The sequence below is a fragment of the Pseudoalteromonas sp. C8 genome, assembly GCF_011378685.1.
In the GTDB taxonomy this organism is placed as follows: Bacteria; Pseudomonadota; Gammaproteobacteria; order Enterobacterales; family Alteromonadaceae; genus Pseudoalteromonas; species Pseudoalteromonas arctica.
Window position 1 is genome coordinate 1 of the sequence record NZ_WTKT01000021.1, and the last position, 57671, is coordinate 57671.

Annotated in this window: 52 protein-coding genes (1 of these 52 running past the window's edge); 46 read left to right on the top strand and 6 right to left on the bottom strand. The window is 40.6% G+C overall.

From position 1 onward, the window contains the following. Window positions 1-6535, top strand: a 6535-nt coding sequence (locus tag GQR39_RS17095; protein WP_206007888.1) for an Ig-like domain-containing protein, incomplete at its 5' end; no start/stop codon positions are given. A 147-nt stretch (window positions 6536-6682) separates the two neighbouring features. On the opposite strand, the gene GQR39_RS17100 is transcribed toward GQR39_RS17095, so the two are convergent. The 3 genes from GQR39_RS17100 to flgA all read right to left on the bottom strand — a co-directional run bounded on the left by GQR39_RS17100 (window position 6683) and on the right by flgA (window position 8211). After that, window positions 6683-7114, bottom strand: coding sequence for a flagellar protein FlgN (locus GQR39_RS17100; protein ID WP_165726470.1), 432 nt, complete (start codon window positions 7112-7114; stop codon window positions 6683-6685). After that, a complete protein-coding gene (gene flgM / locus GQR39_RS17105) occupies window positions 7107-7427 on the bottom strand; it encodes a flagellar biosynthesis anti-sigma factor FlgM (RefSeq protein WP_007581856.1) in 321 nt (106 codons plus the stop codon). Before flgM ends, GQR39_RS17100 begins: the two co-directional genes overlap by 8 nt. Before the next feature lie 76 nt (window positions 7428-7503). Then, window positions 7504-8211 carry a flagellar basal body P-ring formation chaperone FlgA gene (flgA, locus tag GQR39_RS17110; protein ID WP_007581857.1) on the bottom strand — a complete coding sequence of 236 codons (708 nt, stop codon included), beginning with the start codon at window positions 8209-8211 and terminating at the stop codon, window positions 7504-7506. A gap of 140 nt (window positions 8212-8351) precedes the next feature. Here flgA and GQR39_RS17115 point away from each other — a divergent pair, with 140 nt between their 5' ends. The 17 genes from GQR39_RS17115 to fliD all read left to right on the top strand — a co-directional run bounded on the left by GQR39_RS17115 (window position 8352) and on the right by fliD (window position 26769). Next, window positions 8352-9284: a chemotaxis protein CheV gene (locus GQR39_RS17115; RefSeq protein WP_007581858.1), complete on the top strand. Its 933-nt coding sequence runs from the start codon at window positions 8352-8354 to the stop codon at window positions 9282-9284. A gap of 20 nt (window positions 9285-9304) precedes the next feature. After that, window positions 9305-10135, top strand: coding sequence for a protein-glutamate O-methyltransferase CheR (locus GQR39_RS17120; RefSeq protein ID WP_007581859.1), 831 nt, complete (start codon window positions 9305-9307; stop codon window positions 10133-10135). Between the two features lie 145 nt (window positions 10136-10280). After that, on the top strand, window positions 10281-10688 hold the full coding sequence (gene flgB, locus GQR39_RS17125) for a flagellar basal body rod protein FlgB (RefSeq protein WP_002959431.1): 408 nt from the start codon (window positions 10281-10283) through the stop codon (window positions 10686-10688). 5 nt (window positions 10689-10693) lie between these two features. Further along, a complete protein-coding gene (gene flgC, locus GQR39_RS17130) occupies window positions 10694-11125 on the top strand; it encodes a flagellar basal body rod protein FlgC (RefSeq protein WP_007581860.1) in 432 nt (143 codons plus the stop codon). A 13-nt stretch (window positions 11126-11138) separates the two neighbouring features. After that, window positions 11139-11819: a flagellar hook assembly protein FlgD gene (locus GQR39_RS17135; protein WP_007581861.1), complete on the top strand. Its 681-nt coding sequence runs from the start codon at window positions 11139-11141 to the stop codon at window positions 11817-11819. A 59-nt stretch (window positions 11820-11878) separates the two neighbouring features. Continuing rightward, entirely contained in the window at window positions 11879-13249 is a 1371-nt protein-coding gene (gene flgE, locus GQR39_RS17140) for a flagellar hook protein FlgE (protein WP_007581862.1), read from the top strand. 157 nt (window positions 13250-13406) lie between these two features. Further along, a complete protein-coding gene (locus GQR39_RS17145) occupies window positions 13407-14150 on the top strand; it encodes a flagellar basal body rod protein FlgF (protein WP_024589964.1) in 744 nt (247 codons plus the stop codon). 21 nt (window positions 14151-14171) lie between these two features. Continuing rightward, the gene (flgG, locus tag GQR39_RS17150) at window positions 14172-14960 is read left to right on the top strand and encodes a flagellar basal-body rod protein FlgG (RefSeq protein WP_002959420.1); all 789 of its coding nucleotides are present in this window, start codon (window positions 14172-14174) and stop codon (window positions 14958-14960) included. Window positions 14961-14976: 16 nt separating this feature from the next. Next, window positions 14977-15660 (top strand): flagellar basal body L-ring protein FlgH, encoded by a 684-nt coding sequence (flgH, locus tag GQR39_RS17155; RefSeq protein WP_024599232.1) that lies wholly within the window; start codon window positions 14977-14979, stop codon window positions 15658-15660. An 11-nt stretch (window positions 15661-15671) separates the two neighbouring features. Next, window positions 15672-16766, top strand: coding sequence for a flagellar basal body P-ring protein FlgI (locus GQR39_RS17160; protein WP_165736192.1), 1095 nt, complete (start codon window positions 15672-15674; stop codon window positions 16764-16766). Window positions 16767-16932: 166 nt separating this feature from the next. After that, a complete protein-coding gene (flgJ, locus tag GQR39_RS17165; RefSeq protein WP_165736193.1) occupies window positions 16933-17949 on the top strand; it encodes a flagellar assembly peptidoglycan hydrolase FlgJ in 1017 nt (338 codons plus the stop codon). A 1-nt stretch (window position 17950) separates the two neighbouring features. After that, a complete protein-coding gene (gene flgK, locus GQR39_RS17170) occupies window positions 17951-20017 on the top strand; it encodes a flagellar hook-associated protein FlgK (protein WP_165736194.1) in 2067 nt (688 codons plus the stop codon). Between the two features lie 2 nt (window positions 20018-20019). Next, the gene (flgL, locus tag GQR39_RS17175) at window positions 20020-21273 is read left to right on the top strand and encodes a flagellar hook-associated protein FlgL (RefSeq protein WP_165736195.1); all 1254 of its coding nucleotides are present in this window, start codon (window positions 20020-20022) and stop codon (window positions 21271-21273) included. A gap of 311 nt (window positions 21274-21584) precedes the next feature. Then, window positions 21585-22997, top strand: a complete 1413-nt coding sequence (locus GQR39_RS20430; protein ID WP_165736196.1) for a flagellin — start codon at window positions 21585-21587, stop codon at window positions 22995-22997. Window positions 22998-23305: 308 nt separating this feature from the next. Then, window positions 23306-24700: a flagellin gene (locus GQR39_RS17185; RefSeq protein WP_165736214.1), complete on the top strand. Its 1395-nt coding sequence runs from the start codon at window positions 23306-23308 to the stop codon at window positions 24698-24700. 151 nt (window positions 24701-24851) lie between these two features. After that, a complete protein-coding gene (locus tag GQR39_RS17190) occupies window positions 24852-25274 on the top strand; it encodes a flagellar protein FlaG (protein ID WP_165736197.1) in 423 nt (140 codons plus the stop codon). 61 nt (window positions 25275-25335) lie between these two features. Next, window positions 25336-26769, top strand: coding sequence for a flagellar filament capping protein FliD (gene fliD, locus GQR39_RS17195; protein WP_165736198.1), 1434 nt, complete (start codon window positions 25336-25338; stop codon window positions 26767-26769). Between the two features lie 94 nt (window positions 26770-26863). On the opposite strand, the gene GQR39_RS17200 is transcribed toward fliD, so the two are convergent. Beyond that, entirely contained in the window at window positions 26864-27178 is a 315-nt protein-coding gene (locus GQR39_RS17200; RefSeq protein WP_165736199.1) for a hypothetical protein, read from the bottom strand. A gap of 8 nt (window positions 27179-27186) precedes the next feature. Beyond that, on the bottom strand, window positions 27187-27588 hold the full coding sequence (gene fliS, locus GQR39_RS17205; protein WP_165736200.1) for a flagellar export chaperone FliS: 402 nt from the start codon (window positions 27586-27588) through the stop codon (window positions 27187-27189). Window positions 27589-28031: 443 nt separating this feature from the next. On the opposite strand from fliS, the gene GQR39_RS17210 reads away from it, so the two are divergent. After that, window positions 28032-29468 carry a sigma-54-dependent Fis family transcriptional regulator gene (locus GQR39_RS17210; RefSeq protein ID WP_165736201.1) on the top strand — a complete coding sequence of 479 codons (1437 nt, stop codon included), beginning with the start codon at window positions 28032-28034 and terminating at the stop codon, window positions 29466-29468. 337 nt (window positions 29469-29805) lie between these two features. Here GQR39_RS17210 and GQR39_RS17215 read toward each other — a convergent pair whose 3' ends face one another. Continuing rightward, window positions 29806-30399, bottom strand: coding sequence for a DNA-3-methyladenine glycosylase I (locus GQR39_RS17215; protein ID WP_165736202.1), 594 nt, complete (start codon window positions 30397-30399; stop codon window positions 29806-29808). A 132-nt stretch (window positions 30400-30531) separates the two neighbouring features. On the opposite strand from GQR39_RS17215, the gene GQR39_RS17220 reads away from it, so the two are divergent. The 27 genes from GQR39_RS17220 to GQR39_RS17350 form a co-directional block, all read left to right on the top strand. After that, window positions 30532-31644 (top strand): ATP-binding protein, encoded by a 1113-nt coding sequence (locus GQR39_RS17220; protein WP_165736203.1) that lies wholly within the window; start codon window positions 30532-30534, stop codon window positions 31642-31644. Beyond that, window positions 31641-33107, top strand: coding sequence for a sigma-54 dependent transcriptional regulator (locus GQR39_RS17225; RefSeq protein ID WP_165736204.1), 1467 nt, complete (start codon window positions 31641-31643; stop codon window positions 33105-33107). The genes GQR39_RS17220 and GQR39_RS17225 overlap by 4 nt, the downstream gene beginning before the upstream one ends. A gap of 156 nt (window positions 33108-33263) precedes the next feature. Beyond that, complete coding sequence (gene fliE / locus GQR39_RS17230) at window positions 33264-33596, top strand: flagellar hook-basal body complex protein FliE (protein ID WP_008168784.1); 333 nt, start codon at window positions 33264-33266, stop codon at window positions 33594-33596. 20 nt (window positions 33597-33616) lie between these two features. Beyond that, window positions 33617-35332, top strand: coding sequence for a flagellar basal-body MS-ring/collar protein FliF (fliF, locus tag GQR39_RS17235; RefSeq protein ID WP_121953969.1), 1716 nt, complete (start codon window positions 33617-33619; stop codon window positions 35330-35332). Next, window positions 35325-36365 (top strand): flagellar motor switch protein FliG, encoded by a 1041-nt coding sequence (gene fliG / locus GQR39_RS17240; RefSeq protein ID WP_010553910.1) that lies wholly within the window; start codon window positions 35325-35327, stop codon window positions 36363-36365. Before fliF ends, fliG begins: the two co-directional genes overlap by 8 nt. A 3-nt stretch (window positions 36366-36368) precedes the next feature. Then, entirely contained in the window at window positions 36369-37175 is an 807-nt protein-coding gene (gene fliH / locus GQR39_RS17245) for a flagellar assembly protein FliH (RefSeq protein ID WP_121953967.1), read from the top strand. An 18-nt stretch (window positions 37176-37193) separates the two neighbouring features. Then, entirely contained in the window at window positions 37194-38528 is a 1335-nt protein-coding gene (gene fliI / locus GQR39_RS17250; protein WP_002959338.1) for a flagellar protein export ATPase FliI, read from the top strand. Continuing rightward, complete coding sequence (fliJ, locus tag GQR39_RS17255; RefSeq protein ID WP_024589948.1) at window positions 38528-38974, top strand: flagellar export protein FliJ; 447 nt, start codon at window positions 38528-38530, stop codon at window positions 38972-38974. Before fliI ends, fliJ begins: the two co-directional genes overlap by 1 nt. A gap of 89 nt (window positions 38975-39063) precedes the next feature. Then, complete coding sequence (locus GQR39_RS17260; RefSeq protein ID WP_165736205.1) at window positions 39064-41190, top strand: flagellar hook-length control protein FliK; 2127 nt, start codon at window positions 39064-39066, stop codon at window positions 41188-41190. Window positions 41191-41247: 57 nt separating this feature from the next. After that, complete coding sequence (fliL, locus tag GQR39_RS17265; protein WP_165736206.1) at window positions 41248-41775, top strand: flagellar basal body-associated protein FliL; 528 nt, start codon at window positions 41248-41250, stop codon at window positions 41773-41775. 9 nt (window positions 41776-41784) lie between these two features. Continuing rightward, window positions 41785-42876: a flagellar motor switch protein FliM gene (fliM, locus tag GQR39_RS17270; RefSeq protein WP_024592743.1), complete on the top strand. Its 1092-nt coding sequence runs from the start codon at window positions 41785-41787 to the stop codon at window positions 42874-42876. A gap of 20 nt (window positions 42877-42896) precedes the next feature. Further along, window positions 42897-43295, top strand: a complete 399-nt coding sequence (gene fliN / locus GQR39_RS17275) for a flagellar motor switch protein FliN (protein WP_007585803.1) — start codon at window positions 42897-42899, stop codon at window positions 43293-43295. After that, window positions 43292-43675 (top strand): flagellar biosynthetic protein FliO, encoded by a 384-nt coding sequence (fliO, locus tag GQR39_RS17280; RefSeq protein ID WP_007377952.1) that lies wholly within the window; start codon window positions 43292-43294, stop codon window positions 43673-43675. The genes fliN and fliO overlap by 4 nt, the downstream gene beginning before the upstream one ends. A gap of 4 nt (window positions 43676-43679) precedes the next feature. Beyond that, complete coding sequence (gene fliP, locus GQR39_RS17285) at window positions 43680-44420, top strand: flagellar type III secretion system pore protein FliP (RefSeq protein ID WP_165736207.1); 741 nt, start codon at window positions 43680-43682, stop codon at window positions 44418-44420. A gap of 40 nt (window positions 44421-44460) precedes the next feature. Beyond that, window positions 44461-44730: a flagellar biosynthesis protein FliQ gene (fliQ, locus tag GQR39_RS17290; RefSeq protein ID WP_002959325.1), complete on the top strand. Its 270-nt coding sequence runs from the start codon at window positions 44461-44463 to the stop codon at window positions 44728-44730. A gap of 2 nt (window positions 44731-44732) precedes the next feature. After that, a complete protein-coding gene (gene fliR / locus GQR39_RS17295; RefSeq protein ID WP_165736208.1) occupies window positions 44733-45512 on the top strand; it encodes a flagellar biosynthetic protein FliR in 780 nt (259 codons plus the stop codon). A gap of 9 nt (window positions 45513-45521) precedes the next feature. After that, window positions 45522-46652: a flagellar biosynthesis protein FlhB gene (gene flhB, locus GQR39_RS17300; RefSeq protein ID WP_165736209.1), complete on the top strand. Its 1131-nt coding sequence runs from the start codon at window positions 45522-45524 to the stop codon at window positions 46650-46652. Between the two features lie 72 nt (window positions 46653-46724). Then, on the top strand, window positions 46725-48836 hold the full coding sequence (gene flhA / locus GQR39_RS17305; RefSeq protein ID WP_165736210.1) for a flagellar biosynthesis protein FlhA: 2112 nt from the start codon (window positions 46725-46727) through the stop codon (window positions 48834-48836). 21 nt (window positions 48837-48857) lie between these two features. Beyond that, a complete protein-coding gene (gene flhF / locus GQR39_RS17310) occupies window positions 48858-50339 on the top strand; it encodes a flagellar biosynthesis protein FlhF (RefSeq protein WP_007585808.1) in 1482 nt (493 codons plus the stop codon). Next, entirely contained in the window at window positions 50332-51192 is an 861-nt protein-coding gene (locus GQR39_RS17315) for a MinD/ParA family protein (RefSeq protein ID WP_007585809.1), read from the top strand. Before flhF ends, GQR39_RS17315 begins: the two co-directional genes overlap by 8 nt. Window positions 51193-51218: 26 nt before the next feature. Continuing rightward, window positions 51219-51929, top strand: a complete 711-nt coding sequence (locus GQR39_RS17320) for an RNA polymerase sigma factor FliA (protein ID WP_007585810.1) — start codon at window positions 51219-51221, stop codon at window positions 51927-51929. A 40-nt stretch (window positions 51930-51969) separates the two neighbouring features. Continuing rightward, window positions 51970-52353 carry a chemotaxis response regulator CheY gene (gene cheY, locus GQR39_RS17325; protein WP_008132609.1) on the top strand — a complete coding sequence of 128 codons (384 nt, stop codon included), beginning with the start codon at window positions 51970-51972 and terminating at the stop codon, window positions 52351-52353. A 17-nt stretch (window positions 52354-52370) separates the two neighbouring features. Further along, a complete protein-coding gene (locus GQR39_RS17330) occupies window positions 52371-53144 on the top strand; it encodes a protein phosphatase CheZ (protein ID WP_007585814.1) in 774 nt (257 codons plus the stop codon). A 15-nt stretch (window positions 53145-53159) separates the two neighbouring features. Beyond that, complete coding sequence (locus GQR39_RS17335; RefSeq protein ID WP_165736211.1) at window positions 53160-55367, top strand: chemotaxis protein CheA; 2208 nt, start codon at window positions 53160-53162, stop codon at window positions 55365-55367. A 58-nt stretch (window positions 55368-55425) separates the two neighbouring features. Then, entirely contained in the window at window positions 55426-56592 is a 1167-nt protein-coding gene (locus tag GQR39_RS17340; protein WP_165721592.1) for a chemotaxis response regulator protein-glutamate methylesterase, read from the top strand. Further along, window positions 56585-57349 carry a flagellar motor protein gene (locus tag GQR39_RS17345; protein ID WP_007585825.1) on the top strand — a complete coding sequence of 255 codons (765 nt, stop codon included), beginning with the start codon at window positions 56585-56587 and terminating at the stop codon, window positions 57347-57349. Before GQR39_RS17340 ends, GQR39_RS17345 begins: the two co-directional genes overlap by 8 nt. Window position 57350: 1 nt before the next feature. After that, window positions 57351-57671, top strand: partial view of a flagellar motor protein MotB gene (locus GQR39_RS17350; protein WP_165736212.1) — the 5' end (the start) only. 639 nt of this gene lie beyond the right edge of the window; 321 of the gene's 960 nt are visible here — the first part of the coding sequence; it begins with the start codon at window positions 57351-57353; its stop codon lies beyond the right edge, outside the window.

Consider the following 57671-nt stretch of genomic DNA (forward strand, 5'->3'; position numbering starts at 1 on the left):
CGAGACAGGTCTGATAGACCTAACAGGTCCGAGCCTTGTTATTACCAACAACGGTGTAGGCAACGACACTACGCCAACGATTGCAGGCAGTAGTGATGCACCGCAAGGCAGTACGGTAACGGTTATAGTGACAGATAGCAGTGGCACACCACAAACAATGAGCGCCACCGTACTTGCTAATGGTACGTGGTCAATTCCTGTACCGGCAGCCATTGCAGAAGGTGGATACACCATCAGCGCAAGCGTGAGCGATGCAGCAGGCAATGACACCACCGCTACTGGCGCTGGTGAAATAGACACCACCGCACCGACATTGATCCTAACGAATCCAGGTTCAAGTAATGACATTACTCCGACACTCAGTGGCACAAGTGATGCCGTTGAAGGCACGGTTATTAACTTCACCGTAGTCGACGATCAAGGCAATACACAAACCTTTACCACCACTGTAGATGCTGATGGCAACTTCTCAGTCGAAGTGCCAACAGCACTTGCAGAAGGGCCGTACACGATCACCGCTAACATCAGCGATGTGGCAGGCAACAGCACCGATATTACAGGCAGCGGCACAATAGACATCGCTGCACCAAGTATTACCGTGGATGCGCCATTATTAACAAACGACAGCACACCGACGGTTACTGGCACCAGTGATGCGCCTAACAGCACCATCACGGTTACGTTTACCGATGCAACAAATGCTACTCAAAGCATTGATGTACAAACCGATGCCAATGGTAACTGGAGTGCGACACCAACAGGCACATTAGCTGAAGGTAATTACAGCGTCAGCGCCAGCATCACCGATGCAGCAGGCAACACAGGCACGGGTACAGACACTGGCGAAGTGGATATAACCGCTCCGGATCTTGAAATTATTCCATCGTTTTTATTAGGAAATTTGGTTTCTCTTTCGGGGGATTCTGATTTACCAGGAGGCTCTGTAATCACTATTACAGAGTACCTAGTTGGTGGGTTAGTTGGCGCAACTTATACAGCGACAACAAATCCTGATGGTACGTGGGGGCTTGCAAACATAACAGTACCTTTACTAAACCTTGCCTATGTGACTGCCAGTGCAACGGATGCCGCTGGTAATGTCAGAACAATCAATACACTTGATTTTGATAACGTAGCACCAGAATTAACCGTTAGTGTCGATGCTTTATCTAATGACAGTACGCCAGTAATTAGCGGCACCACCGATATGGGGCAAGGCACTGTAATTAATATAACCGTGACTGATAGTGAAGGAGAAAGCCAAGCGTTTACTGCGACAGTTCAAGCCGGTGGCAGTTGGTCTGCAGATGTACCAGCAGAGCTAGCGCAAGGTCAATACACTGTTGTTGCAGAGGTTAGAGACAGTGTTGGTAATTTAACAACGCAGCAGGCTCAAGGTGAAATAGATAGCGTTGCTCCTACATTAATTGTGAACGAAGTTAATGCGACAATAGATACAACCCCTACAATTTCAGGCACGAGTAATGAGATTGGTGCTGATGTAACCATACTTATCGGCGGTCAAACATTAACAGCAACAGTGGGTACTGATGGCAATTGGCAAGTAGATGTCCCCGTAGCACTTGTTGATGGTGATTATACGGCGCAAGTAAGTATTACCGATGACGCTAATAATACCAGCAGCACGACTATTGATTTAACAATTGATACCCAAGTACCTGTTATTGTACTTAATGACATAACTGTATTTAACACTGAGACACCAGTTATAAATGGCACTTCAACTGAACCACAGGATACGGTGGTCGATATAGTTATTACAGATAGCAACGGTGATATACATACTTTAACTGCAATAGTTGATGCTAGCGGCGATTGGCAAGTTACAGCGCCAAGCTTGCCAGATGGCAATTATGATGTAGAGGTAAGTATTACCGATGATGCTGGTAATACAGGCTCCGATACAGGTTCGAGTTTTGTTGATACTCAAGCACCAAGTATTACTATAAATGCATTAGGTACAATTAATAACAGCACGCCAACTATTTCAGGCACATCCAATGAACCTGAAAACACGAGTATTACAGTAACTGTGACCGATGCAGATAGTACCGAGACTTACACAACTGTTGTTGGTGCAGGAGGTGCTTGGACTGTAGATATTACAGATGTACTAACTGATGGTGAAGTTACAGTTTCTGCAAGTGTTACTGATGCCGCAGGGAATGAATCAGTTGCAAATAGTACCGCAACTTTAAATACCAATGCGCCTACAATTAATATTAATACAATTGTTGATACGAACGATCAAACACCAGCAATATCAGGCACAAGTAGTGCAATAGATAACTCGGTGATCACAGTCGTTATAACTGACGTTAATATCGTTTCACATACTGTAACTACAACTGTGGTAGGTGGGATCTGGAGTGTTGATGCGACAGATATTCTACCTGAAGGTGAATTTACTGTTTCGGCAAGTGTAACTGAAGGAGGCTTAACGAGTAATACAACAGGTAGCGGTGTTATCGATTTAACTCCACCAGCCCTTAATATTACACCGCTTACAATTTCAAATGATACAACGCCAACAATTTCAGGCACAACTACAGCTCCACAAGGCGCCATAGTCGCTATTTTAATTACAGATAGCTTAGGTGTAGAGCAAACGGTTAATGCTACTGTTGGTGCAAACGGCACATGGTCAGTCGCTGCAAGTACAGAGTTGAGCGAGGGCACTTACACGGTTTTAGCTTCAACAACAGATACTGCAGGTAATCCTGTAAACACAAGTATTACAGGGGAAGTTGATATAACAGCACCTGTTGTGACTATTAACGATATTGTTGGAAGTACAGACCTAACCCCGGGTATTTCTGGAGGTGTGACAGGTGCCAATGTGGGTGATGCTGTTGCAGTGGTATTCACTGATGCACAAGGTAATGAGCATACTGTAAATACAACAGTTCAAACGGGTGGTGTATGGTCTGTAGAGGCAACTAGCTCTCTATCACAAGGAGATTATTCAGTTGAAGTATTTGTTACTGACAGCGCGGGTAATACCGGGGACGCAACAAATACAGCAACTATTGATACAATTGCTCCCGAAATTAGTATTAATCAAAGTTCATTGGTACTGACCCAAGATAGCACACCGCTAATTACAGGCACATCTAACGAAGCAAATACAAACGTTATTGTTACGTTTACGGATTCAGCTGGAGTTTCTCATCAAATGACCGTTCAAACCGATGGCAATGGAGACTGGCAAGCCGCTGCTAATAATATTTTAGCTGACGGTGTTTACAGTGTTAGTGCAACTATTAGCGATGCTGCGGGCAATACTTCGGTCGACAATAAAACCGGCGGTGAGGTAGATACAGTTGGGCCAGAGCTAACAATTGTGCCTTCGTTCCTATTAGGTCAGTTGGTTTCTTTATCTGGCACATCTGATTTGGGCGAAGGTAAAACCGTTACGGTTACTCTAGAGCTTGCAGGTGATTTACTCGATTTAACATACGATGTAACCACAGATGCAAATGGTGATTGGGAGTTATTAGGCCTAGCGGTTAATATTATTGGTCTATCAGTTGTTGAAGCCTCTGCAACTGATGAAGCGGGTAACACCACCACTATTACGACTGCAGATGTAGATGCTTCAACGCCGTTACTTAATGCGGTGGTTGACTTTGTAACTGGCGAGGGAGATTTACCAATAATTAGCGGTACGACCGACCAAGCCCCAGGCACAGAAGTGCTAGTGAGAGTGGTAGATAGCGATAACATAGCACAAGATTTGGTTGCCATAGTGCAGGCAGATAATTCATGGGCTGTACAGGTTCCTCAATCACTTGCTGAGGGCGTGTTTACTGTAACTGTAAATGTATTAAGTGAAGTCGGAATCACAGCTACACAGCTGCTAAGCAGTGTAGTAGATACCATCTCGCCAACGCTTAATTTGCAAGTGATTGGTACAACGTCAGATTCTACTCCAATTATTCAAGGGACTAGCGATTTAATTAATGGTGTTGTTGAAATACAACTTGATGGAGGTTCAGTTTTAACCACTACGGTTAATGCAGCTGGGTTATTTTCACTCGAGGTAGATGCACTAACTGAAGGGCAGCACGTTGCTAATGTGAGTATTACAGACGAAGCAGGTAATGTAGTAACTGATACGCTTGAATTCGTCGTTGATACGCTAGTACCAGTAGTTGGAATTTTACCACTGAGCATTAGCGATACCGATTTATTAACTATTTCAGGCACATCGGAAGAGCCTGAAGGTACAAACATTGACGTAACTGTTATTGGTAGCAATGGTGATGAAACAGTATTTGATGCTGTAGTTGGTAGTAATGGTACTTGGTCTTTAGTAACCACCAGCTTATCTGATGGTGTTTATGATGTGTATGCGAGTATTACTGATGCCGCAGGTAATACTGGGCAGTCAGCCATTGAACAAGTAACTATAGACACCATTCCGCCAGCGTTAGAAATAGATGCGTTCGGAGTACTTAATACTCTAACACCAACAATTACAGGCTCTAGCGATGAGGAAGTAGGGAGTTTAATTACTGTAAATATCACTGACTCAACAGCCGCAGTACAAACAGTTACTACTACTGTTTTAGGAGATGGCACTTGGTCTGTCATTGCTTCTTTATTACCTGAAGGAGAAATTACAGTTGAGGCCATAAGTACCGATAGCGTTGGTAATACAACCACTGTAAATCAAATAGGTACTGTCAGTACAACCCTGCCAAGTTTGTTGATAAACACAATAATTGATACAAGCGATACAACGCCTACGATTACAGGTACCACGGATGTATTAGCAGGTGATGTACAGGTAGTTATTACCGATAGTAGCGGTACAGCAACGACATATAACACCACAGCCATTGCCGGTGAATGGACTCTAATACCTACAACACCATTAGCTGAAGGCGCCTTTACTGTAAGTGCTACAGTTGAAGAATTAGGGCTTTCAAGCTCTACAAGTCTTGGTGGAATAATTGATTTAACACCACCAACAGTTGAAGTTGATCAATTACCTGTAACCAATAACCCGCTACCGACTATAACAGGTATAAGTGATGCACCAGCAGGTACAAATGTGAGTGTGGTTATTACTGATGATAATAACGATTCACAAACTATTACCGCTCAAGTTGAAGGCGATGGCACATGGTCAGTCACAGCTACCACCGCACTTAGTGAAGGTAGCTTTAGTGCAACAGCATCAATAAGCGATACAGCGGGTAATTCTGCTAGCGATACTATGGTGTCAAGCACAGACTACACAGCGCCAACTGTAGTCATAGATCCAATATTGGTAGGGCAAGATACAACACCTACTGTTACGGGGTCAGTAATTGGAAGCTTTGCAGGACAAAATGTTATAGTTATGTTTACTGATTCAGCTGGTGCCACTCATAATGTTCAAACAACAGTTGGGCCTGATGGAACTTGGAGCGTGACCTCTACACAAGTACTTCCTGAGGGTAATTACAGCGTAGATGTAAGCATTGCTGATAGCGCAGGTAATACAGGTACGCAATCATCAAGTAGCGCAATTGACTCAGGTATTACAATTGACTCGGGGTTAGAGCTAACCGCAGATCAAAATCCGCTTGTTACAGGGACTGCTGGCGCAGGTGAAACTATATTAGTCACCTTTAGCGGTGCAACAGAAGTCACTAAACAGGTAACTGCTAACGCATCCGGTGAATGGAGTGCTTCACCGGATACGGAGTTAGCTGATGGGGCTTATACTGTAACAGCTGTCGCAACTGATGCATCAAGTAATACAACATCAAGCGGTAGTTTATCTGGATTGGTTATTGATACCACGCCAATAGGTTTTGAGGTTACTGATTTTAGTTCAGGAATATTAGGTATTTTACTCCCATCAGTTGAAGGGACAACAGAGCCAGATACTGAAGTATACATTATTGGCTCTTCGTTATTAGGCATTGACTTACTCGGTCTAGATTTAGATGTATTAGAACTTTCAAGCAGCTTTACTTCAGATAGCAATGGAGATTGGGGAGGGTTTTTAAACTTAGCCAACCTAAACATTGGTGGAGGGGAGCAATATTATTTTGTTACTGTTGATGAAGTCGGAAACTACTTGATTAAAAATACGGGTAACGAGGTAGAGCAGTCCGGCAATATTTACACCTCTGAATCAGGTTCAGGTGCTGGCGACATTATGCCAGCATCATTTAGCGAAGAGTCAGCATTGGGTGATACGCAAGGTGATGAAGTGTTAAACACCGAAACCATCAATTTAGCAAATGTAGGAACAATGGCAAGCACGCCAGAGCAGGTGGTAGAAGTTAGTGAAGCAGAACCACTAAGCATAAACGATGTAATAATTGACTCTGAAACAGAGCAGTTAGTTGCTTTAAATAATCTACTTGATGAAGAAGGCTCTGCAATTGCTTATACTCCAGCTCAAAGTGGGGGAAGCATTGATGCAGCAGCATCTGCGGTTGATGTACAAAATCAATCGGAAGAGATGATTAAACACTTAATTGAAAGTAGTAATAATCAAACGGATATTTAATATTAATAGAGCCCTCTTAATTATTTATTAAGGGGGCTTACATTATTAAGAAAATTGATATTATTTATAACGAAATTTAAGAATAAAGGACATTAAAAAAGCCTTATTGATAAATCAATAAGGCTTTTTTAATGTAAAATTTTGGGCTTAAGCTTTTAAATTACGAACCAGTTTACTCTCGGTATTTACAGATTTACCGGCTTGGTCGTAGGTCATTGACGTTGGTGCGCCAATTAATATCTCTTTTAATTGTTTAACACTTAGTTGCGCTTGGCGAGCGGCATGAGCATTAACATTATTTTGTTTTTGGCACTGCGCAAGTTGAGTTTTAACTTGGCTTATTAGCTCAGATATTTCAGGGTTTTGTGTATCGTTACTGGCAATTAGCTTACTTAGCTCTTTATCTAGAGTGCTTAACTTAGTTAAAAAAGACATTTTTTGTTGGGTAATTTCTTTTAAACCAGCACCACGTCGTGAGGCAATAGCAGTAAGCTCGTCGTTTAATAGCGCGTGCAAAGAGTCTAAACAACTTACTTGTTGGTTTAGTTTTACGCTAATTAAACTATTATGATCAGCCATACACGTTAAACTCAAAATCAGCTAAGTTTTTAGCAAGCTTTTCACTGTCCACTTGATATTTACCTTCGGTTATTGCTTTTTTAAGCTCAGCAACTTTATCGCTATCAAAGCCAGACGATTGCTGTGCTTTATCTTGAAGCGTTTTTAATTGCTGCGCTTGCGGCGTCAAGCTTACAGAGTCACTTGCTGCTTTAGGCGAAGGAGTCTGCGTCGCTTGTGTATTTGCGTTATCTTTTTTTAAATCAACTTGTTGTTGCTTTGCATTTGTTAACGCATTAGCTTGTTGATTACTGCCATTAACTTGATTAACCATAATAATAAACCCGTATATTACCCAACTTATGCCATGTTATCGGCATATACGTAGGATACTTTAGTATAAATCTAAATTAAATATTCACTTGAACAGACTCTACACCATCTACTCGCGCATTTAAAACTTTACCTGATTTTTTGTTTTTTATTTGTATCTGTTCGCCCAAAGTACCGTCTTCTAAAGCAATACCTGTGGTTTTAATTCTAAGGCCTCTAAGGTTAGCGTAAATATTAACAGAGTCACCTTTACACACCATACAAATTTGGTTTAGTAATACTGGCATACCACTTCTAATATTTCGTTTACTTCTGCTGCCTATTAGCATTGTGGGGTCATCTAAGTACTGTATGCGTACAAAGTGAGTTGGTTTCATTTCAATACTTAAATGCGATTTAGTTATTACTTCACCGCGGGTTAAATTAGCAGTGGCAACAACAACTGGAGCCATTTCAACAACTCTTACATGAACGTATTGAGCCCACGTTTGCGCATCATTGCACTTGGCTTGTAAGGTTACTTGGCGGTTAAATGGTGGCTCATCGGATGTTGATAATTCAAGTTCAGTATTACAGACACGATCAGGAATGCGACTATCTAAAGGCAGTGCACTTAATTGAGTATTAGTATTTTGCAATGTACCAATCTGCTTAGCTATATAAGCAACGGCCATGTCTTGTAATAAATCTTTACTAAACACTTTAGCTTGCAAAGGGAATACAAAGCACAAGCTAGTAACAAAATAAAAAACACTGTATCTTCTGATTTTTTTTAACAAACTCATAATGTTTCGACTATGCTTATGGTTTCAAACAGGGTATAAATATTTTGCGTCAAAAAGTAGACGCACCCGCGATGTTATGTAGCTTTATAAATAGAAAGCAATTATCGTTCCGTATTATTTGTTTTCTTTAGGAGATTTGAATGGCAGGCATTTTAGACTCAGTAAACCAACGCACACAGTTGGTTGGGCAGAACCGCCTAGAATTACTTTTATTTAAGCTCAGAGGGCGTCAGCGTTTTGGTATTAATGTATTTAAAGTGAGAGAAGTGCTGCAATGCCCTCCACTAACAAGCATGCCAAAATCTAATCCGTATATTCGTGGTGTTGCACATATTCGTGGTCAAACCATTTCGGTTATTGATTTATCAATGGCTGTAGGTGGGCGCCCAATCGACAACATTAAAGACAGCTTTATAATCATTGCTGAATACAATCGCTCTGTGCAAGGGTTTTTAGTGGGCGGAGTTGAACGTATTGTAAATATGAATTGGGAAAAAATAATGCCACCGCCATCAGGCGCCGGACGTTATTCATATTTAACGGCAGTGACCGAAATCGAAAATGAATTAGTCGAAATTCTCGATGTAGAAAAAATTCTCAACGAAATTTGCCCAGTAAACACAGAAGTAAGTGCTGAAGTTGCACAAAGTGGCGATATTCAAAAAGATTTAGGCGAACGTATCGTATTTATTGCAGATGACTCTGCTGTTGCGCGTAATCAAGTTAAACGTGCCCTAGAGCCGTTAGGCGTGCAAACAGAGCTTGCCAAAAATGGTAAAGAAGCACTTATAAGATTAAAAGAAATAGCAGAGCTTGATTGTAAAAACGATATTACTGAGCGAGTAGCGTTACTTATCTCAGACGTTGAAATGCCAGAAATGGACGGCTATACCTTAACAGCTGAAATAAAAGCAGATCCCAAACTTGCACCTTTGCATGTTATTTTGCATACCTCTCTGAGTGGTGTTTTTAACCAGGCTATGATTGAAAAAGTCGGGGCAGATGACTTTATTGCTAAATTTAACCCAGACGAATTAGCAACAGCAGTTAAAAAGTGGGTTCATTGTGATTAACAAAAATAGGTGCTACTAACTTGAATAATAAAGATTTGCAGCAAAGTGAATACGACCAGTTTCGTTCGTTTTTAGAGCAGCAATGCGGCATTGTTTTAGGTGAAAACAAACAGTATTTAGTTAAAAGCCGACTTGCTCCGTTAATGACTCGATTTAATGTGGGATCTTTATCGGAGTTGGTTAGTAAAACTCTCGGGCCTCACGAGCGGCAATTAAGAGCCGCAGTGGTTGATGCAATGACCACAAACGAAACGTTGTGGTTTAGAGATCAATACCCGTTTGAGTTGCTCCAAAATAAGCTTTTTCCTGAGTTTAAAGACTTAAGAAGGCCTTTAAAAATTTGGTCTGCTGCCAGCTCATCAGGACAAGAACCCTATTCAATAGCTATGTCAGTAGCTGAATTTAATACTAAGCAACCTGGTGTGCTTCGTATGGGTGCACAAATTATTGGTACCGACATATCTAATACCATGCTTGATATGTGTAAAAATGCAGAGTATGACGCGCTTGCACTTGCCAGAGGGTTATCTGCAGAGCGTCGTAAAAAGTTTTTTAAAGACAGCGGCAATGGTATGGCACAAGTAAACGATACAATAAAAAAACAAGTTAGTTTTAGGCACCTGAATTTGCTTGATTCTTACGCGTTAATGGGCAAGTTTGATATTATTTTTTGCCGTAATGTACTTATTTACTTTGCGCCTGAAATAAAAGCTAAAATTATTAATCAGTTTGCACAAGCATTAAACCCAAAAGGGTACTTATTTTTAGGAGCGTCAGAGTCCCTAACTGGTCTAAGTACTGAATTTGATATGGTTAGATGCAACCCCGGTATCATTTACCAAAAGAAATAATTAAGTTAATTCATTTCCCTAAAACGACGCACCAAGCGTCGTTTTTCTATTTAGATACATAGTCTTATAAAAATATAACACTTCCTAACATTAATGGCTTATTTTTTGCTTTATTCATGGGTAAGTCAATTTTTTGGAGAAGGTTATGGCTATCAGTTTTGATAAAGCATTAGGTGTGCATCCGCAAGCCATGTTGATCCGTTCACAGCGAGCTGAATTAATTGCAACTAATATAGCTAACGCTGATACGCCTGGCTATAAAGCAAAAGATATTGATTTTGCCTCTGCATTAAAAGCGGCAAGGTCAACCCAGCAAAGCGGCAATACTATGGTAAGAACTAATGATAAACACATTGGTGGAGGTACTCATAGTATGGGCAGTTCAGAATCATTTCGTTTGCCAAATCAATCAGATACAGGTGATGGTAACTCGGTTGATATACAAGTGGAACGAAACTTGTATACACAGAATGCTATGGAGTATCAGGCCAGCTTGCAATTTTTAAGCGGTAAATTTAAAGGCCTGAATAAAGCTCTCGGTAGTCAAGGATAAAAATTATGAGTTTATATAATGTTTTCGATATTGCAGGTTCGGGTATGAGCGCACAAAACGTTCGCTTAAATACTACAGCTAGTAATATTTCTAATGCTAATACCATTAGTTCATCTCAAGACAAAACGTACCGAGCGCGCCAACCTGTATTTGCGGCTGAGCTAACAAAGGCTTCAGCATCAGTAAGTAACCAACAGGGCTCCGCAGTTGGTGTTAAGGTTTTGGGCATTGTTGAAAGTAATGCACCATTACAAATTGAATATAACCCAAACCATCCAAGTGCGGATGAAAATGGCTATATCTATAAACCCAACGTCAATGTTGTAGAGGAGATGGCAAATATGATTTCTGCCTCTCGTTCTTACCAAACAAACGTGCAAGTTGCTGATGCAGCAAAGCAAATGCTAAGTAAAACACTGTTGCTAGGGCAGCGGTAACCGAGGGTAGGTTATGAGTAACGATATTAGTACATCTTCATCCTATTTAGACTCTATACGCTGGCAAGAATCGCAAGTAGCGACCAGTGATAATGAGAGTGATGCGTTAACACAAGAAGACTTTTTCTCTTTGTTAACTCAGCAATTATCGTTTCAGGATCCCAGTAACCCTGCGGATAACGATCAAATGATTGCGCAAATGACTAGTTTCACAATGGCGCAAGGCATCAGCGATTTAAATTCAAATTTTGATAGCTTAGCGTCTTCTATGACATCAAATTCAGCATTGCAAGCATCAACACTTGTTGGCAAGCAAGCTTTACTTGAGTCAAACACCCTGGATTTAAATGAAACGGGTGATGCCAGAGGCTCTGCAGTGGCAGAAGAAGCCGTTGATAACTTAAAAATTAAAGTGACAGATGCATCAGGTCAGCTAGTGAGAACTATTGATATGGGTTCTCAATCAGCAGGTGCAGTACGTTTTGCGTGGGATGGCAAAAATGAAGCCGGTGAGCGTTTACCTGAAGGTGAATACTCAGTAACCGCCGAAGGAAGTACTGACGGCGAATTTTCAAGCTTGCCCATTGCTACATTCAAGAACATTGAAAGCGTTAATATTAATGGCTCAAGTGGCATTATTATTAACACTAAAGAAGGTGCGGTTAGGCTGACAGATGTAGCAGAAATCGCGTAATAAATTTTAGTATTTTTCGCCTGCTAGCAGGCCACAGACTAACAGGTTAGAGGTGAATTATGAGCTTCAATATTGCATTAACCGGCCTTGCTGCCGCGCAAAAAGATTTAGACGTAACGGCAAATAATATTGCAAACGTTAATACCACAGGTTTTAAAGAGTCACGCGCTGAGTTTGCCGATGTTTACGCTTCATCAGTGTTTAGCTCTGGTAAGACTAAAAATGGTGACGGTGTGCAAACAACCATGGTTGCGCAGCAGTTTCACCAAGGCTCACTGCAATTTACAAATAACTCACTTGATTTAGCAATCACTGGTGAAGGTTATTTTGCGATGACCGACGATTTATCTTCGCAAGATTTAACATATACACGTGCGGGTGCATTTAAGCTTAACCAAGATAACTTTATGGTTGACGCAAAAGGTAACTTTTTACAAGCATTCCCTGTTGATTCATCTACAGGTGATACAACGTCGGTAAGTTTGAGCACAACTGATCCAATTCAAATCCCTGATTCGTCTGGTTCTCCTCGCGCAACAGAAAATGTATTTTTGTCGTTTAACTTAGATGCAACGGCGGATCCATCAGGTCTAGATTTTGACCCTACGTCTAGTGGTACTTATAACTCATCTACGTCAACAACAGTATATGATTCACTAGGTGAGCCGCACATCTTACAGTACTTTTTTGCTAAAGAAGATGATGCCGCAGCAGGTGGTACAGATAACAGTTGGGAAGTATACGCAACACTCGATGGCAAAGTAGTTGATGGCACAACTGGTGGAGAACAAACAACGACACCTTATACACCACTGACTACCCTAGGTTTTAACTCAAGTGGTTTGCCATCAACAACAGGTGGTGTGGCAAATACAAATACAACTACTTTTGATGAAATATTACTACCAGCGGGTTCTGGCGCTGGTTTATCAACATTACTAGACAATGGTGCAACTTTCCCTGGTACTGGTATTGAGCTTAACTGGCGCGATGAAAATAACACGGCAGGACGTATCCCAACTCAGTATTCAAGTGGTTTTGAAGTAAAAGCACTCGATCAAGATGGCTCAACAGTTGGTCGTTTAGCCGGAATTGATATTGGCACAGACGGTAAAATTGTCGCTTCTTACAGTAATGGTGACTCAACATTCCTAGGCCAAGTGGCTATGGTACGTTTTCCAAATTCACAAGGGTTATCACAAGTGGGTGATACAAGCTGGAAGCAAAGTATTGATTCAGGTGAACCTGTAGCGGGTGAAGCTGGTTCGGGTACATTTGGTGGAATTAACTCATCAGCGCTTGAGCAATCAAATACAAACCTTACTAATGAACTAGTAGACTTAATTACTGCACAGCGTAATTACCAAGCAAACTCACGTGCGCTTGAAGTTAACTCAACTATTCAGCAAAGTATTTTGCAGATTCGATAAGCTAAACCTCATTAAATATATTAGGCTGCATTTTTGCAGCCTTTTTTATAAGTCCTCTTTGTAAGCCCTTCTAAATACCTCCCAATGTTGCGTCAAATTTAATCTGGCACCTATTTTGCATTTATAAGTTCAGAGATTTTTTATGTGAGTCGATACTATGGACAAAATGGTCTACATTGCGGCCTCTGGCGCTAAGCAAAGCCTACAAGGGCTTGCGCTTAAAGCCAATAATTTGGCGAATGCAAATACAACAGGATTTAAAGCCGACTTTGCGCAAGCGCGTTCTATGCAAGCGTTTGGCGAAGGTTTGCCTACCCGTGTATTTTCAATGCAAGAGCGTCCGGGTTCTAACATGGTATCGGGTGGCATTGTTCAAACCGGGCGCGACTTAGATATCGCGATGAGCGATAACGCATGGCTTGCTGTGCAAGATGCCTCCGGTAATGAAGCTTACACAAAAGTGGGTACGTTAAACATTACTGCTCAAGGCATGCTCGTAACCAGCCACGGTCGTCAAGTTATTGGCGAAGGGGGACCTGTTATTTTACCCGTCCCAGTCGAAAAAATAGGGTTTAGCCAAGATGGCGCTATTCAAGTTCGACCACAGGGCGCTCCCGCTAACTTTTTAGAAGAAATAGATACGCTTAGAGTGGTAGAAGCAAATAGCTCACAGCTCGAAAAAGGTAACGATGGTTTATTTAGACCAAAAGCAAATGTAACAGTAGATACCTCTGCCAATGTAAAAGTTTTAAGTGGTTCGCTTGAAATGTCGAATGTGAACCCTGTTCATGAAATGGTCGACATGATAAGCCACCAGCGCCAATTTGAATTACAAGTGAAATTAATGAAAACAGCTGAAGAAATTGACGAGCGTCAAGATCAGTTATTACGCATAGTTTAACTTTAAAGTGAGGACACGATTATGAATCCAGCATTATGGATCAGTAAAACTGGGCTAGACGCTCAACAAACCGATATATCGGTTATCTCAAATAACTTAGCGAATGCGAGTACCGTAGGCTACAAAAAAAGCCGCGCTATATTTGAAGATTTACTTTATCAAAATATTAATCAACCAGGTGGTCGTTCATCGCAAGATACCGAAATGCCATCGGGCTTAATGTTAGGTGCGGGTGCTAAAGTTGTAGCTAACCAAAAAGAGTTTACGCAAGGCAACATGTTGACCACCGAAAACTCACTAGATTGGATGATTTCTGGTGAAGGTTTTTTTGAAGTACTGCAACCAGATGGCAATATTGCTTACTCGCGCAATGGTCAGTTTACCACTGATGGCGATGGACGAATTGTAACATCGGGCGCAGGTTACGTTATTCAGCCAGAAATGAATGTCCCTGATGACGCGCAATCAATTACGGTTTCGCAAGACGGCGAAGTATCTGTACGTGTTGCAGGGCAAGCCGATAACGTGGTCATTGGTCAGCTAACAATTAGTGACTTTATTAATCCATCGGGCCTTGAGCCAATTGGTCAAAACCTTTATACCGAAACTGCTGTAAGTGGTGCGCCGGTACAAGGTAACCCGGGTGTTGAAGGGTTAGGGAGCATTATTCAAGGCTCACTCGAAACTTCAAACGTAAATGTAACTGAAGAGCTAGTAAATCTAATAGAAACTCAGCGTATTTACGAAATGAACTCAAAAGTAATTTCGGCCGTTGACGAAATGATGAGTTACATCAATCAACAGCTTTAATAGAGTAGGGGGAATTATGCGTAATATTATTTTATTTGCAGCGGGCACATTATTTTTAAGTGGCTGTATGTCTACGCAAAATAGTGAAGTAGTGCAGGACGACCCTTACTACGCTCCTATGTACCCCGAGCCTATTTTAGAGCCGCTGGTAGCCACAGGTTCATTATTTAATACTCATACATCAAACGACTTATATTCTGATAAAAAAGCGCTACGTACTGGCGATATAATCACGGTTAAATTGCAAGAGTCTACTCAAGCAACAAAAGCCGCCAAAACAGAAACAGACAAAGAAACCGAGGCAAGCTTAGACCCCGTTATTGGATTAGGTGGTCTACCTGTAAATATAGGTGGTGACAGCATTCAGTTTGGTATTGGTAGTGATTCGTCGTTTACGGGTGATTCAAAATCAAACCAGTCAAACAGCTTAGTGGGCGATATTTCGGTTAATGTAATGCGCGTTTTACCTAACGGTAACTTAGTTATTCGCGGTGAAAAATGGCTAACGCTTAATACCGGCGAAGAGTTTATTCGTTTAGAAGGGCTAGTACGCCCTCAAGACGTAAGCGCCGATAATACGGTGGAATCAAACCGTATTGCTAATGCACGTATTCAATACTCAGGTAAAGGGCAAACGCAAGAAGCGCAAAGTCCTGGTTGGCTTACACGTTTCTTTAGCAGTTCGCTGTTTCCATTTTAGAGGGTAACAACATGAATAGCCTTAAAGCTTTATGTTTAGTTGTGTTATTAGGTTGGCAGTTTAGCGTCAGTGCTGAGCGCATAAAAGATGTGTCTATGGTTGAAGGCGTACGCTCTAACCAGCTAGTTGGTTATGGCTTAGTGGTTGGTTTACCGGGCACTGGCGAGCAAAACTCATATACACAACAAAGTTTTAGAGGCATGTTGAACAGCTTTGGTATTACGCTACCTTCAACTCAAAGTCCTAAAATTAAAAATGTTGCTGCTGTTGCTGTGCATGCAGAATTACCTGCATTTAGAAAGCCTGGGCAAGCAATCGATATTACGGTTTCTTCTATTGGTAGTGCAGGCAGCTTACGTGGCGGTACTTTACTACAAACTTTTTTAAAAGGTGTAGACGGTAACGTGTACGCAATTGCACAAGGTAGTTTAATTGTCGGTGGCTTAGGCGCACAAGGGCTTGATGGTAGTAGAGTTGTAATTAACACCCCTACAGTTGGTCGTATACCAAATGGCGCTACAGTTGAGCGCGCCGTGGAAAGCCCATTTATGCAAGGCGATTACATTACTTTTAATTTAAACCGCCCAGACTTTACAACGGCAAAACGCCTAGAAAAAACAATTAATGACTTAGTTGGCCCAAATAGCGCACAGGCAATTGATTCTGTTTCTATTCGTGTTATAGCTCCACGCGATGCATCCCAGCGTGTATCGTACTTATCAACACTCGAAAACTTAGAATTTAAGCCAGCTGATATGGCCGCTAAAATTATAGTTAACTCGCGCACTGGTACAATTGTCATTGGTAAAAACGTTAAGCTTCAGCCTGCCGCTATAACTCACGGTGGCTTAACAGTAACAATTGCAGAACAACAAAACGTGTCACAACCAAACCCGCTAGCAAACGGTGATACTGTTGTCACGCAGCAGAGCATTATTGATGTAAATCAAGATGACTCGCGCGCCTTTGTATTTAATCCAGGTGTAAGCCTTGACGATTTAGTTCGCGCAATTAACGAAGTAGGCGCAGCGCCTGGTGACTTAATGGCTATTTTAGAAGCACTAAAAGAAGCCGGCGCAATTAACGGACAGCTCGTTGTTATATAAATAACTCAAGCCAATAAATAACGTATTACTTAAGCCCTATGTTTTTGAAATTAGGGCTTTTTATTTACAGCAACTTAAGTTTATTATTTTTATCTCCCTTGTTTTATCGGTAGTGGCTCAATTTTTGCATTTTTAACTGCATTATTCATTTTGTGTCAAAAAGCCGATGGAAACTAATCACCTCGATAAACAAAACTTTTTTGATTTAGGCAACTTAGATTCACTTCGTAAAGAAGCCTTAACCAGTGGCGATGCATCAACTGATGCCTCTAAAGCTGCGCTCAAAAAAGCGGCCGCACAATTTGAAGCTATTTTTACGCAAATGCTGCTCAAAGGAATGCGCAAAGCTAACGAAGCATTTGAAGACAAAGACAGCCCATTTAATTCAAGTGGCGTAAAGTTTTTTGAAGAAATGCACGACCAGCAACTTTCAACAGAGCTTTCTTCAAATGGCTCGTTAGGCCTTGCCGATTTAATTGTTCAGCAGTTATCGCCTGAGTCTAAAAACTTTATGCCAGGCTCTGTACTTAGAACAACCAACGATATTTTCAGCGATACACAAGTGGGATCTGCTCTTCCTCATGAGCAAAAAAATAAGCAACCCGATCTTATCGTTAATAACACTAAAGCCGATATTGCTGAGCCTAAAGTCGATATTGCAGAGTCTAAAATCGATAGCCCAACATTTAAAAATGCAGAAGAGTTTGTAAGTTCAGTGTGGGAACACGCTAAAACTGCAGCGCAAAAAATTGGTTTAAACCCAGCGGTAATGGTTGCACAAGCGGCACTTGAAACCGGTTGGGGTAAACACATTATTAATAAAAGTGACGGCGGCAGTTCAAATAACCTATTTAATATTAAGTCAGATAAAAGCTGGGAAGGCGATAAAGCAAGCAAAGTAACGCTTGAGTTTGAGCAAGGTACACCCGTTAAAAAACAAGCCAGCTTTAGAGCCTACGATTCAATTAAAGATAGCGTGAACGACTTCGTTGATTTTTTAACGCAAAACCCACGCTACCAAGAAGCATTACAAAATACAGCAAAACCAAACGACTTTTTAGATTCATTACAAAAAGCAGGTTATGCAACCGATCCAAATTATGCCAGCAAAATAAAAAAAGTGCTCAATAGCAGCCAGCTAAAAGACATTGCGGCAAACGTGATCCGCCAAGGAGTAGAGTAACATGTCGTTTAATTTATTAAACATTGCCAGTTCTGGAGTTAGAGCAAGCTCAGAGCTATTGCAAACGACAAGTAAAAATATCGCCAATGTTAATACCGAAGGCTATGTGCGCGAGCGTACAGAGTTTACTACTATGGTTGATAACCAAGTAGGGCGAGGCGAAACATACCGATTACTGAACGAGTTTGCTCAGTCACAGCTAAATCGTGATACCTCTAATAAATCGTTTTTCGATCAGTTTATTACTGAGGCTAATCGAGTTGATACTATTTTTTCTGAAGAGTCGAATAATCTATCAACTGGTATTAACTCTTTATTTAATAACGTACAAGAAGCACTAAATCAGCCGTCATCTACCGTTGCCCGCTCATTAGTAATGACCGACGCGCAAAGCTTAATTGATCAAATGGATAGGCTTTCAGGCATCGTGCTTGATCAAAAAAGTGTAGTGAACGAGCAGCTTGAAATTTTTTCAGACGAAGCAAACTCACTCATTCAAAGTATTAGTACGCTAAATCAAAATATTGCAGCAGTTAATGGCACTAATAACGCCGCAGATGCGAGCTCTACCTATAACGAACGCGATAAAGCAATACGCGACTTATCAGAGCTAATAGACATAGAAACGCTTGATGGTCCAAATGGCGAAAAACTCGTTTTTATGGGCACAGGCGAAGCGGTTGTTATGCAAAATGGCGCATTTAACTTATTTTCGATGACAGGGGATCCTGATCCTAACTTTAAAGAATTCACGCTTGACGTTAATGGTGGCAAAGCAGTGCCGCTTGAAGTTGATGTAAGCAAGCTTAAAGGCAAAATTGGCGGTTTACTTGCTTTTAGAGATGACATATTAGTCCCTGCGCAAAACCAAATTGGTCAAATGGGCTTAGCTATTGCTGATGCATTTAACGAACAAAACAAATTGGGTATGGATGCAACAGGCCAGCTAGGTGGTAATATTTTTAATATACCTACCGTTGGCGCTTATGCGTATCAAGCGAATACTGGTGATGCTGGTATGACTGCAACTGTAGAGCCCGGTAAAGGCAGTGAATTACCTGCCAGTGACTTTATTATTACTTATACGAGTGCTGCATCGGTTTCTATTCAACCAGTAGATAATAAAGGCGAGCCGCTAGGTGACCCATCAGTTGCAGATATCCCAGCTGATGGGATCATAAATGCAGACGATATTCGAAATGCAGTCCCTTATCAAGCGGCAACAGCTACAACACCAGAAGTATTAGCAACGGTAAAAGACTCCTTCGGACTACAATTAAATATAGATACAACCAAAACAGGTAACGTGGGTGATCAGTTTCAAATTAAACTTAATTCTGACTCGGCTTCTAGCATAACGCTTGCAACCGGGCGCGGCGAAGATTTAGCATTAGCTTCACCTATCCGTACTGCTAACAGTATAGATAATATAGGCACCGCTACTATTTCAGCGGGAGAAGTAACAAGCGTGACATCGGGTGGTTTTACCACCGCTCCCGGTTTGACCAATGGCGGTATTACCCTAGTTAAAACAGGCACTGCAAACGAATATCAAATTTCTGATGAAAATAATACGGCAACAACAATTATTATTCCACCGCCAGGTAATAATGTTTTATCTCAAGCAGGAACGCCATACAGCGATTATGGTTTTGATTTTGACATAGAAGGTACACCAGCAACAGGCGACACCTTTACACTTGAGTTTAACGAAGGCGGCTTTGACGATAACCGTAATGGTTTAAAATTAGCTGACTTACAAAATGGCGAATTAGTACGCTTAAACGTAGAAACAACAGCAACGGCCGACAACCATAAAACGTTCAACCAAGCTTATTCAGGGTTAGTGAGTGATATAGGCGTTATAACTGGTCAAGCAATAACAAGCGGTAGTGCGTTTAATGCATTAGCAGAGCAGTCTGAGGCATGGTATGAATCACTATCGGGTGTAAACCTTGATGAAGAGGCCGCAAATTTACTGCGTTTTCAACAATCATACTCAGCATCAGCACAAGTTTTAGCAGCAGCTCAAGAAATTTTTGACACCTTATTAAATGCGGCGAGGTAATTATGCGTTTATCTAATAATTTAATGTACCAAAACAACATAAATAAAATACTCGACAACCAACAAGGTGTTGCAAATGCTCAAGAGCGAGTAACAACTGGTGAAAAGTATTTAACCACCTCAGAAGCGCCAGCTGCTATTTCGCAAGCTATGCTGTATTCAAATAAAATACAAACTAATGAGCAATACACTAAAAATATCGATCAGCTTACCGGCAGGCTAGAAACTGAAGAAAGCGTATTACAAAGTATAAATAGTAATATTCAACAAGCGCAAGAACTCACTATTCAAGCTGGTAATGGTGCGTACACTAAAGACGATTTAAAATCGATTGCATCAGAACTTAGTGGCATTCAACAAACGCTAGCTAACTTAATGAACACCCGATCAGAAGACGGAAAATTCATATTTTCAGGATATCAAGACAGCACGCAGCCGTATCAGTTTGATTCTGCGGCGGGTGAGTACACATATAATGGTGACCAAGGGCAACACCAAATAACTATAGCTGAAGGTGTATCAATTAAAGCGAGTGATAACGGCTTTGATACGTTTGAAAAAACTAACGCGCGATTAAATGTAGAATCTAACACGGCAAGTGTTTCAGGCTCTATTACAGCGGCAAGTGTATATGTTGACGGCCAAGCTGAGTTTGATAAGTTTCATCAAGCAAATTACAACGCAGACCCAACAGCTTCAGCAACCGCAAATACATATAGCGTACTTGTTAGCCCAGGTGCTACAGCAACAGACCCACAAACCTACGAAATATACCGAGACGGCGCAGCATTAACCCCCGCAGTAACAGGTGAAGTTACTGATGAGCCTATCGATTTTGCAGGTATGAAAATTGAATTTGAAGGCACAGCACCAGGCCAACTCGATTTTAGCCTTGAAAAACCAGGCAAAGAAAACGTACTTAATACGTTGCAATCGCTTATTACAGGTTTAAATGACGGCACACTTGAGGGTGATGACTTTCAGCAAGTACTTGCTGATGGCTTAGTGCAATTACAAAACGCCAGTGAGCAAGTTGTGTTTACCCAAGCAAGTTTAGGCGGGCGTATGAACGCGCTTGAAAGAGTAAGCGATTCAAACTTAGCACTCGATATTCAAAATAAAAGTAATCGCTCTAACTTAGTTGAAGTTGATATGGCAGAAGCTATTAGCGAACTGACTAAACAAGAAACGGCACTGCAAGCGTCACAAGCCACGTTTGGCCGTTTAACTAACCTTTCATTATTCGATTACTTATAAGCAGATTATAAGCAGATTATAAGCAGATTATAAGCAGAAATACCTTGCCGCTTTACCTACTTTAAAGCGGCAATACTTTGCGGCAAAAACTGGCTACAAAATTGCGGCAAAAAAATGTCACTCCTTTCTAAATAACTTCACTCTTTATTTACAACTCCCATGAAGCCATTAATTTACATTTAAAAACAGCCACTTAAAAATAAATTAAAGTTGGCACAGTAAATGCTTTTCTTATTGTAAGAAATTATCGAACAGTGGTTCCTGTTAAATCGTGTTGAACCACACTCTGTTTAAACCTAGGAGATGGTAAAATGGCATTAACAGTAAATACTAATGTGTCGTCACTAAACGCACAACGTAACCTAACAAGATCTGGCGAAGGCTTAGCAACGTCAATGGAGCGTTTATCATCAGGTATGCGTATCAATAGCGCTAAAGATGACGCAGCCGGCTTACAAATTTCAAACAGATTAACGTCGCAAATAAATGGTCTAGCAGTTGCTCAGCGTAATGCTAACGATGGTATTTCAATGGCGCAAACCGCAGAAGGCGCTATGCAAGAATCGACTAATATACTACAGCGTATGCGAGAGCTTGCCTTGCAGTCTGCCAATGGTTCAAATTCAGCTGAAGACCGTGATGCATTGCAAAAAGAAGTGTCTGCCCTACAAGAAGAGCTAACGCGAATCTCCGACACTACATCGTTCGGAGGTCAGCAATTATTAGACGGCTCATACGGCACACGAAATTTTCAGGTCGGTGCAAATGCCAATGAAACAATCTCAATTAGCTTAAGTAGCACAGCAGCAGAAGATATAGGCTCAAAAGAAGCAACTACTAACATCACTACTACAGCTGGAAGCGTTTCATTCTCAGTAGATGGTGAAACTTACGATGTGGATGCTTCAGGTGCATCAGACGCAGCCGGTAAAGCGGCTGCGATTAATGCAACAACAGGTGACCATGGTGTAACAGCAGCAGTTGCTGATGTTACAACTGCGAAAATTTCAGGTATTGCTCAAGATGATACATTTGAACTAGACTCTGTATCTATTACTGGTGGAGCAGATCTCGATGCGACTGTAGATGCAATTAATGCTGCATTTAGCGATGGAAGTATAGTTGCTTCTAAAGACGGCACTGATATTGTATTAACCAAAGCTTCAGGGGATGATATTGTATTTGGCGCGTATGATGATACCGATGCAACGACTACAGGTGGAACTGCAGGCACCGCAACTTTTACTGATAGCGCTGGTACATCGACAACAGTTACGGAATCTACAGCTACTTCACCTGTAGCTAGTGCTACAGGTACTTCAGCAGAAGTCATAACCTTATCTTCAAAAGCTGATTTTACTGTAACTGATGGCGCTGCTGGTCCTGTTGCTGTTGCAGCCACAGGCGATTCTGTTAAAGATATTGATTTAACAACAGAGCTAGGTTCACAAAGTGCAATTGATGTAATTGATGATGCACTTGCTCAAATTGATGAGCAGCGCGCGGGTTTAGGTGCGGTTCAAAACCGTTTTGGTCATACAATTAGCAACCTTGCTAATATTCAAGAAAATGTATCTGCATCACGTAGCCGTATCCAAGATACAGATTTTGCGACTGAAACTGCTGAAATGACTAAAAACCAAATATTACAACAAGCGGGTACGTCAATACTTTCACAAGCAAACCAAATACCACAAGCAGCAATTAGTTTATTGGGTGGCTAATTATTTAGTTTACTAGTCACTGTTTATATAAACGCACTTCAACTTGAAGTGCGTTTTTTTGTTTTTTGAGATAGTAAAAATTATTTAGAGCATAAATTTATGCGTTATAAAAATTAACAAATAACTATTTTTAATTTTAAAACAGTTGGTTACGTTTTATTAAACAAATAAACTAATTTATTTTTAAAATACTCCTAAAGATAATTTACCTCCTGCCGTTAACTTAATCAGAACGGAGCTGAGCATACATTTGTAACAGCTCTTGGTTAAATTAAAATAGCAACATTACGAAAGTAATCAGGAGTTTTATTATGATTTCAGTAAACACAAATGTATCTTCACTAAACGCGCAACGTAACCTATCGCAATCAGGTTCTGACTTAGCAACTTCTATGGAACGTTTATCATCGGGTATGCGTATTAACAGCGCAAAAGATGATGCCGCTGGCCTGCAAATTTCAAACCGTTTAACATCGCAAATTAATGGTTTAGGTGTGGCGCAGCGAAATGCTAACGATGGTATCTCTATGGCGCAAACTGCTGAAGGTTCAATGCAAGAGTCTACTAGCATTTTACAGCGTATGCGTGAACTAGCGCTACAATCAGCGAATGGTTCAAATTCTGATGATGACAGAGCTTCTCTACAAAAAGAAGTAACCGCTTTACAAGATGAGTTAACACGAATTTCTGATACAACCTCTTTTGGTGGTCAGCAATTACTAAATGGTGATTTTGGTACTAAGCAATTCCAAGTAGGTTCAAATGCTAACGAAACAATATCAATTAGTTTAACAAGCACTGCGGCTAAAGATATCGGTGGTAATAAGGCTAGCTTAACTATTGATGGTGCTGGCACTGGTGATGTTGTAATTGGCGGCACCACTGTAACTGTAGCAAGTGGTGCAACAGCAACTGAAAAAGCAGAGGCAATTAATGCTACAACAAGTGTGCATGGTGCGTCAGCTGTAGTTGGCCAAAAAGAAAATAATGTAGCAACATTGGATAATTTTGAGTTCGATGGTACTGGTACTATTTCATTTAAAATAGGCGGGGATTCAGTAAGTGGCGATTCAGAAGGTACTCTAGCAACAGCGATAGATGCACTAGATGGCTACACTGCAACAGAGTCTTCGGGGGCTATTACAATTACAAATGCCGCTGGTGACCCTATAGAGCTAAGTGATTTTGCTGGTACGGGCGGTGCGGGTACTGTAACTATTGCTGCTGACTTTGCGGATTCGGATACTGCTACGTCAGATGTATCACTGGCAGTCGGCGGTACTCTTTCTGCCACTGCGGCAGCTCAAGAGGGAATTACTTTAACTTCATCTGAAGATTTAGCGGTCACTGATTTTGGTGCAACTGAAGTTACAGCGTCAGCAGTTTTCGCAAGTGTTGATGAGATTGACTTATCTACAGCAACTGGTTCGCAAGATGCCCTGTCTATAATTGATGACGCACTTGCACAGATAGATAGTCAGCGTGCTGATTTAGGTGCGGTTCAAAACCGTTTTGGTCATACAATCAGTAACCTTGCAAACATTCAAGAAAATGTTTCTGCGTCACGTAGCCGTATTCAAGATACCGACTTTGCAACAGAAACTGCAGAAATGACTAAAAACCAAATATTGCAACAAGCAGGTACGTCAATTTTGTCGCAAGCGAACCAGTTACCACAAGCAGCACTTAGCTTATTAGGTTAATAAGTTAAAGTAATAGCTTAATGGTTAGCTAGTACATAAAGTCAGTATTAGTTTTACAAAAAAGGAGGTGGCTTTAGCTACCTCCTTTTGTGGTTTAAGGGTATAAACTAAGCTATTGTTGATTTAATTAAGTTAGAAATAGGAATCTGTTATGAATACTATTAATTCCAATGCAGAAGTTACATTACCAACTCCACTAGTGGGTGAACATAAAGTAGTTGTTCAAGCGGCTAGTCCGCTAACTGAACGTGCCGTTGACGATGTAAAGCAAGCTGATACACAAAATCAACAACGATTACAGCAAAATCAATACAATAATAACAATCAAGAAGTAACTGCTCAGCCGTTAGAGCGTGAACAGCTAGAAAAAATGGCGCAACAATTGCAGGACTTTATGGGCGAAATGAACCGTAGTTTGCAATTTAAAGTTGATGAAGATTCAGGTCGTGATGTTATTAAAGTACTCGATAAAGACAGCGGCGAAGTTATCAAGCAGTACCCTTCTGAAGAAGTATTAAGTTTGGTTTCTAAATTGTCGGAATCGGCAGGTATTTTAATTGACCAAACAGTTTAACCGGTAGTTTGCATTACTAATATTGAGTTAGTTTATTTTTGAGTATTTAAAGAGGTAAGGTATGTCTATTACGTTTAATGGTTTAGGCTCAGGGTTAGCGGTAGCAGACATTGTTGATGCGCTAGTTAATGCTGAGCAAGCCCCTGCTGAAGCTCGTTTAAATACTACTGAAGGCAAATTAACTACAGATATTTCAGCCGTTGGTGCACTCAAGTCTGCGCTTGAAAAAGTACAAACGTCAATGGAAGCTTTGGGAGATAGTGATAATTATCAAAAGCGCACCGCTTCGGGTAATGATGATTTTATATCTATTAGTTCAGATAAAGACGCTCAGCCAGGCAGTTACAATGTAAAAGTAGACGCATTAGCACAGGCTCATAAGTTATCATCCCCTGCATTTGCCGCAGACGAAGCAATTGGGGCTGGCGTAATTACGATAGGTTCTGGCGAAAATAGCTTTTCTACTGTTTTATCGGCTACAAATACGTTAGAAGATTTACGAGACCAAATTAATAACGGTCCTTTTACTGGCAGTGATAGCAATGATTCTGTAGTTGCAACTATAATTACCAGTGATACCGGTCAGCATTTAGTACTTACTAGTAAAGAAACCGGTGAAGACAACGCAATTACAATTACCGTACAAGACGATGACGGCAGTAATACTGATACAGGCGGACTTTCTCGATTAGCTTATGATGTATCAGACGCAGACCCTGCTAACCACACAACTAATTTAACGCAAGTTAATGCTGCACAAAATGCACAAATAACGATTGATGGCACGTTAACTGTATCAAGCAATACTAATGAATTTAGTAATGTGATTGATGGCGTGGATATTACCGCCAAAAAGTTGCATGCCACTGACGACGACTTAAGCGACATATCGGTTACCGAAAACAATAATAATATTAAAACAGGTTTAAATAGTTTTATTTCAAGTTACAACGAGTTGTTAGAGCTTAGTAATACATTAGGTGCGTCTGGCGAAGGTAGCGCGGGGGTTATGGCAGGAGACTCATTACTTAGAGGAGTTATGTCAAAGCTTCGTAGTGAAATAACAAATCCCGTTGATTTAGGTGATGGCAACTCACTATCGCTTTCGCAATTAGGTGTAGAAACAGACCGCTACGGTGTTTTAACGCTAAATACAGAAACACTCAATGAAAAAATAGCAAGCGATGTAGATTTAGTTCAGCAGTTTTTTGTAGGTGATGATGACGATGGCTTTGCACAATCGTTTGACGAAAAGTTAAGCTTTTACACCGATTCCGACGGTATTATTCAAAACAGAATTGACAGTAAAACAAACCAACTTGATGACATAGATGACCAGCGCTTGGACCTTGCCAGTAAAATGGAGTCGCTATCATCAAGGTTGTATGCTCAATATAATGCGATGGATTTATTAGTGGCGAGCCTTAATAACACCAGTACGTATGTTCAAGCTCAGCTGGAAAATATGCCTGGGGTTGTACGAGATAACTCTTAATATATAAATAGCATATAGTTTTAATAGCTAAACCAAAAACATAAAAAAACCGTTATTTATAACGGTTTTTTATATTTACTGTTTGAGGTTAATTTTAATTGGCTGCTTTATAAGCTTTAATTGCCTTACCAGATTTTTTTTGTTTAATAATTGCTTTTGACGATTCGTTTTTAGCGCTATTTGCTTTTACTAAAATAGTATTTATACGAAGCTGAATTAATTCTAATTGCTCTGCGCTTGGGCCTTCACTGCTTTCACACCATTGCTTTAGTTCAGCATTTAAAGTGTCTAAAAAAGGCGGAGCTTCGTCTGCATTATCATCATTTACTAACACTTCAATTTTACTAAGCAGTGTTTGTATGATCTCAGAGTAGTTAGTTAGTGGCTCTGAAGGTGTTGGCGAGTCCATAATTTAAATTAAACCGCAGGGCTGCGTTGATCTAGCGGAATGTTATTCCAACCATCTTTAATTTCTTTAACAATACTTGATACTTCAGTAATTGCTTCAATGTCGTTGTGTAAGTTAGCTTGCGTTAAGCGGCGTTGGCAGTAGTCGTAAAGTGCCAATAAATTGTTAGAAATACTAGGGTCTTGCTCTACCTCTAAATTAAGTGCATCTTGCAGAGCACCAAGCAATAAAATGCAAGCTGAAATATTCTCACCTTTTTTAGCTATTTCTTTGCGCTCAATAAACCCTTTTGTTGCTGCTAAGCGGCCAATAATATTACTAAATATAAGGTTTATTTGTTCGTAAGGAGTCATTTCGGCAATGCTACTAGCACGAACTTGACCGTATTTTTTTACTGAGATGTGAGCCATGGAAAATCCTAAAATTTAAAGCAATAAAATTATGTGAAAGCTATTATAAAAACTTATATAAAAAATCAATATAGCTTTTATACTTCTATAAGAATAAAGCAATATTAATGCCAAGCATTTTCGCTTATTTATGTATCGGCATTTTTAACTTCAACTTAAATTTATAATTGAGTTTATTTACTAACAATAGCATTTTTATTGCTGAGTAAATTAATTTTTAAGGCTAGGTTGTATTTAGGTAATCGTTAAGTAATCGCTGAGTAATAACTAAGTTAAAACTACAAATCATACTTAATGATTAACTATTAAGTATTATTGACTTAACTAGTCCGTCTATTTTTTGGCGTTAATGTCAAAAAACTGCCGCTATTGCTTGCATCCATGCTGAACTGGCTTACAATTTAACTAATTATACAAATTAGTGAAAGTACGGCTCGCTAAATATGATCTTGATTTTAGATAATAATAACAACCGCGCAATAGGATTAAATGCTTCACTTGGCTTTATTGGTGAATCTGCTGAACTATTAAGCGAAGACTGCTTTGAACAAGAATGCAAAAAATATCAGCAGCAAGAATGCATGATTATTTTAGGAGCGTTGCAATCACTTGACCACGAAAGCTTAATTAAACGCTATCCAACTCTACCCTTTTTATTAATTGGCGAAACGCTAAAACCATTATTAAGTATCGCTAATGTGGTGGGGCTTATTTGCGAGCCATTTAGTCATGAAGTGACAACTCAGTTACTTCACGATTGCCAGCAGTATCAGCGTATGTTGCCTAATGAGCATAAGCATACTAAACCGCATAAAATCTTTGACGGACTTGTTGGTGAAACCGATGCGGTTAAAGATGTGCGTTTTTTAATTGAACAAGTGGCAAAAACCGATGCTAATGTTTTAATTTTAGGCGAATCAGGCACAGGTAAAGAAGTGGTTGCCCGTAATGTACACTTGCTTTCAAAGCGTATTAATGGACCGTTTGTACCAGTTAACTGTGGTGCTATTCCGGCTGAGCTGCTCGAAAGTGAACTATTTGGCCACGAAAAAGGCGCGTTTACTGGTGCTATATCGGCTCGAAAAGGGCGGTTTGAACTAGCTCAAGGCGGGACGCTATTTTTAGATGAAATAGGCGATATGCCACTGCAAATGCAAGTTAAGTTGCTGCGAGTATTGCAAGAACGCAGTTATGAACGTGTTGGTGGTACAAAGGCGATTCAGGCTGATGTACGCGTTATTGCAGCCACGCATCGTAACCTAGAAACAATGATTGAAGAGGGCAGTTTTAGGGAAGATTTATATTATCGCTTAAATGTATTTCCTATCGAAAACCCATCGCTGAGTGAACGTGCTGATGATATTCCGCTGCTTTTAAAAGAGTTAATGCGCCGTGTTAACGACCAAACAGGTTCTACCGCTAAGTTTACCGAGCGCGCAGTTGAGAGCTTAAAAGAACATGCTTGGCCTGGTAATATTCGTGAGCTTGCTAACTTAGTGGAACGTATGGTTATTATGTTTCCTGAAAAAGTGGTTGATATTCCCGATTTACCTAATAAATATCGTTACATTGAAGTTGAAGCCTACGAGCCAGAATACCCTGAAGAGTTAATGGAAAAAGACGCTTTTAACGACATATTTAGCACCGGTTTTAGCGATTACGAAAGTGAGCCAGATGCTGAGTTTAGCCAAACGGGTAGTGGGCTATTGCCTGATGATGGTATTGAACTTAAAGATTATTTAGCAGAGCTTGAGATTAGCTTAATAACCCAAGCGTTAGAGCGCTATGATTACGTTGTAGCTCGCGCAGCCGAAATATTAGGTGTTCGCAGAACAACACTCGTTGAGAAAATGAAAAAGTATAATCTTTCAAGAGATTAAGGTTTAAAAGCAGCTGTCGGTGTTTAGTTATAAATTGGCCAAACACAGTAGATAAATAACCCCTCGTTTTGTAGGTGCGGTTTTATACCGCACTTTACTTAAAAATATTAGCAAGGGCGCGAAGTAAATTCGCACCTACACGGTTTTTACTTTTGTTGTAGACGCTAGACTTGCTCGCGTGAAAAACAAGACTTTTAATCATTTAAATAAAACGTTATTTCACAAAGAGAAAAACGAAGGTAAATGAGAAACCATAGTCAACTTACGCGTCACTTCTCTAAAGCGCAGCGTCTCTTAACCTCTTTGTGAACAAATCACTTTTATGGTTATAAATCACTTACCCACTAAAAGCCTTAATAATTTCTTCTTTTCTAAAACAATCATTACTGTGATCGTTAACCATACCGCAGGCCTGCATATGAGCGTAAACCGTTGTAGGGCCTAAAAACTTAAAACCCCGTTTTTTTAAATCTTTCGCAAATGCGGTTGATGCCTCTGTAATTGCTGGGTAGTCCTCAACGTTATTTAAATTACTTATAATCGGCTTATTACCCACAAACTGCCATTGGTAGTTACTAAAACTTCCAAATTCTTTTTGTATTTCTATAAAGCGTTTAGCGTTATTGACGGTTGCCGCAATTTTTAAGCGATTGCGCACAATACCCTCATTAAGCATTAATCTTTCAATATCATCTTGTGTGAATTGTGCTACTTTTTTTACATCAAAATTAGCAAATGCTTTTTTATAACCGCTGCGTTTTTTTAAAATTGTGTACCAGCTCAAGCCGGCTTGTGCGGATTCAAGAGTGATAAATTCAAACAGCTTTGTATCATCATAAAGGGGGACGCCCCATTCTTCATCATGGTAAATAACGTAGTCGGGTTTAGTAGTGTCGAGCCACGGGCAACGGCACTTTATTTGCTCACTCATTATTATTCCTTTTTGCGTGCGTCATTTTTATGTCGCTCAAATTATTGATGTAACTTAATGATAAGTATGTAAATAAATTTTGGTATAAATCGTGCATTTAGACATGTATCTACATCAATTCGAGATTTGATTATGGCCCTTGCTAGCGTGCTTAAACCACAGTATTTTTCTGCAAATCAGTATAACCCATGTTTACTTCAAGAGGAGTACATTGGTGAATTAAGCGATCTGCGCAAGCAAGCAAGTTGGCTTTCGCATTTGGTTGATACCATGCCAGCAGGCGTGGTTGTACTTGATGGCAAAGGGTTGATTGCAAAAGCAAATCAAATAGCGATTGATATGCTTGGCGAGCCACTTGAAGGTGAACGCTGGTTTAATGTTATTCAGCGCTCTTTTAGGCCGCATCAAGATGACGGTCATGAAGTGTCCTTAAAAGACGGGCGCCTAATAAAGCTTGATATTACTGCTTTAGCCCCAGAGCCTGGGCAACTTATTTTAATGACGGATTTAACCGAAACTCGCCGCTTACAAAAGCGTGTTGCACATATGCAGCGATTAAGCGCGCTGGGTAAAATGGTTGCGTCATTAGCGCATCAAGTACGTACGCCGCTCTCAGCCGCTATGCTGTACGCTGCTAATTTAGGGTCAAAGCGCTTACCCGAAGCTTCTCGCGATAACTTTCAAACAAAGTTAATGTCGCGTTTAAAAGATTTAGAAACTCAAGTAAACGACATGCTGTTATTTGCTAAAAGTGGCGATCAGCAAGTGGTTGAGCAAGTTTCAATGCAGCAGCTTTTAACAGAAGTTAAAGCAGGTGCTGATGCGATGGTCGCACTTAATGAAAGTGAACTGGATGTAAGCTTACCAGAACCCGATATACAGATAGTTGGTAATAAAACGGCATTGGCCAGTGCTATTCAAAATCTTGTGCACAATAGTATTCAAGTTATTGGTGGCGGTGCAAAAGTAAAAATTAGCGCACAAAGAGATTTAAAAGATTTAGATATGGTTCGTATTAGTGTAAGCGACAATGGCCCAGGTGTTGATTTAAGCCAAAGCGATAAAATTTTTGAACCATTTTTTACTACAAAAAGTCAGGGCACAGGCTTAGGGCTTGCTGTAGTGAGTTCGGTTGCTAATGCACACCAAGGCCGTGTTGATGTGACTAATAATACGCATGGTGGTGCCTGCTTTAGCTTGTTACTGCCTATTAAGGCAGCATCTAAATTAGAGGGGTCATTATGAGTAACACTATTTTAGTTGTCGAAGATGACGCTGGGCTTCGTGAAGCCTTAATAGATACCCTTGAAATGTCGGGCATTGAATGTGTTGCAGCTAACAGTGCTGAGCAAGCAATGATATTGCTTAAAAAAGATCAATTTTCGCTTGTTGTAAGCGACGTGCAAATGGGCGCAATGAGTGGACTTGATTTACTACGCAGTATTAAATTAAACCACCCTGATTTACCTGTATTAATGATGACGGCGTACGCCACAATTGACGATGCAGTAGAAGCCATGCGCCTAGGTGCAATTGACTACATGGCTAAACCATTTGCACCTGAAGTGCTGTTAAATATGGTGAGCCGTTATTTGCCTGAAAAAGCAAAAGAAACCGACGGACCTATTGTTGCCGACCCAACTAGTATTCAATTATTGGAGCTTGCGAGTAAAGTAGCACGCTCTGATGCAAGTGTAATGGTACTTGGCCCAAGTGGTTCAGGTAAGGAAGTACTCGCTCGTTATATTCATGATAAGTCGAGCCGCTGTAATGAGCCATTTGTGGCGATTAACTGCGCGGCTATTCCTGAAAACATGCTCGAAGCTACTTTATTTGGTTACGAAAAAGGGGCTTTTACGGGCGCGATTCAAGCATGTCCGGGTAAGTTTGAGCAAGCACAAGGCGGGACTATTTTACTTGATGAAATTACTGAGATGGACTTAGGGCTACAAGCTAAGCTGTTACGCGTACTGCAAGAGCGTGAAGTTGAGCGTTTAGGGGGGCGTAAAACAATTCAGCTCGATGTACGTATTTTGGCAACCAGTAATCGTGATTTAAAAGAAGCCGTGTTTGAAAACCAATTTAGAGAAGATCTATATTACAGGCTTAATGTTTTTCCACTAATGTGGCGACCATTGTGCCAACGCCCTGGCGATATTATTGTATTGGCTAAGCATTTAATTGAGCGTCATATAAGTAAAAGCAAAGAGCCCATGGCGTATTTAGATAAAGCTGCCGAGCAAAAGTTACTGGCTCACGCGTGGCCTGGAAATGTACGCGAGCTTGATAACGTTATACAACGTGCGCTTATACTGCGAAGTGGCGATACAATAAACGAGCATGCTATTTTTATCGAAAACTTAGCGCCTAATAACTTTGTTATGGAGCCTTCATTGGCACCGGCGCAAACAGTATCGCCAACAGAAGTGGCTCACGTAAATAAAGGCGTTGATAAAAGCACGCTAAGCTCGGCATACTACGATGAAAAATTGCATGCCGAGGATGAGCCTAAACAAGGTTTACTAGCAGCAGATACCGGTAGCTATAAAGATGAGCTTAAAGACAAAGAGCATCGCATTATTTTAGAAACCCTTGCACGTTGCCAAGGTAAGCGTAAAGACGTTGCCGAAACGTTGGGCATAAGCCCACGAACTTTACGTTATAAACTAGCGCAAATGCGCGATTTAGGTATTTCACTTCCTGCATAACCTCCTATAAACCCTAAGTTTGCGCTGCGAACTTAGGGTTGTCAAAACTCTGACTCACATAATTTAAAGCTAACTGCATGTATTTTAACAATTAATTATTTGGCATGTTTTGTGCTTTATTACTTGTAAGAGTTCACTGCGTGTCAGAGATAAATTATGAAAATTCAAAACAGTGCTGTATTTCAAGAAATGCAATCAATGGCTTTAGAAGCCGGCCGTAATAATCAAATAAATAAATTGCCGACTCAAGTTCAGCCTACTTCTACTTCCCAGTTTGGCGACATGCTAAGTGATGCACTAAATACAGTGCACGGTTTACAGCAAGATGCAGGTCAAAAAGTAAAAGCGGTTGAAATGGGTGATCGAAGTGTATCGCTTGCTGAGGCGATGATTGCTTCTCAAAAATCGTCAGTTGCTTTTGAGGCTACAGTACAGGTTCGTAATAAACTTGTTGAAGCTTATAAAGAAATCATGAACATGCCTGTTTAATTAGGTAGTGGAGAATTATTGTGGCGCAATCTAACCAATCTACAGACCTAGCACTTGCTGGCGGCGGTATCGACCAAAGTGGTGGTGATGATCAACAAGAACAAAAGTCAGGCTACTTAAGTGCTTTAAATGGTGTTGATGTATTGCGCCAAGTAACATTGGTTATAGCATTGGCTATTTGTTTAGCTATCGCGATTTTCATTATTATTTGGGCTCGTCAGCCAGATATGCGTCCGTTAGGTAAAATGCAAACTGAAGAGCTTATTCAAACGCTTGACTTTTTAGATGCGCAACAAATTGAATATCAACTAGATGGCAACGTTGTATCGGTTGATGAAAGCGAATACCAAAATATTAAATTGTTAATGACCCGCGAAGGATTAGAGCAAGGGCCAGCGTCGGGCTCTGACATAATTATGCAAGATATGGGCTTTGGTGTAAGCCAACGCTTAGAGCGCGAACGCCTAAAACATGGCCGCGAGCAACAACTTGCCCGCACCATTGAAGAACTTAACAACATTACTCGCGCCAAAGTATTGTTAGCCATTCCTAAAGAAAACGTATTTGCCCGCAGAGAAAAAAAACCATCAGCTACAGTTGTATTAACGCTTAAGCGTGGTCGCTCACTCGACCGTGAAGAAGTAGACTCTGTTGTTGATATGATTGCCTCGGCAGTACAGGGTTTAGAGCCTATGCGAGTTACTGTTACCGATCAAAATGGTCGATTACTAAATTCAGGTTCGCAAAGCTCATTAGCAGCACGCTCTCGTAAAGAATACGATTTAGAACGTAAGCGCGAACAAGAGTATCTTGAAAAAATAGACAGTATTTTAATACCGGTTGTTGGGCTTGCAAACTATACAGCTCAAGTTGATTTGAGTATGGACTTTAGCTCGATTGAGGAAACTCAAAAGCGTTATAACCCAGACCTACCAGCGGTTAGAAGCGAAACCACATTTGAAGAAAATAACATTGGCGGCCTAGCTGTTGGTATTCCAGGTGCGCTTACAAATCAGCCACCGTTAAACTCGAACATTCCTGAGGTTGCGGGGCAAGGTGGTGCAGGCACTGCTACTTCTCCAACACGCAGCCACAAAGAAGCTACACGTAATTATGAACTCGATACAACCATTTCGCACAAGCGCCAGCAAAGTGGTGTAATACGTAGAATAAGTGTGTCTGTTGCTGTTGACTACATTGCTAAAGTGGGAGAAAACGGTGAAACAACCATGACTCCACGCTCGGTAGAGGCATTGTCAAATATTCGTCGCTTACTACAAGGTGGTGTAGGTTTTGATATGCAACGTGGTGATGCACTTGAAGTCGTAACAGTGCCGTTTGTACGTGAAGAAACAAATTTAGCAATAGAAGTGCCACTGTGGGAACAAGACTGGTTTATGAAAATGGCCCGCCTTGTATTAGGCGCCTTAGTTATCATTGTATTGATAATGGCAGTAGTAAAACCAATGCTTAAACGCTTAATTTACCCAGACGATACACTAGAAGAATACGACGAAGATGCATTAAGTTCGGGCGTAGATATTGGCGACAACACGCTTGATATGCTAAATAAAGACTTTGATTCTGCTTCGGTTGGTTTCTCAAGTGATGGTACACTGCAGTTACCGGATTTACATGGTGACGAAGATTTACTTAAAGCAATTCGTGCCCTTGTAGCTAACGAACCAGAACTATCATCACAAGTAGTCAAAGCGTGGTTAACAGAAGATGACTGATCAAGAACAAAAACAACTCCCGCCAGCCTTTGATGTTGATAAGCTAGATGGGGTAGATAAAGCCGCTATATTACTTTTGAGTTTATCAGAAGAAGATGCCGCGCAAATCCTTAAACACTTAGAACCTAAACAGGTGCAAAAAGTGGGTATGGCGATGGCTGGGTTACAGGACTTATCACAAGCTAAAATAAGCGCTGTACACAACTTGTTTATAGAACAAATTCAAAGCTTTAGTACCATTGGTTTTCAGTCAGAAGACTTTATTAAAAAAGCGCTTACAGCAGCCCTTGGTGAAGACAAAGCTGCTAGCCTTATTGACCAAATTGTTATGGGCTCAGGCGCTAAAGGCTTGGATTCATTAAAATGGATGGACTCTAAGCAGGTAGCGAGCATTATTCGCAATGAGCATCCGCAAATTCAAACCATTGTATTATCATATTTAGAGCCAGAACAGTCAGCTGAAATTATTTCTCAGTTTCCTGAAAAAGTACGCTTAGATTTAACCATGCGTATTGCAAACCTTGAAGAGGTTCAGCCAGCAGCACTGCAAGAGCTAAACGAAATAATGGAAAAACAATTTGCCGGCCAAGCAGGTGCGCAAGCTGCTAAAATGGGTGGTTTGAAGGCTGCAGCAGATATTTTAAATTACCTTGATACTAACGTTGAAGGGCAGTTAATGGACTCTATTCGTGAGCATGATGAAGAGATGTCGCAGCAAATTCAAGACTTAATGTTTGTGTTTGAAAACTTAATGGATGTTGAAGACCGTGGTATTCAAGCAATCCTACGAGAAGTACAACAAGACGTACTAATGAAAGCAATTAAGGGTGCTGATGATGCACTTAAAGATAAAATACTAGGTAATATGTCTAAGCGTGCAGCCGAAATGCTTGCTGATGATTTAGAAGCAATGGCACCGGTACGTATAAGCGAAGTAGAAGCGGCGCAAAAAGAGATTTTATCGACAGCGCGTCGTTTATCTGACTCGGGTGAAATTCAGCTGGGCGGCGGCGGTGGCGAGGAGTTCCTGTAAACTATGAGCAAACTCAAAGGACGCACACTTCGGGCTGATGAAGCAGATGAATTATTAAAAAACTGGGCTATTCCAGATGTAGCACCAGATGAGAGCAGCTTTGGTAATCGCTCTACGGCTTACGGCACACCGCTTAGTGAGTTGTACAAAAAAGAATTAGCCGAAGAAATGCCTATTGATGAGCCACAAGAACCAGAACTCCCTGCGCTTACCATGGTTGAGCTTGAACGCATTAGACAAGACGCGTACGAAGAAGGCCTTAAACAAGGTCATGAGCAAGGCTACATAGACGGCTTTGAAAAAGGTGTTGGAGAAGGTAAAGAAGCAGGTTACAAAGAAGGCTTAGATCAAGGTAAAACACAAGGCCTTGAAGATGTAAAACCATTAATTGAAGAGCAGTTAACAAGTTTAAAAGCCATTTTAGAGGGGCTAACTGCACCGCTAGATAAAGTGGACGAACAAGCCGAGAAGCAATTAGTACAACTAGCTAGCATGTTGGCGGAAGCTGTTATTTATCAAGAAGTAAAAACATCGCCTGATGTGATTTTACATACGTTAAAGCAAAGTATTGATTCACTTAATGCGGAGCAAGAAAAAGTACGAATCCATTTAAACCCCGAAGACTTAGAACTCATAAAAGAGAGCTACGGCGAACAAACCATTATTGATAATAACTGGCAATTAATGGCAGAGCCCACTCTTGAGCGCGGTGGCTGTGAAGTTAAAACAGCGCAATCGTCACTCGACATGACCCTTAAAACACGTGTCAAAGAAACGTTGGATAGTTTTTTGCATAATAGTGGTATCTAACTATTTTATTGGCGTGTTATGTCAACTCAACGTGCACCTTTAAGCGAACGCTTATCTCAATATCAACAACATATTAAAACCCCGGCGCCTGCTGTGGCAGGTATTTTAACGCGTGTTGTTGGCCTTACCCTTGAGGCTAGAGGCTTACGTGCACCCGTTGGTAGCCAATGTAAAATAGAAACTATGAACGGCTTTGTAGACGCTGAAATAGTCGGTTTTAACGATCAAACTTTGTACTTAATGCCTAACGACCACATCTCTGGTGTATTACCTGGTGCGCGTGTTATTCCTCAAGTAAATAATTTAGGTTTGCCTGTAGGGATGAGTTTATTAGGCCGCGTGGTGGATGGTTTAGGGCGACCGCTAGATGGCTTAGGTAAAATTAATGCTGAGCATCATTTAAAGTTTGCGCAAAATACTATAAACCCGCTTTCAAGAAGACCAATCACTAAGCCTATGGATGTAGGTGTGCGTGCTATTAACTCGGTTATCACAGTAGGGCAAGGCCAGCGTATGGGCTTATTTGCAGGCTCTGGTGTGGGTAAATCAGTACTTCTCGGTATGATGACCCGAGGTAGCGAAGCTGATGTAATTGTTGTTGGCTTAGTGGGGGAGCGTGGCCGCGAAGTAAAAGAATTTATTGAAGAAATACTCGGTGTAGAAGGGCGTAAACGTTCAGTTGTTGTCGCAGCGCCTGCTGATTCATCACCACTTATGCGTTTAAAAGGCTGTGAGAGCGCCGTAACTATTGCAGAGTATTTTAGAGATCAGGGTTTAAACGTATTATTGTTACTCGATTCGGTAACACGTTATGCAATGGCACAACGTGAAATTGCACTTGCTGTTGGCGAGCCGCCCGCTACAAAGGGTTATCCGCCTTCAGTGTTTGCTAAATTACCTGCGCTGGTGGAGCGTGCTGGTAATGGCGGTGAAGGGCAAGGTTCTATTACCGCCTTTTTTACGGTGTTGAGTGAAGGCGATGATATGCAAGATCCTATTGCTGATGCAGCGCGAGCTATATTAGATGGCCACATTGTACTATCGCGTGATTTAGCTGACAGTGGGCACTATCCCGCTATAGATATTGAAAAGTCGATTTCGCGTGTTATGCCTCAAGTTGTTTCTGAGCCGCATATGCAACAAGCCCGAGTGCTTAAACAAGTGTATTCAATGTATCAACAAAACAAAGACATGATTACTTTAGGCGCTTATCAAAAAGGGACCGATCAAATGCTCGACCAAGCTATAAATATGATGCCAAGAGTGAATGCATTTTTACAACAAGGTATGCGAGATGTCATTAGTTACGATGATGGTCTGCAAGGTCTTGCTCAGTTACTAGGACAAGCATAATGGCCAAAAACAAACTCGATTTATTGCTCAAAATTGAAAATGATAAAGAAGAAAATTTGCGCATGAGTTACTTACAAGCTAATCAAAACTTGCAATCGAATCAACAAAAGTTACAAGGTTTAAACAATTTTAGACTTGAATACTCTCAGCAGTTACACCTAAAAGGTAAGTCGGGTTTATCTAGTGCAGGGTTTGGTCAGTACCATGCTTTTATAGCTAAAATTGAAGAGGCAATTCGCCAACAAGCAAGTACCGTAAATACCGCTAAGCAAGTTGTTACTCAACGCAAAACTCTATGGCTTAAGCAGCAAATTAAAGCTAAAGCAGTTGCCAAATTAATCGAAAATCAAAAACTTAAAGCAAATGCGTTAATGGCAAAAAATGAGCAAAAAATGTTAGATGAATTTTCAGCTAATCAGTTTTTTCAACGTCGTAAAGCTTTGTAATTCAGGCACGTTAATTGCTTTGTTACTTAGTGGAATTCAACTTTTGGCGGTATGCGGTGGCATATTGCCGTAATGGTATTAGGTGATTTATGGCGATGAATAACATTTCGTTTTTAGTTTCTTCTGAAAAAGATTCACTATTAGCTTTTAAAGACAATAGCTTAGCTAATGGCGAAGGAAATTTAGGCGATGAATTTTTAAGTCAGCTAAACGAAGCGCATAACTCTATGGAGCCATTGCTTAAAGGCAATAAAAATCCCGATGCCGAAAATTCGATTGCCATACCTAAGCATAAACAGCCAGAAGAAAATGAAAATCTGAGCGTAAAGCTAGATGAAGTAACAACGGACGAAGTTACTTTTGTGTCTGTTGAGATGCTTGATCAAATTAATTCAGCACAAGCAATGAGCACTTCGGTCAATAAGCCGTTCGATGCAACTAACAGTTTAGAATCAGAAAATGCAGAGCTAGAAGCTACACAAGCAGAGAATACCAAAATAGAAAACACAGAAATAGAGAATACACAATTACAAAGCACACCAATAATTGCATCCACTAATACAAGTGATGAAGTATCGGCTGAAGAAGCGAATACAGCCAGTGTAGTGAAAAATCCAATTGCCACTAATGTAGACTCTAAAACGGCTAAATTAACTGATTCAAAAAGCGATAGCTTAAGCTCACTACCTTTAAATTCATTACCATTAAATGAAGGCAAGCATCGTAAAAGTGGTGTTGCTGAAGCTATTGAAGGGCCATTAAATTCTATAAATAAAAAGCCCGATGACAGCATTGGGCCCATAGTTGATGATGCTGAATTAGTTTCAATGGATTTAAAGGAGCAGTTAGCTCAAGGGAAACCCGTTGATAAAAACTTAAAAAATATAGTGTTGCCAACACCAGTACCTACGCCAGCAGCTGCATCTGTAGAGACACCTCCTTCAACTGAATCAGAAGCGATACAAGTAAGTTCACAGACATCTGAGATTGAAAAAGGCGCAGCAATAGATACGTTAATGGCTAAAGATGCAAGCTTAATTAAAGCTAATAATGTTATTGCTAGTTTAACGCCTGAGCAGCGCTCACAACTTAACGCGCAAGTTAAGGCATTAGAAAATACTGATTCAACCAGTAACGCAACTAGTAGCATTTCAAATCTTAAGCAAATGCTTGCGCAATTTATTACTGATAACGAAAAAACGCAGAGCACGGTAACAAAACAACCTTTTAGCGCAGAAATCAATTCACTTAATACAACTGAAAAACAAAGCTTATTAACGCAATTAAACGCTTATATTAAAACAGAGCAACCTAGAGGCGAGCAATTGGCAGTGCTTCAGCAAACTGTTAATGAATTAAAAGCCTCAATTGAAATAGGGCTTGTCGATACCGCTAAGACCGACTCAAAAACGTTTGTAGCGTCAGAGACTCCTAATACAGTATATAATCCACAAAAGTTAAGCTTAAAGACATCGACAAACGAAGGGGCTGATTTAAATAAAGTCGTAACAACCTCAACTAAGGGTGATGATTTATTAAAATCACTTGAAGAATTACAAAAAGATGGCCTTAAAAAAATAACTGCAGAACAAACCCCTGTACGCGTAGCACAAGTATTTACGCAAATTACAGCTGCTTTAAATACTCACCAAGTGAGCACATTAAGCCAATACGACTCATTAAATTACGAGCAGAACTTACTTGATACCCAAATAATACAAACTCAACAATCACAAAGTACATCGCAAGTTAAGCAAGTAAGTATTGATCCTGGTGTAATGCAGGCAATTAATATTGTTAAAAGTGATGCAGCTAAATTACTGCAAGAGCGCGTTAGCTCAATGCTGAGCATTAATAACAAAGAAGCAGAAATTCGCCTAGATCCTCCCGAAATGGGCAGTATGCAAATACGTATTCGTAGCGATGCAGAACAAGCACATATAAACTTTGTAGTACAAAACCAGCAAGCCAAAGAAGCACTTGAACAATCAATGCCGCGCTTACGTGAAATGTTAGCGCAACAAGGGTTAGAGCTTGGTGAAAGTACTATTTCTTATGGGCAATCAGGTGGCGAAACTGCTGAGCAAAGTGAGAGTGGACCCCAAGGTAATATGGCTAATAATAAGTCAGTTAATGATGAAAACGACGAGCAAGCAAATAACACTGCACAAAGTTCTCGACAACAAACTTCATCATCAATAGATTACTATGCCTAAGTGCTGCTATTATAATAACTAAAACAAGCAAGTACCTTTGCGATTAAAGGAATCATGATGGCTGAAGAAACAAGTTTAGAAATTGAAGAAACCGGTAAAAGTAAAAAGAAACTAATAATAATCATAGTAGCTGTACTACTTATTGTAGTTGGTGCTGCGGGTTACTTTTTTATGTCGGGTTCGGATGCGTCAGTTGAAACCTTAGATGAAGAAGCGGGAATCTCTGCAGAACTGTCAACCGGATTTGGTGATTCAGCTGAGATAGGCAGTGCTTTATATGTGTCAATGCCACGCCCATTTGTATTTAACGTGCCTGGCTCAAGTCGCGACAGGATTGTGCAAATTAAAGTACAGTTACTGGTACGTGGCGAAGTAAATGAAGAAACAGCTAAAAAACACATTCCACTAATAGAAGGGACGCTACTAAGTGTGTTTTCTACTACAACTGCTGATGAGTTAAGTACGAGCTCTGGTAAAGAAACACTTCGTTTTTCTGCACTTGAAAAGGTACAAAAAGCCTTAATGGATGTTGAAGGCAGCAAAGTAATTGAGCGGGTATTGTTTACCGGCTTTGTGATGCAATAAGGGGTTAGCGTGAGCGATTTATTATCCCAAGACGAAATTGATGCGCTATTACATGGCGTTGATGACGTTGAAGAGGAAGATATACACGACGGTGAAGATGGCGGGGGAGGTACGCTTCAGTACGATTTTTCTTCGCAAGATCGGATCGTGCGTGGTCGTATGCCGACGCTGGAAATTGTTAATGAACGCTTTGCTCGTCATATGCGAATTAGCCTATTTAACATGATGCGCCGCACCGCAGAGGTGTCTATTAACGGCGTGCAAATGATTAAGTTTGGCGAGTATATTCATACTTTATTTGTTCCAACCAGCTTAAATATGGTGCGTTTTAGACCTTTAAAAGGCACTGGCCTGATTACCATGGAAGCACGACTTGTGTTTATTTTGGTAGATAACTTTTTTGGTGGTGACGGGCGTTATCATGCAAAAATAGAAGGCCGAGAATTTACCCCAACAGAGCGCCGAATTGTACAAATGCTCCTTAAAATAATCTTTGAAGATTATAAAGAAGCTTGGGCACCGGTTATGGATGTATCGTTTGAATATCTCGATTCTGAAGTAAACCCAGCTATGGCTAATATTGTAAGCCCAACTGAGGTTGTGGTTATTAGTTCTTTCCATATTGAGCTCGATGGCGGCGGTGGCGATTTTCATATTGCACTTCCGTATTCAATGCTTGAGCCAATTCGAGAGCTGTTAGATGCGGGTGTTCAGTCTGATACTGAAGATACTGATTTACGTTGGAGCAAAGCGCTTCGCGATGAAATAATGGATGTAGAGGTTGAAATATCAACTCAGTTACTTGAAGTTGATTTAACCTTAAAACAAATTATGGAACTCAAAGCCGGTGATATTATTCCGGTTGAAATGCCTGAGCATATAACCGTGTTTGTTGAAGAACTACCTACATTTAGAGCCAAAATGGGTCGCTCTCGCGATAATGTTGCGCTTCAAATTAGTGAAAAAATTAAACGACCTGATTCAGTTAAATCTGAGCTGCATGTATTTACCAAAGGCGGCAAGAAAATTGACTCAGATGCAGAATTAGCAGAACTAGAAGATGATTTACACCTCTCTGACGGTGTAGACTTAGACTGGTAATTGATTAAAAGGTTAAAAGTATGAGCGATGATCAAGACACAATGGATGAATGGGCAGCAGCATTAGCAGAAGCCGAAGCTCCAGATGATAGTAGCGAAGCACATGTTGCAGAGCTTGATGAGTTAAGTGATTCAAAACACGAAATGAGTGGCGATGAAAAACGAAAACTCGACACTATTTTAGATATCCCCGTTACTATTTCAATGGAAGTAGGACGCTCTAAAATTAATATTCGTAACTTATTGCAACTTAACCAAGGCTCTGTTGTTGAGCTTGACCGTGTTGCGGGCGAGCCGCTAGACGTGTTAGTTAATGGTACTTTGATAGCCCATGGTGAAGTAGTTGTAGTAAACGACAAGTTTGGTATTCGCTTAACTGACGTGATAAGCCAAGTAGAGCGGATCAAAAAACTACGATGAGCTTATTAGTTGCTTTAACGAGTTCCGTTTTTTCAAAAGCAGATGTGGCAACACCCACTGGAGATATACTCTCTATGGTGCTGTCGCTTGTAATGGTGCTAGTACTAATTATTGTGCTGGCATTTTTTGTTAAAAAGCTTAATCCAAATTTAGCAAACAGCGATGAATTTAAAGTAGTCAGAAGTCTACCTTTGGGTTCTCGCGAGCGTTTAATGGTTGTTGAGATAGATAATGCTCAGCATTTACTTGGTGTAACTCCCCACAGTATTAATTACTTACACAAGTTAGAAACCCCATTAAGTGAAAAAGAACTACCTGAACTCGCTAAACGATTTGGTAAACTTTTAAACCCGCAATCAAACCAAAATAAAAAGAATTAAACCTATGACAAAGTGGCTGCTTATTATTTTTGCCATGGTGTTTGTACCAAGTGTAAGCGCAGAAGGAATTGATGCGCTTACTATTACAACAAACGCTGATGGCACACAGGATTACTCAGTAACGTTACAAGTTTTAGCAATTATGACGGCGCTGAGTTTTATACCGGCTGCCATAATTATGATGACCTCCTTTACACGAATAATTGTTGTACTCGCCATTTTGCGCCAAGCAATTGGTTTACAGCAAACACCGTCAAACCAAGTGTTATTAGGGATGTCGCTTTTTCTAAGTATTTTTATAATGTCGCCTATTTATCAGCAGGTAAACGAGCGAGCTATAGAACCTTACTTAAATGAGCAGGTTACTTCAGTACAAGCTTTAGAGCTGGCTAAAGAGCCAATGAAAGCCTTTATGCTTTCGCAAGTGCGTTTAAAAGATTTAGAAACGTTTGCTAAAATTGCCGGTTACGATCAGCTAGGTTCGCCACAAGATACACCGTTAATAGTTCTTATACCCGCCTTTGTAACCAGTGAACTGCAAACCGCATTTATAATAGGGTTTATGTTTTTTATCCCATTTTTAATTGTTGATTTAGTGGTCGCCTCAGTATTAATGGCGATGGGTATGATGATGCTTTCACCCATGATTGTGTCCTTACCGTTTAAAATTATGTTATTTGTACTTGTAGACGGTTGGAGCTTAGTGATGGGGACTCTAGCCAAAAGCTTTGGTTTAGGGACTTAGTATGCAAAGCATTAACATGACCCAACAATAGGAGTACAACATGGAACCGGAAATTTTTGTTGATATCCTAAGTGACGCTCTTTTTTTAGTTATTAAGCTGGTGTCTGCAATTGTAGTCCCAGGCTTAATTATTGGTTTAGTGGTTGCTGTGTTTCAGGCCGCAACGTCTATCAATGAACAAACATTGAGCTTTTTACCTCGTTTATTAATTACCATTAGTGCGCTTATTGTGGGTGGGCATTGGCTTACTCAAGAGCTAATGGACTTTTTTACTCGCCTAGTATTACTTATTCCTGAAATTGCAGGTTAAACGTGGAATACCCATTTGCTGTCGTTATTCAATGGTTGAGCGATTTTTTGTTGCCCCTGGTACGCATTAGCTCAATGATTATGATTATGGCGGGCTTAGGGGCTAAAAATGTTCCTACGCGTATAAAAATGGGTTTATCAGTTGTTGTAACTTTTGTTGTTGTCCCCGTCTTACCGCCAGCTTCATTCACTAATCTATTTTCGTTTGAGATGATTTTAGTGGTTATTCAACAAATGTTGATTGGTGTTGCGATTGGTTTTGCATCTATACTTTTACTAAATACTTTTGTGTTAGCAGGGCAAATACTTGCGATGCAAACGGGTTTAGGTTTCGCTTCTGTTATTGACCCTTCTAATGGTGCGAGTGTGCCTGCTGTGGGTCAGTTTTTCCTTATTTTGGCCACCCTGTTATTTTTTGCTTTTAACGGTCATTTAATGATGATTCAAATGGTGGTGCATAGTTTTCAAGTGCTACCCATTGATGGCTCATGGTGGTCTGTAGATCATTACTGGGACATAGTGACCTGGGGCGGCTGGATGTTTACTACAGCACTAGTACTCTCGCTTGCACCGCTTACGGCTATGCTCGTTATTAATATGTCGTTTGGTATTATGACGCGCGCAGCACCGCAATTAAATATTTTCTCTATTGGTTTTCCGTTTACCTTGGTAGCGGGACTTATTATTATTTGGGCGACACTAGGTAACTTTGTTACTCAGTTTGAGTTTCAATGGTTAAAAATGGTTGAGCTAATGTGTACTTTAGTTGGTTGCTCACCTTAGGAGAAAGTCATGTCTGAAGACTCAGGACAAGAAAAAACAGAAGAACCCACATCCAAAAAGCTTGAAGAATCTAAAAAGAAAGGCCAAATAGCACGCTCAAAAGAGCTAGGTACCATGTTTGTACTTATTTTTTCGGCTATATCGCTTTTGATGTATGGTCCTGAAATTGGCAAAGGTTTATACAATGTAATGGGCCGAACCCTTAGCTTAAACCGTAACGAAGCCTTTGATACCACTAAAATGTTTGCTGTATGGGGAGAGGTTGCAGATGCTTTAATGTTTCCTATGGCTATGTTTGTATTAATTATAGTTTTGGCTGCATTTATTGGGAATACGTTACTAGGTGGTTTTAATTTTAGCTGGGAAGCCGCTGCACCTAAAGCAAGTAAAATGTCGCCAATGAAAGGCTTTAAACGTATGTTTGGCCCGCAAGCGGCTATTGAGCTTGTAAAGTCACTTTTAAAATTTGGTTTGGTTGCAAGTTTTGCTGTGTTTTTAATTAATACTTATTTTGATGAAATACTGCATTTAAGTTTAGAAAGTGCACCAGGTAATATTATTCATGCCTTAGAGATTTTGGGCTGGATGTTTTTAGGCCTTTCATGCACTTTAATTATTATTGCCGCCATCGATGCGCCATTTCAGAGTTATAACCATAACAAACAACTTAAAATGACCATGCAAGAAATTAAAGATGAGTATAAAAATTCTGAAGGTGACCCACAAATAAAAGCGCGTATTAGGCAAACACAAAGGCAAATGTCGCAAAACCGCATGATGCAAGATGTCCCTGACGCTGACGTTATTGTTACCAACCCAACTCACTACTCTGTAGCATTAAAATACGATACAGAGCGCGCAGGTGCGCCTATAGTACTTGCTAAAGGTATTGATGAAATGGCGATGCAAATTAGAAAAGTAGCAATAGGGAACGAAGTACCTATTTTAGAATCCCCCATGTTGACCCGAGCGCTTTACCATACGGCTGAAGTAGGAGAGCAAATACCTGATCAGCTATTTACTGCTGTAGCGCAAGTTTTAGCGTATGTATTTCAGCTTAAGCGCTTTAATAAAGGGCGCGGTAAACGTCCAACTAAGCTCAATAACAAGCTCCCAATCCCCGACGACTATAAGTATTAAACTGCTAACTTAGTAACTTGGAATAGTTATTGCTAATTCTACGTAGTGTCAATTTTTTGAAATTGTAGAATTATGAGTTTTAAAGCGGTATTACAACAACTTAACAGAGACAAAAAAGACTATGCCAAAGGGGTAGGTACTCCTTTACTTGTGCTTGCTGCCTTGGGAATGGTGATTTTACCGTTACCGCCATTTTTACTCGATATCCTTTTTTCGTTTAATATTGCCCTCGCATTAGTGGTTTTACTCGTGACCGTTTACACGATGAAGCCGGTTGAGTTTGGTATATTCCCCTCTGTATTACTAATCGCTACGATTATGCGTTTAGCGCTTAACGTTGCCAGCACTCGAGTTGTATTACTTGAAGGTCATAATGGTGGTGATTCTGCCGGTAAAGTAATTGAAGCGTTTGGCTCAGTTGTTATTGGTGGTAACTACGCAGTTGGTTTGGTCGTATTTTTAATCCTTATTATTATTAACTTTGTGGTAATTACCAAAGGTGCTGGGCGTATTTCTGAGGTATCTGCACGTTTCACCCTTGATGCAATGCCGGGTAAACAAATGGCAATCGACGCCGATTTAAACGCTGGTTTTATCAGTGCTGAGCAAGCGCGTGACCGCCGCGAGGAAGTAACTCGCGAAGCCGATTTTTACGGCTCAATGGATGGTGCGAGTAAATTTGTAAAAGGCGATGCCATTGCAGGTATTGTTATATTAATCATCAATATTGTTGGTGGTTTATTTGTCGGTATGATTCAACATAATTTGAGTTTTGGCAACGCAATGGAAGTATATACATTACTTACCATTGGTGATGGCTTAGTTGCTCAACTCCCTTCTTTACTGCTTTCAATTGGTACCGCGATTGTTGTAACACGTCAAAATGAGTCGCTCAATATGGGGGACCAATTTAAGAAACAACTAGGTAACGAAAAATCACTCTTTATTGCTTCAGGTATTTTGATCATCATGGGTTTAGTGCCTGGTATGCCGCATTTTGCCTTTTTAAGTTTAGGTGCGTTACTGGGTTATTTAGCTTACTACACACAGCAAACTAAGTTAAAAGCCGCTGCAGCAGAGGCCGAAGAAGCTGCCAGTGGCGGAAGCGCTGCAACAGGTGTTGCCAATAAACAAGAGCAAAAAGAACTTGGTTGGGATGATGTTCAACAGGTTGACGTAATTGGCCTAGAAGTAGGTTATAGATTAATTCCGTTAGTGGACCAATCTCAAGGTGGTGAGTTACTTAATCGTATTAAAGGTGTACGTAAAAAGCTTTCTCAAGAACTTGGCTTTTTAGTACCACCTGTTCATATTCGCGATAATTTAGAGCTTGATCCAAATGCTTATAGAATAACGCTAATGGGTGTTTCAACAGGTGAAAGCGAACTTAAACATGGCGACGAGCTAGCAATTAACCCAGGGCAAGTATTTGGCCCAATTAAAGGGGTTGAAACTAAAGATCCTGCGTTTGGCCTTGATGCAGTATGGATCAAGCCTGATCAAAAAGATGAAGCTCAATCACTAGGTTATACCGTTGTAGATTCAGCAACTGTAGTTGCCACTCATATTAGCCAGTTATTAACTAACAGTGCGGCGTTGTTACTAGGGCATGAAGAAGTTCAAAACCTGCTTGATATGCTTGCTAAAAGCCATCCTCGCTTAGTAGAAGGACTAGTACCTGATGTGCTGCCATTAACTGCAATTGTAAAAGTACTGCAAAATTTATTGAATGAAGGTGTAGCTATTCGCGATATGCGCTCAATTGTTCAAACCCTTGTTGAGTATGGTCCGCGTAGCCAAGACCCTGATGTATTAACGGCTGCAGTGCGTATTTCTCTGCGTAGGTTAATTGTTCAAGATGCGGTGGGCATGTCATCAGAAATCCCTGTCATAACCTTGGCACCTGAGTTGGAACAGATGTTGCATCAGTCATTACAAAATGCAGGCGATGAAGGTGCCGGTATTGAGCCTGGACTTGCAGAGCGACTTCAAGTGTCATTGACACAAGCGCATCAAAATCAAGAAATGGCCGGTGAACCTTCTATATTGCTAACGTCAGGAATGTTACGCACTGTGTTATCTCGTTTTGTTAAGTACACCATTCCAGGATTGAGAGTGATGTCTTATCAAGAGGTACCAGACGAAAGACAGATCAAGATTGTTAGCTCTGTAGGCCAACAATAAGATTTTAACAGGGGTTGAATCATGAAAATTAAACGTTTTTTTGCTAAAGATATGCGCACAGCACTTAAAGAAGTTAAAGATGAGTTAGGTGTTGATGCGGTTATTATGTCAAATAAGAAGCTGGCTAACGGTGTAGAAATTGTAGCGGCAGTTGATTATGACAAAGCAGCCCCTAAAGTAGCAGCGCAACCACAACGTACTGCAGAGCCGCGTGCTCAAGCACCACAGCAAAGTATGCATAATTTTGTAAAACCAGAGCCTCAGCGTGCCAAACCAGAGCCGCAGGCAAAAGTGGCTGACAGCCTACAAGCTTTATTAGAGCGCCAATCACCGCGTCCTCGCTCCCCTGAACTTGCATCAATGTTTTCACAATCAGGTATTGATACTACAGATAACTATCAAGAACCAGTTATGGAACAGCGTACTAAAAATATGTTTGCTCCTGAAAATGCAGCGCCAGTTCGTCCACAAACTCAAGCGGATAGCTTAGGTTTTGATGATTTAGACAGCGACTTTGATGATTTAGATAGTCCAGTAACTGCTCGCCAACAAACACCCAATAATGAAAGCGAAGAAATGACAACAATGCGTGAAGAAATGAACGCAATTCGTCAATTGCTTGAGCATCAAGTATCGGGCTTAATGCAGCAAGATATGGCGCGTCGCGATCCAACACGCGCTTGCATGGTTGACCGCTTAGTCGGTATGGGTATTGATAAAGAAGTAGCGCAACAAATGGCATGTTTTGTACCTGATGATGTATCTCGTAAGCAAGGCTGGAAAGCGTTGTTAACGATGGTCGAAGATCAAATGCAAACAACCAATAATGAAATACTTCGCCAAGGTGGTGTATATGCGTTAGTGGGTCCAACAGGTGTTGGTAAAACAACAACAGTTGCTAAGCTTGCAGCTTTAGGCGCACAAAAATATGGCGCTGATAAAGTGGCCTTAATAACCACTGATACATACAGAATTGGTGCTTATGAACAGCTTGCTACTTACGGCCGTATTATTGGTTGTGGTGTAAAGCAAGTTAAAGATGCTAATGAATTAGCTGAAGTTTTATATCATTTACGAAATAAACGTCTAGTATTAATTGATACAGCAGGTATGAGTCAGCGAGATTTACGTTTAACTGAGCAGTTAAACACGTTAATGCGTAACCAACGTGTGGATATTCGCAGCTACTTAGTACTAAGCGCGACGGCACAAATTAATGTATTACAAGAAACAGTACGTCACTTTAAAAAAGTACAGTTAAGTGGTTGTATTTTCACTAAGTTAGATGAATCATTAAGTTTAGGTGAGATAATTAGTATTGCGATTCAAAATCGCCTTCCAATAGGGTATCTTACTAACGGTCAACGAGTGCCAGAAGATATTCGTGTTGCAAATGCTGAAAAACTAGTGAAAAAGGCTGAGCAGTTATATTTAAAAAGAACAAAAGCACAACATTCAAGGCACCAAGCAGTGGCGCCAAGTACAGTAGGGATGTATGATTAACACAGTATTAGATCAAGCAAGCGGCCTGCGCAAAATGAGTCAAAACAATAACAACGGCGTAAAAGTTATCGCTGTAACCGGTGGTAAAGGTGGGGTGGGGAAAACAAATGTTTCTCTAAATACCGCTATTGCACTAGGGCAACAAGGTAATAGAGTATTAGTGCTGGATGCTGACTTAGGTTTAGCAAACTGTGATGTGATGCTTGGTTTACGTGTAGAGCGCAATTTATCACACGTTTTGTCAGGTGAATGTGAGCTTGACGAGATTTTAGTTGAAGGCCCTGCTGGTATTAAAATTGTACCCGCTACATCGGGCTCGCAAAGTATGGTTGAATTATCGCCATCTGAGCATGCCGGGCTAATTCGTGCATTTAGCGAATTGAATACCGAATTTGATATTTTAATTGTAGATACAGCCGCTGGTATTTCAGACATGGTGCTAAGCTTCTCACGAGCAGCACAAGATGTAATGGTTGTAGTGTGCGATGAACCAACATCAATAACCGATGCTTACGCACTTATTAAAGTATTAAGCCGCGAGCACGGTGTTTATAAGTTCAAAATTGTTGCCAATATGGTCCGCAGTATGCGTGAAGGCACTGAATTGTTTGCAAAACTATCTAAAGTTACCGATCGCTTTTTAGATGTTTCAATGGAGCTAGTAGCAACGGTTCCTTATGACGAAAATATGCGCAAAGCAACACGTCGCCAAAAGGTGATTGTTGAGCTCTTTCCAAGTTCGCCAGCCGCTCTCGCGTTTAAAGCGCTGGCGACAAAAGCAGTTAAATGGCCAATACCAAATCAACCATCTGGGCATTTAGAGTTTTTCATTGAGAAACTAGTAAACGGCTAATTATGACAACATTGGTGAATAGAGCTATGGGATATCAATCAACACAAAACTTAAATGTGATTGTTGAGAAACATGCATCACTTGTTAAAAAAGTGGCATGTCATCTAATTGCTCGATTACCACCTAGCGTTCAGCTTGATGATTTAATTCAATCAGGAATGATAGGTTTAATAGAAGCTTCAAAAAACTTTGATGCAACAAAAGGCGCAAGCTTTGAAACCTTCGCCGGTATTCGTATTCGCGGGGCTATGCTTGATGAAATGCGTCGTGGTGATTGGGCTCCTCGTTCAGTACACCGTAAAAGCCGACAAGTTGCAGAAGCAATTACTGGGCTCGAAAGCAGTCTGAATCGCGAACCAACAGATACAGAAGTTGCTGAAAAACTTGAAATTTCACTCAATGAGTACCATCATATTTTAAATGATGTTAATACCAGTAAAGTATTAGGCATAGAAGACCTTGGTGTAGATGAGGATGTTATTACTCCCGTAGGCCAAGATTTAGCGCTAGACAAACCTTTTAATAATGTTAAAAATGATCGGTTTAATGAGTCTTTGCTAAATGCAATAAAGTCATTACCAGAGCGTGATGCAATGGTACTTTCTTTATACTATAACGATGAAATGAATTTAAAAGAAATAGGACATATACTCGATGTAAGCGAATCGCGTGTAAGTCAGATACATGGTCAGGCGATGATTAAGCTTAAAGCTAAAATCAATGACTGGATAAACTAGTAGTAAGTAAACTAAGGTTAATACCTCACTGGGGGATGTTTTGGATAAAAACATGAAAATTCTTGTAGTTGATGATTTTTCAACGATGAGACGAATTATAAAAAACCTATTACGTGACTTAGGTTTCACTAATGTTCAAGAAGCTGATGACGGGTCTACAGCTTTGCCTATGTTACAAAATCAAGTATTTGATTTTGTGGTTACAGATTGGAATATGCCGGGAATGCAAGGTATTGACCTTCTAAGAGCAATTCGTGCAGATGATAAGTTAAAACATATCCCTGTACTGATGGTAACGGCAGAAGCTAAAAAAGAACAAATAATAGCTGCAGCGCAAGCTGGCGTTAATGGTTATATTGTTAAGCCATTTACGGCTGGAACATTAAAAACTAAATTAGAAAAAGTATTTGAACGCTTAGGCTAATGATGGGGGAGAGGCTTATGTCAGCACCAGCTGCGCCTCAAATAACGTTAGAACAAGCTCGTCAACTCGTCATTTATTTAGAAAACGATGAGCAAGATAAAGCTAATCAGTTGATTTTAGAGACAGCTTCGCAAGAGCAGTCTAAATTATTTGCTGAAGTTGGGAAGTTGACTCGTCAACTGCACGAAGCACTTAAAAGCTTTGAGCTTGATACTCGCTTAACTAACATAACGACAGATGCGATTCCAGATGCTAAAAAGCGGCTTAATTATGTTATAGAAATGACAGAAAATGCGGCTAATAAAACAATGGATGCTGTTGAGGCTAGTTTACCTATAGCACAGCAACTTGCAGATGAAATATCTCATATCAAACCGACATGGGATCGTTTAATGAGTCGGGAGATTGAGCTTGGTGAGTTTAAACAACTTTGCCATAGTATCGATAAGTTTATGAATAACTCTCATCATAAAACGGATGAGCTTCAAAGCTTAATGACAAATGTACTAATGGCTCAAGACTATCAAGACTTAACAGGTCAAGTTATTCGCCGTGTTATAGAACTTGTTAGAGAAGTAGAAGAAAGCTTACTTCATCTTTTAACAGCGTTTGCTGAACAAGATGACAGTGACAACACAGCGAATAAAGTAGAACAACAAAAAATAAAAGAACCAGTTGCCACACAAACTTTAGCAGGTCCTGAAGGCCCTATTATTGATAAAGAATCGCGTAATGATGTTGTGTCTGATCAAGATGAAGTCGATGATCTTTTATCAAGTTTGGGCTTCTAAGAGGAGAGTAACTGCATGTTTGAAGTCGATGAAGATATTTTACAAGACTTTCTTGTAGAGGCAGGAGAAATCCTAGAGCTTTTATCTGAACAGTTAGTTGAACTGGAAAATAATCCAGAAGATACCGAGTTACTAAATGCCATATTTAGAGGCTTTCACACTGTAAAAGGTGGTGCAGGCTTTTTAGCTATGACAGAACTTGTTGATGCTTGCCACGGCGCTGAAAACGTATTTGATTTACTACGTCAAGGCGTGCGAACGGTCAATTCAGAGTTAATGGATGTTATTTTACAAGCGCTCGACACCATTAATGAAATGTTCGCGACTATCCAAAATAGGGATAAGCCGGAACCAGCAGATCCTGAGTTACTTCAAACCCTCCATATTTTGGGCCTACCTCCAACAGAAGCCGAGCTTAACGGAGTCGCTTCAGAAACTGACGTTGAACAACCTCTTGATGAAGTAGTTGATACGCCAATAGCTGATGAGGAAGATCCATTTGCATTTGATGAAATGTTTAGTGGAACTCCTTCGGTTAGTGACGCTGAAATAAACGAAATCACTGAAGATGAATTTGAAAACTTACTTGATGAACTACACGGTAAAGGACAAGGTCCTGCAGTTGAAAAGCCAGTAGCAAGTAGTAGTGATTTTAATGGTGATATTACTGATGATGAATTTGACAGCTTATTAGACGAGTTACATGGAGTTGGCAGTTTTGGTGAGGTTGCGAGTAAAGCACCTGAGCAAAGTAGTGCAGTTAAAGCGCCTGTAGAATCAGCTAAACCAGCGTCAAATACTGCTAATTCATCAGATGATGAAATTAGTGATGATGAATTTGAAGCGCTTCTCGATGAACTTCATGGCAAAGGCACTGCACCTAAATCAATAGAAAGCACTCCAGCTGTGAAACAGCCCAATATTCCAGCTAAACCAGCTGCAAAAACGAGTGTGCCTGTAAAAAAACCAGAACCTGTAAAAGCACCCGCTTCTAAACCGGTAGAAAAACCGGTTGCTAAAGCAGCGCCAGCAACGCCTAAAAAATCAGCGCCACCAGCAGCAGAGACGACAGTTCGCGTAGATACAAAACGACTTGACCAAATTATGAATATGGTTGGTGAGTTAGTACTTGTGCGAAATCGTTTGGTTAGTTTAGCGACCAACTCAGACAGTGAAGCAATGGGTAAAGCAATCTCTAACTTAGATGTAGTGACTGCTGATATTCAAGGCGCGGTTATGCAAACACGAATGCAACCAATTAAAAAGGTATTTGGTCGTTTCCCTCGCGTAGTACGCGATTTAGCACGCAGCTTAAACAAAGACATTGACTTACAACTTGTAGGTGAAGAAACCGATTTAGATAAAAACTTAGTGGAAGCACTAGCCGATCCGCTTGTGCATTTAGTTCGAAACTCAGTTGACCACGGTATTGAAATGCCAGCTGTTCGTGAGGCTGCCGGTAAGCCTAGAACAGGTAATGTTACTTTATCAGCGTCTCAGGAAGGCGACCATATTTTGTTGACCATTAAAGATGATGGCGCTGGTATGGATGCTGAGAAACTGAAAAAAATAGCAATTAGTAAAGGCGTGCTCGATCACGATCAAGCGAGTCGACTTTCTGACACTGAAGCATACAACCTAATTTTTGCACCTGGCTTTTCTACAAAAGAAGAGATATCTGATATCTCAGGTCGTGGTGTTGGAATGGATGTGGTGAAAACTAAAATCACCCAATTAAACGGCTCTGTAAGTATTCAATCTGAGTTAGGTGTAGGTACTATTTTAGAGATAAAAGTACCACTTACCTTAGCCATATTACCGACCTTAATGGTAATTGTTGGCGCACAAACATTTGCGTTACCACTTGCAGGTGTTAGTGAAATATTCAACTTAGATTTAACGAAAACAAATGTGGTTGATGGGCAATTAACAATTATTGTGCGTAAAAAGGCAATACCGTTATTCTACCTCGAGCACTGGTTAGTTAAAGGCTCAGATCGTTCACAGCGAAAAGCAAAAGGCCATGTAGTTATTGTGCAAATTGGTACGCAGCAAATTGGTTTTGTTGTTGACTCATTAATTGGCCAAGAAGAAGTAGTGATTAAGCCGCTTGATGCGTTACTTCAAGGAACACCAGGTATGGCAGGTGCTACAATAACTTCGGATGGTGGCATTGCACTGATTTTAGACGTTCCAAACATGTTAAAACATTACGCAGGCTAATAATAAAGTAGGTATATATTTAATATATACCTACGCATAAATTTAATAAGAGAGCTAAATGGCCGTTAAAGTTTTAGTTGTTGATGATTCAAGCTTTTTTCGCCGCAGAGTAAGCGAAATCCTTGAGCAAGATAGCGATATACAAGTTATAGGCTTTGCTGTGAATGGCAGAGAAGCTGTTGAAAAAGCAGCTCAGCTACGTCCAGATATGATCACTATGGATGTCGAAATGCCTGTGCTTGATGGTATTAGCGCAGTTAAAGAGATAATGGCGAGTAATCCAACCCCGATCTTAATGTTTTCATCACTAACACGTGATGGCGCAACAGCAACGTTTGATGCGCTAGATGCTGGAGCAATGGATTTTTTACCGAAAAAATTTGAAGACATCGCTCGCAATAATGAAGACGCTATAAAGCTTTTACAAAATAAAGTGAAAGATATAGGGCGAAGACGTTTACCGCGAACGTTTAAAGCTGCAACACCACCTAAGCCAGTAATATCAACTAAACCGATAACAAGCTCACTTTCGCAAAGAACAAACACACTAACGCCTTCGATAAAACAACCCGATAGAAGCTTTCAAAGAGCAGCCCCTACAACATCGTCAGGTTCAAATATTGCCTCAATGCGAGCAAGTGGAAAGCAATACCAGCTTGTGGCTATTGGCACTTCTACAGGTGGCCCTGTTGCACTACAAACTATATTAACTCAATTGCCTGCTAATTTCCCTCATCCTATTTTGCTTATTCAGCATATGCCAGCTGCTTTTACACCTGCATTTGCGGCACGTTTAAATGGTCTGTGCCAAATAAAAGTGAAAGAAGCGCAACAAGGTGACCGCTTACAACCAGGAACTGCTTATCTAGCGCCTGGCGGACAGCAGATGATGGTAGAAGGGCGTGGTGCAAATAGAACTCTGCGCGTATTTGAAGATCATAGCGAGAGAATAAGTTATAAACCGAGTGTAGATGTAACTTTTGCCAGTGCAGCAAAAACGTATCAAGGCGATGTGCTTGCTATCGTTTTAACAGGCATGGGCGCTGATGGACGTGACGGTGCAAGAATGTTAAAACAAACGGGTGCAACCATTTGGGCACAGGATGAAAAAAGCTGTGTTGTTTATGGAATGCCTCAAGCCATTGCTAATGCGGGGCTTTCGAGTGAAAGTTTAGCATTAAGCGATGTTGCAGCACGTATCAAGAGAGAGGTAGGTTGTGGATAAACTCTCAATATTTGGACTATTTGTAGCACTTGGTGCAATAGGTCTAGGTTACTCTTTAGAAGGCGGCGTTGTTTCTGCTTTATTTAATGGTCCTGCCCTTATTATTGTATTAGGCGGCACGCTTGGTGCTGTTATGTTGCAAACATCAGCAAGTACCTTTAAAAAAATGCTAAATATGAGCTCTTGGGTTTTTGTTGCGCCACAATATGATATTGAAGATGCAATAGAGCAAGTTAAGCGGTGGTCTCATAAGGCACGTCAAGAAGGTTACTTAGCGCTTGAAAACGAAGCGCTAGCTCACCCAGATGCATATGCAGCAAAAGGTTTAAGCTTGCTTGTAGATGGCTGCTCAGAGCAAAAACTACGTGACACGCTTGAAATTGATTTACTGCTAGAACGCGATCGCTTGCTTGAAGCCGCACGTGTTTATGAAGCGATGGGGGGCTACAGTCCTACCATTGGTATTTTAGGTGCTGTGCTTGGTTTAATACAGGCAATGTCGTTTATTACCGATCCACAAATGCTTGGTGCAGGCGTTGCAACGGCATTTATTGCGACCATTTATGGTGTTGGTTTAGCTAATTTATTGTTTTTACCTATGGCAAATAAGTTAAAACAGCGTGTAGAGCAAAAAATGCTTTACCATGAAATGCTTGCCGAAGGTGTGATTGCAATAAGCGTTGGTGAAAGCCCAGTAAATATAGAATTAAAGCTTGAAGCCTATCGTGTAGAGCGTCCTAATTTAGTGGACGAATAACATGCTACGCCGACGACTGCGTCACTCTGCTCCTAAAAGTCAACATACAGAGCGTTGGCTTGTATCGTATGCCGATTACATGACCATTATGTTTGCTTTTTTTGTGGTGCTGTATGCGATAGCGATCAACAAAGAAGAACAATTTCAAATATTGTCAGACTCCCTTGAACACGTTTTTGATAAATCTGCCCGCCAGCACTCCCAGCAAGGTGAGGGCGTCAATGGTAATGGAATATTGACTGATAGAGTGACACCTGAACAAGAAGTTCTTTATGGTGAAAGTATTTTAAAAGAAGAACAAGGTCCAGAGTTACTCGACGGT

Bases quoted from the DNA above. Each gene is read 5' to 3' on its own strand.
- GQR39_RS17100 (WP_165726470.1), bottom strand. From the start codon at position 7,114: ATGGCTGATCATAATAGTTTAATTAGCGTAAAACTAAACCAACAAGTA.
- flgM (WP_007581856.1), bottom strand. From the start codon at position 7,427: ATGGTTAATCAAGTTAATGGCAGTAATCAACAAGCTAATGCGTTAACA.
- flgA (WP_007581857.1), bottom strand. From the start codon at position 8,211: ATGAGTTTGTTAAAAAAAATCAGAAGATACAGTGTTTTTTATTTTGTT.
- GQR39_RS17115 (WP_007581858.1), top strand. From the start codon at position 8,352: ATGGCAGGCATTTTAGACTCAGTAAACCAACGCACACAGTTGGTTGGG.
- flgB (WP_002959431.1), top strand. From the start codon at position 10,281: ATGGCTATCAGTTTTGATAAAGCATTAGGTGTGCATCCGCAAGCCATG.
- flgC (WP_007581860.1), top strand. From the start codon at position 10,694: ATGAGTTTATATAATGTTTTCGATATTGCAGGTTCGGGTATGAGCGCA.
- GQR39_RS17135 (WP_007581861.1), top strand. From the start codon at position 11,139: ATGAGTAACGATATTAGTACATCTTCATCCTATTTAGACTCTATACGC.
- flgE (WP_007581862.1), top strand. From the start codon at position 11,879: ATGAGCTTCAATATTGCATTAACCGGCCTTGCTGCCGCGCAAAAAGAT.
- GQR39_RS17145 (WP_024589964.1), top strand. From the start codon at position 13,407: ATGGACAAAATGGTCTACATTGCGGCCTCTGGCGCTAAGCAAAGCCTA.
- flgG (WP_002959420.1), top strand. From the start codon at position 14,172: ATGAATCCAGCATTATGGATCAGTAAAACTGGGCTAGACGCTCAACAA.
- flgH (WP_024599232.1), top strand. From the start codon at position 14,977: ATGCGTAATATTATTTTATTTGCAGCGGGCACATTATTTTTAAGTGGC.
- GQR39_RS17160 (WP_165736192.1), top strand. From the start codon at position 15,672: ATGAATAGCCTTAAAGCTTTATGTTTAGTTGTGTTATTAGGTTGGCAG.
- flgJ (WP_165736193.1), top strand. From the start codon at position 16,933: ATGGAAACTAATCACCTCGATAAACAAAACTTTTTTGATTTAGGCAAC.
- flgK (WP_165736194.1), top strand. From the start codon at position 17,951: ATGTCGTTTAATTTATTAAACATTGCCAGTTCTGGAGTTAGAGCAAGC.
- flgL (WP_165736195.1), top strand. From the start codon at position 20,020: ATGCGTTTATCTAATAATTTAATGTACCAAAACAACATAAATAAAATA.
- GQR39_RS20430 (WP_165736196.1), top strand. From the start codon at position 21,585: ATGGCATTAACAGTAAATACTAATGTGTCGTCACTAAACGCACAACGT.
- GQR39_RS17190 (WP_165736197.1), top strand. From the start codon at position 24,852: ATGAATACTATTAATTCCAATGCAGAAGTTACATTACCAACTCCACTA.
- fliD (WP_165736198.1), top strand. From the start codon at position 25,336: ATGTCTATTACGTTTAATGGTTTAGGCTCAGGGTTAGCGGTAGCAGAC.
- GQR39_RS17200 (WP_165736199.1), bottom strand. From the start codon at position 27,178: ATGGACTCGCCAACACCTTCAGAGCCACTAACTAACTACTCTGAGATC.
- fliS (WP_165736200.1), bottom strand. From the start codon at position 27,588: ATGGCTCACATCTCAGTAAAAAAATACGGTCAAGTTCGTGCTAGTAGC.
- GQR39_RS17210 (WP_165736201.1), top strand. From the start codon at position 28,032: ATGATCTTGATTTTAGATAATAATAACAACCGCGCAATAGGATTAAAT.
- GQR39_RS17215 (WP_165736202.1), bottom strand. From the start codon at position 30,399: ATGAGTGAGCAAATAAAGTGCCGTTGCCCGTGGCTCGACACTACTAAA.
- GQR39_RS17220 (WP_165736203.1), top strand. From the start codon at position 30,532: ATGGCCCTTGCTAGCGTGCTTAAACCACAGTATTTTTCTGCAAATCAG.
- GQR39_RS17225 (WP_165736204.1), top strand. From the start codon at position 31,641: ATGAGTAACACTATTTTAGTTGTCGAAGATGACGCTGGGCTTCGTGAA.
- fliE (WP_008168784.1), top strand. From the start codon at position 33,264: ATGAAAATTCAAAACAGTGCTGTATTTCAAGAAATGCAATCAATGGCT.
- fliG (WP_010553910.1), top strand. From the start codon at position 35,325: ATGACTGATCAAGAACAAAAACAACTCCCGCCAGCCTTTGATGTTGAT.
- fliH (WP_121953967.1), top strand. From the start codon at position 36,369: ATGAGCAAACTCAAAGGACGCACACTTCGGGCTGATGAAGCAGATGAA.
- fliI (WP_002959338.1), top strand. From the start codon at position 37,194: ATGTCAACTCAACGTGCACCTTTAAGCGAACGCTTATCTCAATATCAA.
- fliJ (WP_024589948.1), top strand. From the start codon at position 38,528: ATGGCCAAAAACAAACTCGATTTATTGCTCAAAATTGAAAATGATAAA.
- GQR39_RS17260 (WP_165736205.1), top strand. From the start codon at position 39,064: ATGGCGATGAATAACATTTCGTTTTTAGTTTCTTCTGAAAAAGATTCA.
- fliL (WP_165736206.1), top strand. From the start codon at position 41,248: ATGGCTGAAGAAACAAGTTTAGAAATTGAAGAAACCGGTAAAAGTAAA.
- fliN (WP_007585803.1), top strand. From the start codon at position 42,897: ATGAGCGATGATCAAGACACAATGGATGAATGGGCAGCAGCATTAGCA.
- fliO (WP_007377952.1), top strand. From the start codon at position 43,292: ATGAGCTTATTAGTTGCTTTAACGAGTTCCGTTTTTTCAAAAGCAGAT.
- fliP (WP_165736207.1), top strand. From the start codon at position 43,680: ATGACAAAGTGGCTGCTTATTATTTTTGCCATGGTGTTTGTACCAAGT.
- fliQ (WP_002959325.1), top strand. From the start codon at position 44,461: ATGGAACCGGAAATTTTTGTTGATATCCTAAGTGACGCTCTTTTTTTA.
- flhB (WP_165736209.1), top strand. From the start codon at position 45,522: ATGTCTGAAGACTCAGGACAAGAAAAAACAGAAGAACCCACATCCAAA.
- flhA (WP_165736210.1), top strand. From the start codon at position 46,725: ATGAGTTTTAAAGCGGTATTACAACAACTTAACAGAGACAAAAAAGAC.
- flhF (WP_007585808.1), top strand. From the start codon at position 48,858: ATGAAAATTAAACGTTTTTTTGCTAAAGATATGCGCACAGCACTTAAA.
- GQR39_RS17315 (WP_007585809.1), top strand. From the start codon at position 50,332: ATGATTAACACAGTATTAGATCAAGCAAGCGGCCTGCGCAAAATGAGT.
- GQR39_RS17320 (WP_007585810.1), top strand. From the start codon at position 51,219: ATGGGATATCAATCAACACAAAACTTAAATGTGATTGTTGAGAAACAT.
- GQR39_RS17330 (WP_007585814.1), top strand. From the start codon at position 52,371: ATGTCAGCACCAGCTGCGCCTCAAATAACGTTAGAACAAGCTCGTCAA.
- GQR39_RS17335 (WP_165736211.1), top strand. From the start codon at position 53,160: ATGTTTGAAGTCGATGAAGATATTTTACAAGACTTTCTTGTAGAGGCA.
- GQR39_RS17340 (WP_165721592.1), top strand. From the start codon at position 55,426: ATGGCCGTTAAAGTTTTAGTTGTTGATGATTCAAGCTTTTTTCGCCGC.